This is a genomic window from Peribacillus cavernae, from assembly GCF_003989135.1.
Taxonomy (GTDB): Bacteria; Bacillota; Bacilli; order Bacillales; family DSM-1321; genus Peribacillus; species Peribacillus cavernae.
In genome coordinates, this window is the sequence record NZ_RYZZ01000001.1 from 1 (window position 1) to 57,671 (window position 57,671).

55 protein-coding genes, 6 pseudogenes and 1 riboswitch (1 of these 62 running past the window's edge) are annotated in these 57,671 nt (G+C 40.7%); of the genes and pseudogenes, 20 read left to right on the top strand and 41 right to left on the bottom strand.

Features of this window, described 5'->3' with window-relative positions; all coding sequences use genetic code 11:
* Window positions 1-555, bottom strand: a pseudogene (locus tag ELQ35_RS00005) (IS1634 family transposase); the annotation flags it as partial.
* 16 nt (window positions 556-571) lie between these two features.
* Window positions 572-1,154: pseudogene (locus ELQ35_RS23605) on the bottom strand (DUF4277 domain-containing protein).
* 326 nt (window positions 1,155-1,480) lie between these two features.
* On the opposite strand from ELQ35_RS23605, the gene ELQ35_RS00020 reads away from it, so the two are divergent.
* The 3 genes and pseudogenes from ELQ35_RS00020 to ELQ35_RS22895 form a co-directional block, all read left to right on the top strand.
* The gene (locus tag ELQ35_RS00020; RefSeq protein ID WP_370873395.1) at window positions 1,481-3,178 is read left to right on the top strand and encodes a DUF6044 family protein; all 1,698 of its coding nucleotides are present in this window, start codon (window positions 1,481-1,483) and stop codon (window positions 3,176-3,178) included.
* A 76-nt stretch (window positions 3,179-3,254) separates the two neighbouring features.
* Window positions 3,255-3,590: a L,D-transpeptidase gene (locus ELQ35_RS00025; RefSeq protein WP_126862820.1), complete on the top strand. Its 336-nt coding sequence runs from the start codon at window positions 3,255-3,257 to the stop codon at window positions 3,588-3,590.
* 153 nt (window positions 3,591-3,743) lie between these two features.
* Window positions 3,744-4,065 (top strand): annotated as a pseudogene (locus ELQ35_RS22895) (IS30 family transposase); the annotation flags it as partial.
* Window positions 4,066-4,630: 565 nt separating this feature from the next.
* Here the strand turns inward: ELQ35_RS22895 and ELQ35_RS00035 are convergent.
* Window positions 4,631-5,272 carry a TVP38/TMEM64 family protein gene (locus ELQ35_RS00035; RefSeq protein WP_126862821.1) on the bottom strand — a complete coding sequence of 214 codons (642 nt, stop codon included), beginning with the start codon at window positions 5,270-5,272 and terminating at the stop codon, window positions 4,631-4,633.
* A gap of 49 nt (window positions 5,273-5,321) precedes the next feature.
* Window positions 5,322-6,470: an MGDG synthase family glycosyltransferase gene (locus ELQ35_RS00040; protein ID WP_126862822.1), complete on the bottom strand. Its 1,149-nt coding sequence runs from the start codon at window positions 6,468-6,470 to the stop codon at window positions 5,322-5,324.
* Window positions 6,471-6,639: 169 nt separating this feature from the next.
* On the opposite strand from ELQ35_RS00040, the gene ELQ35_RS00045 reads away from it, so the two are divergent.
* Window positions 6,640-7,491 (top strand): metallophosphoesterase, encoded by an 852-nt coding sequence (locus tag ELQ35_RS00045; RefSeq protein WP_126862823.1) that lies wholly within the window; start codon window positions 6,640-6,642, stop codon window positions 7,489-7,491.
* Window positions 7,492-7,530: 39 nt separating this feature from the next.
* On the opposite strand, the gene ELQ35_RS00050 is transcribed toward ELQ35_RS00045, so the two are convergent.
* Window positions 7,531-8,091, bottom strand: coding sequence for a YkoP family protein (locus ELQ35_RS00050; protein WP_126862824.1), 561 nt, complete (start codon window positions 8,089-8,091; stop codon window positions 7,531-7,533).
* A gap of 42 nt (window positions 8,092-8,133) precedes the next feature.
* Window positions 8,134-8,868: an endonuclease/exonuclease/phosphatase family protein gene (locus tag ELQ35_RS00055; protein WP_126863141.1), complete on the bottom strand. Its 735-nt coding sequence runs from the start codon at window positions 8,866-8,868 to the stop codon at window positions 8,134-8,136.
* A 272-nt stretch (window positions 8,869-9,140) separates the two neighbouring features.
* Here ELQ35_RS00055 and ELQ35_RS23515 point away from each other — a divergent pair, with 272 nt between their 5' ends.
* From ELQ35_RS23515 to ELQ35_RS00065, 3 genes are all read left to right on the top strand, one after another.
* Window positions 9,141-9,698: an alkaline phosphatase family protein gene (locus tag ELQ35_RS23515; protein WP_307364284.1), complete on the top strand. Its 558-nt coding sequence runs from the start codon at window positions 9,141-9,143 to the stop codon at window positions 9,696-9,698.
* 4 nt (window positions 9,699-9,702) lie between these two features.
* Window positions 9,703-10,383, top strand: a complete 681-nt coding sequence (locus ELQ35_RS23520) for a hypothetical protein (protein ID WP_307364288.1) — start codon at window positions 9,703-9,705, stop codon at window positions 10,381-10,383.
* Between the two features lie 333 nt (window positions 10,384-10,716).
* Complete coding sequence (locus ELQ35_RS00065; protein ID WP_126862825.1) at window positions 10,717-11,130, top strand: L,D-transpeptidase; 414 nt, start codon at window positions 10,717-10,719, stop codon at window positions 11,128-11,130.
* Here the strand turns inward: ELQ35_RS00065 and ELQ35_RS00070 are convergent.
* From ELQ35_RS00070 to ELQ35_RS00100, 7 genes are all read right to left on the bottom strand, one after another.
* Window positions 11,108-11,308, bottom strand: a complete 201-nt coding sequence (locus ELQ35_RS00070) for a hypothetical protein (RefSeq protein WP_126862826.1) — start codon at window positions 11,306-11,308, stop codon at window positions 11,108-11,110. The two genes, ELQ35_RS00065 and ELQ35_RS00070, sit on opposite strands and share 23 nt — an antisense overlap.
* 825 nt (window positions 11,309-12,133) lie before the next feature.
* A complete protein-coding gene (locus tag ELQ35_RS00075) occupies window positions 12,134-12,481 on the bottom strand; it encodes a hypothetical protein (protein WP_126862827.1) in 348 nt (115 codons plus the stop codon).
* A 484-nt stretch (window positions 12,482-12,965) separates the two neighbouring features.
* Window positions 12,966-14,258: a 2-oxoglutarate dehydrogenase complex dihydrolipoyllysine-residue succinyltransferase gene (gene odhB, locus ELQ35_RS00080; protein ID WP_126862828.1), complete on the bottom strand. Its 1,293-nt coding sequence runs from the start codon at window positions 14,256-14,258 to the stop codon at window positions 12,966-12,968.
* 1 nt (window position 14,259) lies between these two features.
* On the bottom strand, window positions 14,260-17,121 hold the full coding sequence (locus tag ELQ35_RS00085) for a 2-oxoglutarate dehydrogenase E1 component (protein WP_126862829.1): 2,862 nt from the start codon (window positions 17,119-17,121) through the stop codon (window positions 14,260-14,262).
* A 374-nt stretch (window positions 17,122-17,495) separates the two neighbouring features.
* Complete coding sequence (mnmH, locus tag ELQ35_RS00090; RefSeq protein WP_246025910.1) at window positions 17,496-18,575, bottom strand: tRNA 2-selenouridine(34) synthase MnmH; 1,080 nt, start codon at window positions 18,573-18,575, stop codon at window positions 17,496-17,498.
* 81 nt (window positions 18,576-18,656) lie between these two features.
* On the bottom strand, window positions 18,657-22,106 hold the full coding sequence (metH, locus tag ELQ35_RS00095; protein WP_126862831.1) for a methionine synthase: 3,450 nt from the start codon (window positions 22,104-22,106) through the stop codon (window positions 18,657-18,659).
* Entirely contained in the window at window positions 22,099-23,946 is a 1,848-nt protein-coding gene (locus tag ELQ35_RS00100; protein ID WP_126862832.1) for a bifunctional homocysteine S-methyltransferase/methylenetetrahydrofolate reductase, read from the bottom strand. Before ELQ35_RS00100 ends, metH begins: the two co-directional genes overlap by 8 nt.
* Before the next feature lie 97 nt (window positions 23,947-24,043).
* A riboswitch (SAM riboswitch) is annotated at window positions 24,044-24,144 on the bottom strand.
* Window positions 24,145-24,329: 185 nt separating this feature from the next.
* Here ELQ35_RS00100 and ELQ35_RS00105 point away from each other — a divergent pair.
* On the top strand, window positions 24,330-24,944 hold the full coding sequence (locus tag ELQ35_RS00105) for a class I SAM-dependent methyltransferase (protein WP_126862833.1): 615 nt from the start codon (window positions 24,330-24,332) through the stop codon (window positions 24,942-24,944).
* Between the two features lie 83 nt (window positions 24,945-25,027).
* Here ELQ35_RS00105 and ELQ35_RS00110 read toward each other — a convergent pair whose 3' ends face one another.
* On the bottom strand, window positions 25,028-25,684 hold the full coding sequence (locus ELQ35_RS00110; RefSeq protein WP_126862834.1) for an MOSC domain-containing protein: 657 nt from the start codon (window positions 25,682-25,684) through the stop codon (window positions 25,028-25,030).
* A 254-nt stretch (window positions 25,685-25,938) separates the two neighbouring features.
* Window positions 25,939-26,061: a putative holin-like toxin gene (locus ELQ35_RS22780; RefSeq protein ID WP_221884939.1), complete on the bottom strand. Its 123-nt coding sequence runs from the start codon at window positions 26,059-26,061 to the stop codon at window positions 25,939-25,941.
* A gap of 447 nt (window positions 26,062-26,508) precedes the next feature.
* Between ELQ35_RS22780 and mscL the strand changes: the two genes are divergently transcribed.
* Window positions 26,509-26,964 (top strand): large conductance mechanosensitive channel protein MscL, encoded by a 456-nt coding sequence (mscL, locus tag ELQ35_RS00115; RefSeq protein WP_126862835.1) that lies wholly within the window; start codon window positions 26,509-26,511, stop codon window positions 26,962-26,964.
* A 278-nt stretch (window positions 26,965-27,242) separates the two neighbouring features.
* Here mscL and ELQ35_RS00120 read toward each other — a convergent pair whose 3' ends face one another.
* Complete coding sequence (locus ELQ35_RS00120; RefSeq protein WP_126862836.1) at window positions 27,243-27,920, bottom strand: phosphatase PAP2 family protein; 678 nt, start codon at window positions 27,918-27,920, stop codon at window positions 27,243-27,245.
* Between the two features lie 169 nt (window positions 27,921-28,089).
* Window positions 28,090-28,923, bottom strand: coding sequence for a non-homologous end joining protein Ku (gene ku / locus ELQ35_RS00125; protein ID WP_126862837.1), 834 nt, complete (start codon window positions 28,921-28,923; stop codon window positions 28,090-28,092).
* Window positions 28,924-29,094: 171 nt separating this feature from the next.
* Between ku and ligD the strand changes: the two genes are divergently transcribed.
* Window positions 29,095-30,936 carry a DNA ligase D gene (gene ligD, locus ELQ35_RS00130; RefSeq protein WP_126862838.1) on the top strand — a complete coding sequence of 614 codons (1,842 nt, stop codon included), beginning with the start codon at window positions 29,095-29,097 and terminating at the stop codon, window positions 30,934-30,936.
* Window positions 30,937-30,985: 49 nt separating this feature from the next.
* On the opposite strand, the gene dapF is transcribed toward ligD, so the two are convergent.
* The 4 genes from dapF to ELQ35_RS00150 form a co-directional block, all read right to left on the bottom strand.
* Window positions 30,986-31,972 (bottom strand): diaminopimelate epimerase, encoded by a 987-nt coding sequence (gene dapF, locus ELQ35_RS00135; RefSeq protein WP_126862839.1) that lies wholly within the window; start codon window positions 31,970-31,972, stop codon window positions 30,986-30,988.
* Window positions 31,973-32,175: 203 nt separating this feature from the next.
* The gene (locus ELQ35_RS00140) at window positions 32,176-33,471 is read right to left on the bottom strand and encodes an NCS2 family permease (RefSeq protein ID WP_126862840.1); all 1,296 of its coding nucleotides are present in this window, start codon (window positions 33,469-33,471) and stop codon (window positions 32,176-32,178) included.
* A gap of 616 nt (window positions 33,472-34,087) precedes the next feature.
* Entirely contained in the window at window positions 34,088-34,663 is a 576-nt protein-coding gene (locus tag ELQ35_RS00145; protein WP_126862841.1) for a beta-class carbonic anhydrase, read from the bottom strand.
* A 125-nt stretch (window positions 34,664-34,788) separates the two neighbouring features.
* A complete protein-coding gene (locus ELQ35_RS00150; protein ID WP_126862842.1) occupies window positions 34,789-35,595 on the bottom strand; it encodes a hypothetical protein in 807 nt (268 codons plus the stop codon).
* Window positions 35,596-35,812: 217 nt separating this feature from the next.
* Between ELQ35_RS00150 and ELQ35_RS00155 the strand changes: the two genes are divergently transcribed.
* Window positions 35,813-36,241, top strand: coding sequence for an acyl-CoA thioesterase (locus tag ELQ35_RS00155; RefSeq protein ID WP_126862843.1), 429 nt, complete (start codon window positions 35,813-35,815; stop codon window positions 36,239-36,241).
* Between the two features lie 71 nt (window positions 36,242-36,312).
* Here the strand turns inward: ELQ35_RS00155 and ELQ35_RS00160 are convergent, their stop codons facing one another.
* Entirely contained in the window at window positions 36,313-36,633 is a 321-nt protein-coding gene (locus tag ELQ35_RS00160) for a DUF4870 domain-containing protein (protein WP_126862844.1), read from the bottom strand.
* Window positions 36,634-36,789: 156 nt separating this feature from the next.
* Between ELQ35_RS00160 and ELQ35_RS00165 the strand changes: the two genes are divergently transcribed.
* Complete coding sequence (locus ELQ35_RS00165) at window positions 36,790-37,572, top strand: undecaprenyl-diphosphate phosphatase (protein ID WP_126862845.1); 783 nt, start codon at window positions 36,790-36,792, stop codon at window positions 37,570-37,572.
* 488 nt (window positions 37,573-38,060) lie between these two features.
* A complete protein-coding gene (locus tag ELQ35_RS00170; protein WP_126862846.1) occupies window positions 38,061-38,621 on the top strand; it encodes a GNAT family N-acetyltransferase in 561 nt (186 codons plus the stop codon).
* A 56-nt stretch (window positions 38,622-38,677) separates the two neighbouring features.
* On the opposite strand, the gene ELQ35_RS00175 is transcribed toward ELQ35_RS00170, so the two are convergent.
* Entirely contained in the window at window positions 38,678-40,006 is a 1,329-nt protein-coding gene (locus ELQ35_RS00175; protein WP_307364393.1) for a PAS domain S-box protein, read from the bottom strand.
* A 300-nt stretch (window positions 40,007-40,306) separates the two neighbouring features.
* On the bottom strand, window positions 40,307-40,456 hold the full coding sequence (locus tag ELQ35_RS00180) for a YflJ family protein (RefSeq protein WP_126862848.1): 150 nt from the start codon (window positions 40,454-40,456) through the stop codon (window positions 40,307-40,309).
* 200 nt (window positions 40,457-40,656) lie between these two features.
* On the opposite strand from ELQ35_RS00180, the gene ELQ35_RS00185 reads away from it, so the two are divergent.
* From ELQ35_RS00185 to yppF, 3 genes are all read left to right on the top strand, one after another.
* Entirely contained in the window at window positions 40,657-41,754 is a 1,098-nt protein-coding gene (locus ELQ35_RS00185; protein WP_246025911.1) for a mechanosensitive ion channel family protein, read from the top strand.
* A 170-nt stretch (window positions 41,755-41,924) separates the two neighbouring features.
* A complete protein-coding gene (locus ELQ35_RS00190) occupies window positions 41,925-42,110 on the top strand; it encodes a hypothetical protein (RefSeq protein ID WP_126862850.1) in 186 nt (61 codons plus the stop codon).
* Window positions 42,111-42,564: 454 nt separating this feature from the next.
* A complete protein-coding gene (yppF, locus tag ELQ35_RS00195) occupies window positions 42,565-42,738 on the top strand; it encodes a YppF family protein (protein WP_126862851.1) in 174 nt (57 codons plus the stop codon).
* A 56-nt stretch (window positions 42,739-42,794) separates the two neighbouring features.
* Here yppF and ELQ35_RS23525 read toward each other — a convergent pair whose 3' ends face one another.
* The 8 genes from ELQ35_RS23525 to ELQ35_RS22405 form a co-directional block, all read right to left on the bottom strand.
* Window positions 42,795-43,115 carry an NUDIX hydrolase gene (locus ELQ35_RS23525; protein WP_307364315.1) on the bottom strand — a complete coding sequence of 107 codons (321 nt, stop codon included), beginning with the start codon at window positions 43,113-43,115 and terminating at the stop codon, window positions 42,795-42,797.
* A gap of 107 nt (window positions 43,116-43,222) precedes the next feature.
* The gene (locus ELQ35_RS23530; protein WP_307364318.1) at window positions 43,223-43,414 is read right to left on the bottom strand and encodes a hypothetical protein; all 192 of its coding nucleotides are present in this window, start codon (window positions 43,412-43,414) and stop codon (window positions 43,223-43,225) included.
* A gap of 221 nt (window positions 43,415-43,635) precedes the next feature.
* Entirely contained in the window at window positions 43,636-44,880 is a 1,245-nt protein-coding gene (locus tag ELQ35_RS00205; RefSeq protein WP_126862852.1) for an MFS transporter, read from the bottom strand.
* 76 nt (window positions 44,881-44,956) lie between these two features.
* Window positions 44,957-45,535, bottom strand: coding sequence for a DUF2087 domain-containing protein (locus tag ELQ35_RS00210; protein WP_126862853.1), 579 nt, complete (start codon window positions 45,533-45,535; stop codon window positions 44,957-44,959).
* A gap of 24 nt (window positions 45,536-45,559) precedes the next feature.
* Window positions 45,560-45,805, bottom strand: a complete 246-nt coding sequence (locus tag ELQ35_RS00215) for a hypothetical protein (RefSeq protein WP_126862854.1) — start codon at window positions 45,803-45,805, stop codon at window positions 45,560-45,562.
* A 28-nt stretch (window positions 45,806-45,833) separates the two neighbouring features.
* Window positions 45,834-46,229 carry a GyrI-like domain-containing protein gene (locus ELQ35_RS00220; protein ID WP_126862855.1) on the bottom strand — a complete coding sequence of 132 codons (396 nt, stop codon included), beginning with the start codon at window positions 46,227-46,229 and terminating at the stop codon, window positions 45,834-45,836.
* Window positions 46,230-46,407: 178 nt separating this feature from the next.
* Window positions 46,408-46,683 (bottom strand): hypothetical protein, encoded by a 276-nt coding sequence (locus tag ELQ35_RS00225; RefSeq protein WP_126862856.1) that lies wholly within the window; start codon window positions 46,681-46,683, stop codon window positions 46,408-46,410.
* Window positions 46,684-47,011: 328 nt separating this feature from the next.
* Complete coding sequence (locus tag ELQ35_RS22405; protein WP_185861621.1) at window positions 47,012-47,170, bottom strand: hypothetical protein; 159 nt, start codon at window positions 47,168-47,170, stop codon at window positions 47,012-47,014.
* Window positions 47,171-47,560: 390 nt separating this feature from the next.
* On the opposite strand from ELQ35_RS22405, the pseudogene ELQ35_RS00235 reads away from it, so the two are divergent.
* Window positions 47,561-48,405 (top strand): annotated as a pseudogene (locus tag ELQ35_RS00235) (DMT family transporter).
* A gap of 69 nt (window positions 48,406-48,474) precedes the next feature.
* Here ELQ35_RS00235 and ELQ35_RS00240 read toward each other — a convergent pair.
* The 3 genes from ELQ35_RS00240 to ELQ35_RS00250 form a co-directional block, all read right to left on the bottom strand.
* A complete protein-coding gene (locus tag ELQ35_RS00240; RefSeq protein ID WP_126862857.1) occupies window positions 48,475-48,750 on the bottom strand; it encodes a hypothetical protein in 276 nt (91 codons plus the stop codon).
* A gap of 257 nt (window positions 48,751-49,007) precedes the next feature.
* A complete protein-coding gene (locus tag ELQ35_RS00245) occupies window positions 49,008-49,271 on the bottom strand; it encodes a hypothetical protein (RefSeq protein WP_126862858.1) in 264 nt (87 codons plus the stop codon).
* A gap of 47 nt (window positions 49,272-49,318) precedes the next feature.
* Window positions 49,319-49,837 carry a DinB family protein gene (locus ELQ35_RS00250; RefSeq protein ID WP_185861587.1) on the bottom strand — a complete coding sequence of 173 codons (519 nt, stop codon included), beginning with the start codon at window positions 49,835-49,837 and terminating at the stop codon, window positions 49,319-49,321.
* A gap of 107 nt (window positions 49,838-49,944) precedes the next feature.
* Here ELQ35_RS00250 and spoIIP point away from each other — a divergent pair, with 107 nt between their 5' ends.
* Window positions 49,945-51,057, top strand: coding sequence for a stage II sporulation protein P (gene spoIIP, locus ELQ35_RS00255; RefSeq protein WP_246025912.1), 1,113 nt, complete (start codon window positions 49,945-49,947; stop codon window positions 51,055-51,057).
* Window positions 51,058-51,575: 518 nt separating this feature from the next.
* On the top strand, window positions 51,576-52,259 hold the full coding sequence (locus ELQ35_RS00260; protein WP_307364324.1) for a DUF975 family protein: 684 nt from the start codon (window positions 51,576-51,578) through the stop codon (window positions 52,257-52,259).
* Between the two features lie 247 nt (window positions 52,260-52,506).
* On the opposite strand, the gene cypC is transcribed toward ELQ35_RS00260, so the two are convergent.
* From cypC to ELQ35_RS00275, 3 genes and pseudogenes are all read right to left on the bottom strand, one after another.
* Window positions 52,507-53,766, bottom strand: coding sequence for a CYP152 family fatty-acid peroxygenase CypC (gene cypC / locus ELQ35_RS00265; RefSeq protein WP_126862859.1), 1,260 nt, complete (start codon window positions 53,764-53,766; stop codon window positions 52,507-52,509).
* 154 nt (window positions 53,767-53,920) lie between these two features.
* Window positions 53,921-54,241 (bottom strand): annotated as a pseudogene (locus ELQ35_RS00270) (FMN-binding negative transcriptional regulator); the annotation flags it as partial.
* Window positions 54,242-54,285: 44 nt separating this feature from the next.
* Complete coding sequence (locus tag ELQ35_RS00275; RefSeq protein WP_126862861.1) at window positions 54,286-54,759, bottom strand: DinB family protein; 474 nt, start codon at window positions 54,757-54,759, stop codon at window positions 54,286-54,288.
* A gap of 68 nt (window positions 54,760-54,827) precedes the next feature.
* Between ELQ35_RS00275 and ELQ35_RS00280 the strand changes: the two genes are divergently transcribed.
* A complete protein-coding gene (locus ELQ35_RS00280; RefSeq protein ID WP_126862862.1) occupies window positions 54,828-55,511 on the top strand; it encodes an ArsR/SmtB family transcription factor in 684 nt (227 codons plus the stop codon).
* A gap of 130 nt (window positions 55,512-55,641) precedes the next feature.
* Here ELQ35_RS00280 and ELQ35_RS23610 read toward each other — a convergent pair.
* The 3 genes and pseudogenes from ELQ35_RS23610 to ELQ35_RS00290 all read right to left on the bottom strand — a co-directional run.
* Window positions 55,642-55,779: pseudogene (locus ELQ35_RS23610) on the bottom strand (GntP family permease); the annotation flags it as partial.
* A gap of 189 nt (window positions 55,780-55,968) precedes the next feature.
* Window positions 55,969-57,252, bottom strand: coding sequence for a histidinol dehydrogenase (gene hisD, locus ELQ35_RS00285; protein ID WP_126862863.1), 1,284 nt, complete (start codon window positions 57,250-57,252; stop codon window positions 55,969-55,971).
* Window positions 57,253-57,271: 19 nt separating this feature from the next.
* On the bottom strand, window positions 57,272-57,671 hold the final stretch of the coding sequence (locus ELQ35_RS00290) for a CoA-acylating methylmalonate-semialdehyde dehydrogenase (RefSeq protein ID WP_126862864.1). The gene runs 1,061 nt beyond the window's last position; only the last 400 of its 1,461 coding nucleotides appear in the window; the start codon falls outside the window, past its right edge — the gene reads right to left on this strand; it ends in the stop codon at window positions 57,272-57,274.

The following is a 57,671-nucleotide window of genomic DNA, read 5'->3' on the forward strand; positions in this document are numbered from 1 at the left end:
CATGTCCACAGGGGCTGTCACCGTCTTTGAAGGCCGTCCCGGGCGTCGCTTTACTTTTTCCATCCGCTTCACTTCACCGGTGAGTCGATGGTATTTGAGTCGGGTAGCCACATGTTGTTCCAATTGGGCGGCGGCGGCGTCTTCGTGGCAATGGTACTCGATCCCACTCCAAGTTTTGATGGATTTTTCGATCTTCGATCCTTCGTTGGACACGTCACGATTTATTTTCTTCTGCTTCCGCTGATCCAAGGCGGATGAGTGCACCACGGCGAACCGATAGGTTCGATCATACAATTCAGTGTTCATTCCTTGAATTCGGTAGATGGCCGAATTCTTCTTGTCAGAGAGCGTACCAACTTGAGCCCAGTCGGCTTCGTTTTCAAAGGCCGTCTCTTTTAATTTTTTGCATAAGCCGAAGTTTTCCGGGAAACGGCTAATGAACGGGCGATCGCTGAAGATTTTTAGATTTTCTTCCGTAACCATGGCGGAGTCTGCGATGGTGATCATAGATTGAAGCGTTTCTGACGGAAGGAGATCTTTCATCTGAAGGGCCATGTCTCCATTCCACTTTTTATCCGATGTGTTTCCATCCATCCATGACATCGGCGAAGATCGGGAAGCCCTGAACGCTGCCCAAGCCAAACATCAGCTGTTTTAAATCCGGTCGGCGCTCCTTACTGTGTCCGAAGGTAATCCGGAGAGAGTCCTCTTCAGAATATGCTGTCTCATAGGCTCCCTGGAGGGAGAGACTCGTCGTATCAAAATGGGCTTGGTCAAGGAGAATCCCTTCCTTCTCCAGAGCTTCAAAGGCAATGCCGTGATAAATGCCTGGAAGATCACTCTTGGCGAGCTTTTCCAAAGCCCGCCCCAAGCGGTCATCGTTAAAGTCATCGGCTTGCCAAGACTTGTCAAATAGATTGGAAATGTCCACACTTTTATAAAAATCATTGACACGATAAAGGGGTTCCCGCTTTTACCAACAGGTTAATGACCAATGCTTTAATGGCTTCACCGGGGGACATTTCAGCCCGGTTTGGATCCCAGGAAACACGGTCGTTAATATGCTTCACCACATTCAGTTCATCGCAAAAATGAGCAATGACGGAGGAAGAACGGGCATAGATTATTTGAGCTTCCTCAATTGTAATGGACATGCAGATCACCTCATTTAGGAAGTTATTCTAAATGATTCGATCCTCGGTTTCTTTAATCCTTTTTTGTGACAATCAATATCAATTTTCGTCAATTTATGACATGCGGAAGATGGGCTACATATTTAAAATAATAGCTATTCATGAATTTAAGTATGCTACAATCCCTACTTGTCATAGAGGAAAGCATAATCATTCTAATGCGGCGTGTGCGAAATCATTCCTGCAACTTCGAATTCATGCCCCCAAAAAAGAATATATTCTTACATAAAATAAAACAATATGTATATCCTTTTAAATTTAATTTCAGTCAGGGGGTGTATGTAGTTTTGCAAATCGAAAAAAATGAGAAAAGACTATTCATCTTTGCTCTTCTTGTGATAGCTTTATATCTCTCACCGCTAATACTTCTTGGTGAAAATGCTCATATCCGTGTACATGATAATTTGGATTCCAATTTGGCCTGGTATAAGGTGCTGAAAGAAAGCAATGAAATCTTTGGTTCCATTAACTCGAGACTCCCGCAAATAAGTAATGGAATGCCGAGAAATACATTCAGTACTGAGTTCAGCGTTATTGTTTGGCTGTATACCCTGTTCCCAACCATGGCTGCCTACACTATTAGCCAGGCACTTACAAGAGTCATTGCTTTTCTTGGAATGTATTTACTTCTTAAAAAGCATTTCCTGCCGGACAAACAATTGGCGTGGATTCGGGTAGGAACATCCCTGGCCTTTGCCCTGACTCCTTTTTGGCCATCGGGAATGCTCAGCACTCTTGGGATGCCACTTGCTCTCTGGGCATTTTTAAATATACGAATTGGTGAAAGACACTGGAGAAACTATCTGGTACTTACTTTGCTGCCGCTGTATTCGAGCATCGTGCTCGGCTTTTTCTTTTTTCTCTTTGCTATGGGAGTTTTGTGGGTAACAGATATTATCAGGGGGAAAGGCTGGAATTTAAGATTTTTTCTATCAATTGTTTATATGACGCTAATTTTTTGTCTCGTTGAGTACCGCCTGGTGTTTTCATTCATTTTCGATTTTGAACCAAACAGCAGGGATGAGTATTTTCATGCAAAATTACCCCTTTGGAGGGTAATCCGGTTGATCGTTCGAAACTTTGTCCTGGGTCATGTGCATGTCATGACTGTCCATGCTCTTGTCATCCTTCCAATTACTGTTTTTACCTTTTATGTCATTATTACAAAAAAACTGTGGAGACAAGAAAAAGTTTTTGTATTTTTGTTTGCGTTGAACTTTATCCTTTCAACATGGTACGCCTTTTGGTTTTATGAAGGCTGGCTTCCTTTAACTGAAAGGTTTCATTTTTTGGATACTTTCAACTTTGCCAGGTTTCACTTTTTAAGACCGATGATTATCTATGTTAGCTTTGCCCTTGCGTTAAGAATCATTTTTACCTATTGTGAATTCACAAAAAGAACATTATCCATTTTTATGGCAGCCCAAATTCTTTTATTAGCGGCCTTTAATGAAGAAATTATCAATCAAAATTCGCCATCTGTAAAAGAGTTTTATGCAGAAAGGCTTTTTCAGAATATTAAAGAGCATATAGCACTTCCCCAAGAAGATTACCGCGTTGCAAATATCGGCATTCATCCGGCAATTGCCCAATTTAACGGGTTTTACACACTGGATACATATAATAATTTTTATCCGTTAAGTTATAAACACCAATTTCGGAAAATTATTGAAAATGAATTGACCAAGAGTAAAGCGATTCGGATCTATTTTGATGAATGGGGCGGACGATGCTACATCTTTACCTCGGAGCTGGGGAAGCATTACATGTATAAAAAGGATTCCAAGAAAAGGCTGAAGAATCTTGAACTAAATATGGAACCGTTTAAAAAACTTGGCGGCAAATATATTTTCTCAGCTGTGCCGATTGATAATGCAACAGAGAATCATTTAAAGCTTGATAAAATTTTTACAGAAAAAAGTGCCGCATGGAAAATCTATTTATATAAAGTCATGGAGGATGAAGGTAGCAAAAAAACACTTTAAATCCCAACCTTCAAATTGATGGCAAAAATAATAAGACTTCATACCATAAATGTATCGACAATATGGAGATGATCTTATGGTTAAATGGATTGACGTATCTACAAGCAAACGTCAATTAAAACTTTATGATGCCAGCAGGTTGTTAAAGACATACCCAATTGCTGTTGGGAAAATATTAACCCCAACACCTAGTGGAAACTATAAAATAATCAATAAACAACCCAATCCTGGAGGCCCGTTCGGAGTGCTATGGATGGGTTTGTCAAAACCTCATTACGGGATACACGGTACTAACAATCCTTCTTCGATTGGTAAAATTGTGTCACGCGGCTGTATTAGAATGCATAACCATCAAGTTTTAGAACTTTCATCTTTGGTTCCTATAGGAACAAACGTTTATATTCATAAGTAAGATTTTAATAAAAAGGTTAATTGTAACTATGGCTCAGGCTCATTCTACCACAACAAAACGCACTTTTAAACACCTCAGCGAAACAGAGAGAGGCGAAATCTCTGCTTATCAGAAATCAGGGCTAACAGGGCCATTCTCCTGTCTTATGAAGATAAGATGCCACAGGTATTCAAAAGCATCACCGCGGACAACGGGTCTGAATTTAGTGGCCTGGCAGGACTGGGAACAGACAAAGAAATCGTTGTCTACTTTTCACACCCTTACGCCTCCTATGAGCGTGGAACCAACGAGCGACACAACGGGCTCATTCGCCGATTCATCAAGAAAGGACAACTGATTCACCGATGACAAGATTGAGCAAGTAGAATCCTGGCTTAATCAGCTGCCAAGGAAAATCCTAGACTATCAGACACCGGATGAGGCGTTCGCGCAATGTTTGGAGCCTAAACAGAATAGGTTTGGGTATGCATTGTAAATATTCTTGTTCTTTACGTGTAATCATGACTGCTTCTTTAATTCCCTGTGCATACTGTAAGATGATCAAAAGGATAACCCTTTACGCTCCACCTTTTTTCCTTCTTTTCTTCCAACGTTGGAATCTTCCTTTCTGCTGTCTGATCCTACTTCTTCATTCAGCGAAAATGTGGGACTAATTTGTTTTGGCAATCAGTCGTAAGAATCTAGCATCTTCTATTCCTTTAGTCAGAGTTTCCATTAGTTGTTTGATTTGTTGCTCTGCCCAAATCTCGAGACCCAGGGTATTGCGAAACTGACTGTAATATTGAGGTTGATAATAAGACATGTGATTATGATAGGGAGGCACCTTTTACCCTTTCTTATATTGAGTATATTCAGTTTTATCTTATGTTCCTCAATAATTCCAAGGACTAGACAATTGCCTATCTACCCCAAAATTTAATTTTAGTAAATGATTATACCATAAAAAACTAATGAAGAAATAAGTAATAGAAAGTGTAATATATGCTGGCTTATTTAAATAGTATACCGAAATAATAATCAATGGAGAAACATTTGGTTACTCATTGGATTTTTTTCAGTTTTATATGGGATTGTCTGTTGAACCACGTTTTATAAAACAAAATAATGATTGTAAGGAAAATCAAGTATATGGCAGCTCCTGCAAAAAATTTAGGCAACGATGACAGAATATACCCTCCGCTATACGCCACAAATAGCGTAGGGGGTACTTTTCCGATTGCAGTCGCAGAGATATAAGTCAGAAAAGCCATGCCGGTTACACCTGAATATATATTAACCACTGGCGGAGGAATAACAGGGACTATTCTAGCAATAAAAATGGCAATAAAACCATTTTTCTCGATCATTTGGTGAAACTTATCGATTCCTTTAAACTTTTTCAAATGGACATTAAAAAAACCAGTCAAAAAATAGCGCGCAAGCAAAAAATAGATGAAAGATGCAGCTACGCTTCCAAACCAGTTGATCATTGACCCGGTAAACAGTCCATATTTAGCGCCCATAAGGGCCGAAAATAAAGTAAAAGGAATAATCGGGATTGTTGCAATAATCGCTGAGAATAGAAACATAAGGGGAAGATGAGTTTTGTCATTTTCCTGAATCCAATGCAGAATCTGTTCTCTATTTATAAAACCGATAAAGATGACCAACAAGTAACCGACTATAATAAACCATTTTTTCATCTCTTAACTCCCTGAGTAACTGATAATAATAAGAAGAGCTTGTCTTATATTAAAGATTTCTTGCATACAATAATTCCTCAATGATTTGCGATGGAATTTTCTCGATAATGTTATGATGATATTCGTTAATCCTGTCTTGATAACTTTCGAGAAGGGTGTTGCTCTGAAAGAAAGGATATAATTGATCCTCTAATGATTGATTGTCATTTTTCCACTGCTTCAATTGAAAGATAAGCCCTGATTTTTCAAGCATCTGCACATTGATTTCTTCTTGTCCCGGCAATGCATGATAGATAAAAATTAGTTTTCGTTTAAACAGGCATTCACTTATTGTAACACCGCCAGGTTTCGTCACGATCGCGTCCATTTTGTCGTAGAGTTCATTCATTTTTTCTCTGCTCTCAATATACCCAATCGGAGTAATGTTGTTTTTTTGCAGGTTTGTTATCATTTGATATAAAGCTTGATTTGTACCGCACAACACATAAAAATGAAAACTTTTATTGGTTCCTATTTTCTTAACTAAATCGTTGATTGCTCCTACGCCTAGATTTCCTCCGGTAATTAAAATGGATAAAGGAGAAAAAGCAGCAACGGGTTTTGAATGATCTGCCTGTTTGTTAATTTTATGATGGATGGGAATGCCGGTTAAAAAAATTTGGCCTTCTTTTAATCCTTTTTGCTGCAAAAAATCTTTCATGTGATTTGTGGGAACGAAGTGGTAATCGATATGTTGTATCCCCCAGACACTATGAATGAAATAATCGGTATATACATTGATAACTGGTACGCTTATCTCTTTTTTTTCCTTTAAATAATTTAACATATAGGATGGAAGGCCATGGGTGCATACAATGACATCCGGTTTTTTCTCCGATAACAGTTTTCTCATATATCGTAAAAACAAAATTTCATAAAGCCTAAATCGTTTTTTCTCATCGACGTTTTTATAGACACTGCTGCGGTATACCCGGCTGTATAGCCCTGGAAAAGCATGAATCCATTTAAGATAAGTATTCGACACCAGTGCTTCCACTTTGCCAAAACTATAGGAAAGAATATCAACCTTTTCACATTTTATATAAGGTTGATTTTTCTGTATCCCGTCCATTAATGCTTTTGCAACCTGATGATGGCCTGATGGAATTTGTAAAAAAGGTAAGAACAATATGGTTTTATTTGCTGATTGTTGCTCCATTCGTCACCTCTACTAGAATTAATACTGATTGCCTCTTTATTAATTTTCTTTATTTTTGTTTTTCCTATTCTTACTAATGTATAGGTAATAATACCCATATCATAAGTGCCATCAATTACCGTAAGAATAAAGAGATTTTTCATGTATAATCTTAGTGGGGGTGAAACAAATGAAAATACTATTATTTACAGCTTTATTTATGCTCCTGCTTTATTTAATTAATCGGGCATATAAGAATACAAAGGATATCGTGATCAATAGAATAGAAATAAATCCAAATCAGGGACTCGGGACTAATCCCGTATTAAATATATTGCAGCTTTCAGATCTGCATCTTGAAAACATCTCTATTTCCCCGGCTGAGCTTTATGAAAAGTTGAAAAACGAAAAGATTGATTTGATTGCCTTGACAGGTGACTTCCTCGACCGTAAACGTACGATCCCAAAGCTTGCTCCATATTTAAAAGTGTTAAATCAATTAAATGCTAAACATGGCATGTACGCTGTATTCGGTAATCATGATTATGTTTTACGCGGAGATAATTTTCAACAGCTAAAAGAAACACTGGAACATCACGGCTGCACAGTTATGCAAAATGAAAGCACAGTCATTCATGTGAATGGACTACCGGTAAACATTATAGGTATCGATGATTTCAGTACGGGACGCAGTAATTTGACGGCATCTTATGCAGGCATGCACAACGGAACGAATTTAGTGTTAACCCATGACCCTAATATTGTCCTTCATATGGATAAAAACCATTTTGACTACTTGTTAGCAGGCCATTTCCATGGCGGGCAGATTTGTTATCCAAAAGCGTATCACCTTGTGAAAATGGGGAAACTCGTAAAAATGAACATTATTAAAGGAATGCACATGCAGGATGGAAAACCTTTTTATATTAATGAGGGACTGGGCCAAACCGGAGTAAACATCCGTATTGGGAGCCGGCCTGAGATCACATTGCACCAATTATCAGTATCATCAGCTGAAAAACAATCATTATCTGCAATGTAAGGACTGTTAACGTTTTTGTTAACAGTCCTTTTTATTTCTCTATATCTTATATAGTTCCGATAATTTATCTTTGGACATAAATAAATAACCGGGTGGAGACTGTTTCAGTATTGTTTTGATTGAAGGTCCTTTGGCAGAAAGGAACATAATCGGTAAAAAGGTTGCCCACTTAAGCCATTTATAAACCGGATGAGATATGCCTATTACTTCAAAACCGAGACGTTCACAGCATTTGTTTAAAGAGGTGATACCGATGATCCCTTTTATTTCATGGTAATTCTTATGATTTCTAATATATAATTCAATCCCTGGCAATGACCTTTGAACGCTTTGATAAATGATTTTCCCTTTTCTTATTTCACTGTTAATATGCTTTAATTCATTCAACAATCTCACATTATGCAAGTGAATTTTGACTAATGTATCATTTCTCTTAATATAGGTACCGTCTGAGAGCATGACATCCCTCCCCTTATAGCATGTAAGACGAACCCTGAAAATATTGTCCATTGAATGCATATCATGAAGATAAGTAAGCCGGGTAAATCTGTAGTATAACGGGTCAAAAAAGTTCCAAATCGATAAAAAATACCCTCTCATAATTCTACTTCCTTTAGTTTTTTTTGTTTAAAATAATCCATGCTATACTAATTTTAATGTCGCCATTAATGGTAAATGGTCTGATGCTTTCTTGTCTAAAGTAATTACTTTTGATTCTATTGCCTTCATTTCTTTAGTAACAAAAATATAGTCCAGTCTTCTAAATGGACGCGTGGATGGAAATGTATAACCTCGTTGATTTCCGCGATTATGTTCTGTCCATACGTCAGTTAAACTTTGCGTAACTTTTCTCCAGGTTCTTGACTGAGGACTCATATTCCAGTCCCCCATAACAAAGGCAGGACCTTCACATTTGACAATTTCATTTAGGATAAAAGTTGATTGTTTTTTATGAAGAAAAGGTGCAAGGCTTAGATGGGTAACAAAAGCTGTTACTTCCTGCTGTCCCACATTCACTTTGGCTTCCAGCAATGCCCGGTTTTCCATTACCCTGGGTAAAAAATCAAAGGGATGATTATGAGATTTGACTATGGGAAAACGTGAAAGCAATGCATTTCCAAATTGGCGGTGGTTCTTCGTTCCTAGAGTTTCGATGGTAACGGCAGGGCCGTATACATATTCCATATTCAACTCGTTTGCCAAATAAAGCGCCTGATCCATAAAATTACTTCTTTCCGAGAAATATCTATCTACTTCATTTAAGCCAATAATATCCGCATTAGTGGTTTTGATGATGTTACTAATTCGTTGTAAATTTAATTTTCTATCTACCCCTCTTCCTTGGTGTATATTAAAAGTCAAAACCTTTAGATGCATGTTGCCCACCTACTTTGCTCCTTGTCGGAAAATGAACTCTCGGGTCGTGAAAAATTTCTTCTATATCTTTTCCTGGCTTGAAAACTTTATAATTGCCATTTCCTCCTAAGTAAAAATCAAGCTGTTGCATATTTTACAGGGCATACAAAGTCTCCCGAAGTATTGGAGCAACTTAAAGTAATTCAAAAAGTTATCATGAAATCTTTATTTTAAGAAAACATTATAGGGGATAGAGATAATTCACAGGAGACCATTGAGAAGGGTGAATAGAATTGGCAAATATAATCAATCAAAATGAGTTACATGAAAAGCCGGTCATCATGCTAGTGGTCGATACCTTAATGGATTCACCTTTGCAAGAAGCTGTAAAAACTGGTAGGGCTCCTGCGTTGAAGTTTTTAATGGATAAGGGACAATACTTTCCAGATCTGGTTGCTCCCTTTCCGACTATGTCAGTGAACGTGGATACGACCCTTCTCACAGGAACTTATTGTAATGAGCATGGTCTGCCCGGTTTAGTCTGGTTCAATAAAAAAGAAAAACGCCTTATTAATTATGGCAGCCATTACCGGGAGCTATGGAAGCTTGGACTCGGACAAGCGATAGAGGATTTATTGTTCAATTTGAATGAGAGGCATATTAGTCATAAAGTAGTAACCATACATGAGGAGTTAGAGAATAGGGGCAGGAAATCCGCCTCGATCAATGCACTAGTTTATCGGGGTAATACATCATACCATTTAAAATTGCCAAAATTACTAACAGGGTTCACAAAAATAAAAAAAAACCGTACAACCAAAGCTTCTAAATTTGTATGGCTCGTGGGATAAAGCATTGGAACAAAATAAATGGATCACATTAGGGGATAATGGTCAGGCCTGGGTAGGCTCCAAACGCAAGGAAGCCATTATTGATTTGCGAAAATCGCTTAGTTCGTATCGAATTATGAAATTAAGGAAAGGGTTAGTCGCAACCGATCAAATTGTGCTCGCAGTTAATGATAGAATGGCTTATATTTACACATTTGATCTAACGAATGTACCACTTCATGATCTTGCACGAATATTGCAAAAGGATAAGCGAATCGATGTAATCGCATGGAAAAAAGGCCAACAAATCGAGGTAAGATCAGGGGAACTCGAGGGTGAGTTTCTCTTTCAACCAGATGGTGAGTATTATGATCAGTATGGGCAATCATGGTCTCTTAATGGTGACGAAAATTTATTAAATCTCACGTTATGCGATAGGGAAATAAAATATGGGGTTTACCCAGATGCCTTAGCCAGAATACATAGCAGTTTATATTCTCATGAAGGTGATTTTCTGATTGTAAGCGCCAAACCAGGTCATGAAATAATTGGGGAAGGGTCGCCGACCCATGTTGGGGGCGCAGGACATGGAGGTTTGCACGAACAAGATACCTTAGTCCCAATGATCATAACAGGTACCGACTCAAATCCTTCCCATTTACGAATGGTCGATTTAAAGAAATGGATTTTATCATTAATTGAATGAAGCACTTACATGGGTTGCTACTATTATGTATCGGCGTAATTTTTCTACTGAAGAATCGAACGAATAATTCCAGGTCGTGATACATTGGCGAAAAAACAGGAACTCAGATAACTGGAAACTAAACCGGTTAATTTTGTTTAAAATAGGTTTATTCTCTGATTAACGGATCTTATGCGACTGATTCCCTCTTCCAGTTCAAGACCACAAGGATAGTTTTAAGTACTACTTTTTCTTTTCGAATATTTGAAACACTCTAAATCGCGACCTTCAAATTGATGGCAAAAATAATAAGACTTCATACCATAAATGTATCGACAATATGGAGATGATCTTATGGTGAAATGGATTGATGTATCTACAAGCAAACGTCAATTAAAACTTTATGATGCCAGCAGGCTGTTAAAGACATACCCAATTGCTGTTGAGAAAATATTAACCCCAACACCTAGTGGAAACTATAAAATAATCAATAAACAACCCAATCCTGGAGGCCCGTTCGGAGTGCTATGGATGGGTTTGTCAAAACCTCATTACGGGATACACGGTACTAACAATCCTTCTTCGATTGGTAAAATTGTGTCACGCGGCTGTATTAGAATGCATAACCATCAAGTTTTAGAACTTTCATCTTTGGTTCCTATAGGAACAAACGTTTATACACGAAAAAAAGATGGTGCTAGGTTACAAACGATTTCTAAATATGCGTATGACCTCGTTAGCAACATCAGCCTAAAACATTTGACCTAAATTGAACTGTTCCTACCTCGTTTCCTTCTTCATCAATAAGGAGATGTCCATGAACCTTAATTAACTTGTTAAACATTTCCTGCATGTTACTGGCTATAATAACAACAGGTTCAAGTTGCCCTGACGCTCCGTTGACAACTACAGTGTACCTATTTCTTTTCTTGTGTACTAAAACCATAAGAAGAATATCCTCCTTTATTACAGTGTGTCTTATCTTCTAATTATAAAGGTTAACAGCAAACAGTAGTGTTAATTCGTCATACAAAAATTGACAGAAAGCGTGCGGAAATTGTCAGACAAAATCGGTATATTTGAATTCAACTTGTAAAAACGTCCATTAATGATATGTTAATTTGCTAACAGATCGGGAATTAAAGAAGTTAAATTATAAAGTGTAAGGCATCCGAATAAGGGTGTTTTTTTCATGGCAAAAGGGACTCCCCCTCTGCTTGTAGTTCCTCATTGAAGAAGATATGTATAAAATTGTAATATTCGAGTTTAAGTAAAATGTCAGTGAATACACCCAATTAAACAAAAACCAGCAACCACGGTACCCAAGATGGTCCCTTGTCTGCAAAGATGTTATCATGTCCTCGCCATCCGACAATACATGTATATGTAATTATCGCTTCTAATATCACGAGTTTCGGAATGTTCAACTAGTAAGGAATAGCCTAAAAAGCGTTATAATCGGTTGTTTAGGATTATGCGGTAAAAACCCTTGTTCACTACAGACAACCCTTCCGAAACTTTTTCTAATTCTGAGATAGGTTGCGAAGTATTGCGGTTATTGCTTTATGCCGTTCCAAACTGGGTTGGAGTCCATAATTCGAAGGGTAAATATCTTTAAAACACATTGTAAATTTTCCCAATAGATTGGTTAAAGAATATAAGGAGTGTTCTTTACCTGAAACAAATGATGCAGTATCGTCCTACTGACGACATAAAAAAGCCAGTAAAACTGATGCTGACTTTTGGTTTTATTTTTTTTCTCACTTTGAGCTTAGAGATCAACGTCAACGTCCTGGTCTTGATCCGTCTCTTGATCTTGTTCTGAATCTTGATCCTGGTCAGCTTCCGCATCTGCGTTCGAACGGGAATTTGAACGTACGCGAGCGTTTGAATCAGAATCTACATCGATATCAAGATCGATTTTGGAGTTACCTGAGTTGCAGATTTTCGCAATGTTCTTATTTTTGTCTTCGTTTTTCACTTTATTTTCGGAATCAACTTGATTATCATTGTCAATGTCTATATCATTATCAAAATCATTCTCTACTGCATCAAAGCGAACATCTGCTTTAGCATTAGAACCGCCGTTACCTCTACTCTTGCCATTACTTTTATCCATTGAAGTTCCTCCTTTCTTTTTTTATAAGACCACTATATTCAGATTCTAAAATTAGGAATGGACGAACAATATAGGGTAATTGTGTAATTTTATTTATATCTACTTTGAAAATATAGTCCTTCTGACCGCGAAAATTTTCCGTATAAAATAGTTCGTTCTTTAGTAGAATGTTTATTGAAGTTAAATTTGAGTAGCTAAACCCCTGCTTAGCTATTCTCCAACCCCATTTAACTTCAAAAAAGTCGTCACTTTTATAATTTTGTCGTCTGTTTTCTAGTTTTATCGCCACTTAACGTAAATTTCAAAAATAGCTCTTAAATCCGGTTAATCGCTCATATAAACTGTAATTCTTTATCTCATTATATATAGATATAAAATTCCCGATCCGGTCAAAAATCAAAAAGTCCAAAACTGGAGCATCTACATTTATTAGCCATGAAAAAACCCCTGTCTGCATGCAGACAGGGGTTCAACACTGATTTAATCAGCCTTCTAATAATAATTGTTCCGGATCTTCAAGCAATGCTTTTAAGGTTACAAGGAAACCGACTGCTTCTTTTCCGTCAACGATGCGGTGGTCATAAGATAATGCGAGATACATCATCGGTCTGTTTTCCATTTTTTCGTTGTCGATGGCAACCGGCCGTACCTGGATTTTGTGCATTCCGAGAATACCGACTTGCGGTGCGTTCAAGATTGGGGTGGAAAGCAATGATCCAAATGTTCCACCGTTCGTGATTGTAAAAGTGCCGCCCTGAAGGTCAGAAAGTGCTAATTTATTGTTTCGCGCTTTAACAGCAAGATCGCCAATTGAGCGTTCAATATCTGCGAATCCTTTTCTGTCAGCATCTCTGACAACCGGTACTACTAATCCTTCCTCAGTAGAAACGGCTACTCCGATATCGTAGAAATTTTTCTTAACGATCTCGGTACCCTGGATCTCGGCATTCAATAACGGATATTTCTTGAGTGCTCCGATGACCGCTTTTGTAAAGAATGACATAAAGCCAAGCTTCACTTCGTGTTGTTTAAAGAAGCCATCTTTACGGCGCTTACGCAATTCCATGATTGCCGTCATATCTACTTCGTTAAAGGTTGTGAGCATAGCAGCCGTTTGTTGTACCTCAACCAGGCGTTTTGCGATGGTTTGGCGGCGGCGTGACATTTTAATTACTTCTACTCTGCCGTCTTCCCCGGCAGGCGCAGCTGCCGCAGGTTTAGCAGGCTGTGCGGAAGGGGCTGCCTTCTGCTGAGCTGGCGCCTTGCTTGCTGCCTCCACGTCTTGCTTGCGTACTCTGCCAAGAGGGTCCGTAACAGCAATCTCGCTTAAATCAATTCCCTTTTCACGTGCAAGCTTTCTGGCAGCCGGGGAAGCGATCGTTTTTTGTCCGTTTGAATTTTCCACTTCTTCTTTCGCTTCAGCTTGTTTAGTATCACTTGGTGCCGGTGCAGCCTTTTCTGCCGCTTTAGGTGCTTTTTCCTGTTGAGCTGGTTCTGCTTGCTTTGGGGCTTCCGCCTGAGGAGCCGCTCCACCTGCTGTGCCGCTTTCATCTACAACTGCAATTGCCTGTCCAACTTGAACCGTATCTCCTTCTTCAGCAAGAAGTTCCTTTATTGTACCTGAATGATCAGAGATGATTTCAACATTTACTTTATCTGTTTCAAGTTCAAGGATATAGTCGCCTTTTTCTACATGTTCGCCAGCTTGTTTCAACCATTGGGCGACGGTTCCTTCGGATATCGATTCCGCTAATTCTGGCACTTTTACTTCAGCCATCTTACTTTTCCCCCTCCATCGTCTTCGTAATTGCTTCATTCATGATTCGTTGCTGATCCATCTTATGAACTAGTGGATCTCCTTCCGCAGGACTGGATCTGCGTTTTCTGCCAAAATAAGAAACAGTCAGCCCATTTGGTGCCGCAGCATTTATTCTTGGTTCAACGAAGGACCATGCCCCCATATTTTTAGGCTCTTCTTGAACCCAGACAACTTCTTTTAAGTTTGGATATTTATTAAGCAGATCGCAAATTCCTTTAAACGGGAACGGATATATTTCTTCGATACTTATGATTTTCAACCACTCAAGATCTTTCTCAGAAGCTGCCTTTTCTCTCAATTCCACAGCAATTTTACCCGTACAGAAAACCACCCGTTCTACTGCTTCCGGTTTTCCGCCAGGCGTTTCAATGATTGATTGGAATTCTCCTTCGCTGAATTCAGAAACCCCGGATGCCATGGATTGATTTCGAAGCATACTCTTCGGAGTCATGATCACAAGCGGGCGTACTTCATCCAGCTCGAGGATTTTTGCCTGTCTTCTGAGAATATGGAAGTACTGTGCCGCCGAGCTCAGGTTTGCGACAGTCCAGTTATTTTCCGCAGCCAGTGATAAGTACCGTTCGAGACGGGCGCTTGAGTGTTCTGGACCCTGGCCCTCATAGCCATGTGGGAGCAACATCACAAGACCTGATTTTTGGCCCCATTTAGCGCGTCCTGCAGAGATGAATTGATCAAAAATAACCTGTCCTGTATTCGCAAAATCGCCGAATTGAGCTTCCCAGAGTACCAGTGTTTCTGGTGCGAACACATTATAGCCGTATTCGAATCCAAGAACAGCGGTTTCAGTTAATGGGCTGTTATGCACGGCAAAGGAAGCATTGACATTCTCCAGCGTATGAAGCGGGGAATATGTCTTCCCATTTTCACTGTCATGAAGTACGATATTACGCTGTGCAAATGTTCCGCGTTCAGAATCCTGCCCTGTTAACCGAATTGGGGTTCCATCTATCAATATAGAAGCAAACGCCATTATTTCAGCATGGGCCCAATCAATTTTTCCATTATCGCCAAAGGAATCAAGACGGCGGGATAGGATGCGTCCAAGCTTTTTATTAACGGTAAAGCCTTCAGGCCATTTCAATAAGTTTTCATTAATTGCTGTCAACTCTTCTGTTGAAACGGCGGTATCAAGTTTTGGCAGTCCATGTCCAACCGTTTCCGGAGGATTCAATTCATGGGGTTCCTCTGGTTTGATTCCAGACACCTTATTATAAGCTTCTGAAAGTCTAGTCTCTACCTGTTCTTCGATCGCCGCGATTTCTTCTTTGGTAATCTCTCCAGCCTGAAGAAGTCTTTCCGCATAAATTTCTTTTACCGTACGGTGCTTATGAACCAGGGCATACATCTGCGGCTGGGTAACCAGCGGTTCATCCATTTCGTTATGACCGAAACGTCTGTAGCCGATTAAGTCAATCAGAAAGTCCTTCTTGAACTTTGTACGATATTGATGAGCAAGCGAAACGGCAGCCAAACATGCTTCCAAATCATCCGCATTGACATGTACAATCGGAATTTCGAAGCCTTTTGCCGGATCGCTCGCATATTTAGTTGAACGTGAATCTTCACTCTCTGTCGTAAAACCGATCGTATTATTTGCAATGATATGGATGGCCCCGCCTACTTGGTAACCTTTTAATCTGCTTAAATTAAGCGTTTCAGCTGTAATACCTTCCCCAGGGAACGCGGCGTCACCATGAATTAAGATAGAAAGCGACCTTTCAACGTCTTGTTTAGGAAACCCGGATTGCTTTCTGTCATCCTGGGCCGCACGGGTATATCCTTCAACAATCGGACCGACTACTTCCAAATGGCTAGGGTTATTTGCAAGGGTCAGCCTCGCTTTTTGTGTGTTTTCTTTTGTAATTTGTTTATCGAGTCCTAAATGGTATTTTACGTCGCCTGTCCAGCCATAGTTAATCCCAATTGAACCCTCAGAAGGGACTAGATCTGTATTAGGGGAATGCTGGAATTCAGAGAAAACCACTTCATAAGGTTTGCTCAGTACATGTGCCAACACATTTAAACGTCCCCTGTGAGCCATTGCGATGTTAACGTCTGGTGTACCGTTTTGGACAGTTTTTGATATAATTTCATCAAGAACCGGCACTAATGCATCAAGACCTTCAATCGAAAAACGCTTTTGGCCTACGTACGTACGATGCAGGAATTTTTCAAAACCTTCTACCTCATTTAATCGTTTTAATAATAAAGCTTTCTTTTCTGTCGAAATCTCCGGAGATATTTTTCCTGATTCAACCATATCTTTCAGCCATCTTCTTTCCTCAAGATCATTTACCTGAGAAAATTCAAAAGCAATTTTTTTAGTATAGCGTTCTTTCAAATATTGTATTTCTTCATAAGCGTTTTCCACATTTGCCGGCGCATCCGACCAAATCAGATCTGCCGATATATTTTTCAAATCTTCAACTGTCAACCCGTAATTTTCCAGATGAAGGAGATCAGTATCGAGCGGCACTTCATTTAACGGATAAATATCAGCAGCAAGATGTCCGTATGTACGAATATTCTCAGCTAGCTTTACTGCAGCCATTACTTTCTTTACAGAAATTGAATCGCCCTTTAAAGCAGGCAATTGCTGCTGAACCGGAGCTCCGGTCTGTGGGCTTCCCGTAAGAATCTCTTCCGATGGAGGTCCATAGGTTTCAAAAAAAGTTTTTAGTTCCGGATCGACTTCATCCGGATTGGTTTGGTATAAATCGAATTGTTCCATGACGTACCCAAGGTTAGGACCGGAAAAAACTTTCCATGGGTCATATGCCTTAGCATCATTGTTGGTCATTTCTGTAAACCCCCAACTGTTCGTAGAATTTTGATATCTTCGTTCTACCTTAAAATAAGTAATGCCCTTTTTTTTTTAACTATTTTAAGCAAACTATACAAAAATAGTTATTTTATTAAAAGATTATTAAAATTCTAAGCATAAAACGTTTACAGATGTTATATTACCATGTTTGTGAAGAAATATCCAAAGGTTATCACTGTAATAATTGTGAAAAATGGAGGTGATTTACGGGTTATTGCACGAAAAAAGGACAAAACCACATCTTTTTAACTATTTGCTGTGCTTTTTACCACTTTATCAATAAAAAGGGACTGACAAGAAGTGCGTCGTCCCTTGAACGTACATCGTTTTTTAATGAATAATAAAATATACTATATTCCTATCGCCGCTGGTTTCGAAAATCCGGTTTTCTCAATGATTTTCTCTATTTCTGCAACCGCCGCCTGGATGGAATCGGCATCCACAAAGAAAAACCCACCCTCATATGAATTTTCTTTATGTGAATAACGGGGGTCATAATAATCAACAAAGAGGATGTTGATCAGTTGTTCATAATTTTCGCTTTTAACAGCATGATACAGGTTTTCCAAAGTTTGTTTGTTTTTAATTCGTCTTTCAATTTTTTGCAGACTTTCCCACACTCTGTCTTTAAACCATGAACATTCTTTATACGGGGTGACATATTCCTGGTATGTGCGCTCGATTCGCTTCTCCATCGATGCACATACACTGATATGAATTCCTTCTTCCTTTGCTTTAAGAAGAAAATCGGGCTGAGTAGCACGGCCGATTCGTTTGCTTTCAGCCTCCATTAAAAAAAAGTCCTTAGACTGGATCGATGATAACCCGTCGAAAAGCAAGGAATCAAAAATTTTCTGGTTGTGCGGCTTTTCTTCTCCAAAATCCCCAAAAACGGAACCGCGGTGTTTCGCAATCCCTTCAAGGTCAAGAATAGGGTAACCCTTTTGTTTCAGACCGTGGAGAATCAATGTTTTGCCGACCCCGGTCATCCCGTGAAGGACAATGGCTTTCCCTTGCACGAGATCCGGTGTTTTTTCGAGGATCCTTTCACGATAAGCGCGGTAGCCGCCGGCAATTCTAGAAACCTCAATGCCTGACAAAGTCGCAAAGGCAGCCATGGATTGGCTTCTGCTGCCGCCTCGCCAGCAAAACAAGACAGGTTCCTTGCCGCTCTCCTGTACCCTCTTTATTTCACCAAGCAGGCCAGGAAGCTTTGGAGAGACGATCTGCATGGCTCTCCATTTTGCCGCTTCTGATCCTGATTGTTTATAAATTGTGCCTATTTCCGTTCTTTCCTCATTTGTAAACAGCGGAAGGTTTTTCGCATGGGGAATCGAGCCTTCTTCAAACTCAATCGGAGAGCGTACATCGATTGCAATGGAATCGGGTTTCTGGATAAATTCATCAATGGATAATTCTTTCAATGACATTGCCTCCTTCTTCATATCTTATTATAGTCAAACAATGCATTTATACAAACAAGAAAAAGAAGCGGAAGCCGCTTCTTCTCTTTATTTATTAACATTGAAATAGCGTGCTTCAGGATGCGCAAAGACAATCGCTGACACGGATGCCTCTGGTTCCATCATGAAGCCCTCAGTCAGCTTGACGCCGATTTCCTCTGGTTTCAGCAAACGGAACAGCTTTGCCTGGTCTTCCAAATCAGGGCACGCCGGATAACCGAACGAATATCTTTGTCCTGTATACTTCGCAGCAAACCGCTCCTTCATCGTCATTTCCATTGAATCACCAATTCCCAGGGCATCTCTCATCAACTGGTGCATCCGTTCGGCAAAGCCTTCCGCCGTTTCCAGCGCAAGAGCGGATATAGCATGGCTTTTCAAGAAATCTCCATCACGTTTCCATTGTTCTGCTAAAGCGCGGATTCCATTCCCTGCCGTCACGACAAACATTCCAACATAATCCATTTCACCCGATGAGACTGATTTGACATAGTCTGCTAAACAGAGGTAAGGACTGGTTTCCTGACGGGGAAAGTCGAAGGTCTCCAATACCTCATCCGTTTTTTCAGGATGATAGACCAGGACTTTGTTGCCCTCACTCTGGGCAGGAAAAAACTGATAGACGCCGTTCAAAGAATAATCCTTATTCTCTCTAAGGAAAGCTGCAAGTTCATCAGTTAAATTATGCAGCGATATAGTTCTTTCGTCTCCCTGCTTCAATAACTGATCCACTTTGCCTTTCAAGCCAAGGTGGTGCCCAAGCAGCATTTGTTTGTTGACATAAGGCAATATAACTTCAAATGGATAATCCTTAAGTACATGGCGTTTTAGGTCTGCTGGTTTCTTTACCGGAACATCGGTTAAAACAGGTGCTGCTGATTTCTTTACTTCAGGTTTTACAATAAGAGCCGCTGCCACGGCGTTGGCTGCAGCAACCTTTCGTTTTGCATTCAAAGCCTCCAAATGCGCTTCCTTTTTTTCCTCGTCATGGAGGATATTTGCGGTAGCCAATCCATCCATCGCATCTTTGGCGTAAAGGACAGGACCTTGGTATTCTGGAGCTATCTTAAAATCGGTAAACTTTCGCGATAACGCAGCTCCGCCAACCAGGATCGGTGTATCGATACCAGTCTGTTTTAAATCCTGTGCCGTCAGTACCATTTGCTGCGCTGACTTTACTAATAAACCCGAAAGGCCTACTACTGTCGGTTTGTGGGCGCGGACGGCTTCAATAATTTGCTGGGAGTTGATTTTGATGCCCAAATCAATCACTTCATATCCATTATTGGAGAGGATGATATCGACTAAATTTTTTCCGATATCATGAACATCCCCTTTCACCGTAGCCAATAAGACTTTTCCTTTTTTAGCGCTATCGGATTCGTTTTCCATCAAGGGCTCAAGATAGGAAACGGCTGCTTTCATCGCTTCGGCACTTTGAAGTACCTCCGCGACAATGAGCTGATTATCATTGAATAATCTGCCCACCTCAGCCATTCCGTCCATAAGCGGACCGTTTATGATTCCAAGCGGTTCATCGCCTCTTTGCAGGGCGGCTTGAAGATCGACTATAAGCCCTTCCTTTGTACCCTCGATGATATAATTAGCCAGCCTTTCCTCTAGAGGCAGCAAGGCAATGTTCTCCTTCTTCTCCACTTTCTTACCACGATAAAACTCGGTGAATGTCTGCAGTGTTTCCTTTGATGTTTCAAAAAGCAGCGCCTCAGCGAGTTTTATTTCTTCTTCGGGGATCGAAGCGAATCGTTCAAGCTTCTCAGTGTTGACGATCGCATAATCAAGCCCCGCCTTTGTACAGTGATACAAATACACAGCATTCAATATTTCTCTTCCCCGTGATGGAAGCCCGAATGATACATTTGAAATGCCTAAAATCGTCAAGCATTCCGGGAACGTCTCTTTGATAGCCTGGATTCCTTTTACCGTTTCTAGAGCCGCGCCAATATACTGCTCGTCACCGGTGCCGACCGGGAAAACAAGCGGATCAAATATCAGGTCTTCCCGGTTCAGCCCGTATTTATTTACGAGAAGATCGACAGAGCGTGAAGCGATTTCCAGCTTGCGCTCAGCATCGACAGCCATGCCCGTTTCGTCAATCGTACCGACTACGACGGCACCCCCGTATTGATGGAGGAGCGGGACAATTTTCTCAAACCGCTCTTCCCCGTCCTCCAAATTAATTGAATTGATGATTGCCTTTCCCTGGGAGTGCTTTAGAGCTACTTCTAATACCGCTTCATCGGTTGTATCGATCACCAGCGGCACCTTTACCTTTTTGACAACCTCCTGGACGAACTCTTTCATATTGCCAAACTCATCATCATCCGGATCTGCCAAACATATATCAATGACGTGAGCCCCTTTTTTAACCTGGGCTCTTGCAATCTCCGCTGCAGACTCGAAATGCTTATCGCGGATTAATTGCTTGAATTTACGTGAACCGATCACATTCGTCCGTTCCCCGACGAACAGAGGGCGCATCGAATCATCATATAGAAGCGGCTCAATTCCCGATACGGCATGCTGATGGGTCGTTTGCGACAGCACGCGTGGACGGATTTCCTGTAACACAGTGGACAGCTCTTTAATATGCATTGGAGTCGTTCCACAGCAGCCGCCGATAATATTCACCCAGCCTTTTTCCGCGAATTGAAGCATTTTCCCGGCCAGCGACTCAGGTGTCTCATGGTAATGGCCTTCTTCATCAGGGAGACCGGCATTCGGGTAGCAGCTGACACCAGAGTCAGATAGTTCCGAAAGACTTCTGATATGGTCAGTCATGAATTCGGGGCCTGTCGCACAATTCAAACCGACGGCGAGCGGCTTCATGTGCTCGCAAGATAGGTAAAAAGCTTCGATCGACTGCCCGGCAAGCGTCGTACCCATTGGTTCAATCGTTCCGGAAATGATAATCGGAAGCTCTGTCCCTGTTAAGGAGAAAGCATTTTTTATTCCGGTGTAAGCGGCTTTAACATTCAGCATATCCTGGCTTGTTTCAACAAGGAGCAGGTCACATCCCCCATCGATTAAGCCTCTGGCCTGTTCTTCGTATGATGCTGATAATACGTCAAAAGTTGTTCCGCCTGTCACGGATAGGGTCTTTGTTGTCGGCCCCATTGATCCCGCCACAAACCTAGGCCACGTTTCTGAAGAATACTTATCACAGGCTGCTCTTGCCAGCTCTGCTGATCTTTTGTTCAGCTCATACGCCAAAGAGCCTAAATCGTATTCATCCAATACGATATCGGTAGCCCCGAACGTGTTTGTTTCAATGATATCGGACCCGGCTTTTAAATAAGCTTCATGTATGGATTGAATAACTTCCGGAGCTGTTATTGATAAATATTCATTGCACCCTTCGAACTCCTCTCCACCGAAATCTTCAGGCTTTAGATCGGCTGCCTGAATCATCGTCCCCATCGCACCATCGAGGATGAGGATCTTCTCTAACATTTGTTCCTTAAGCTGTCTTTTAGTCATGTGCTGTCACCTCTGCAAATCGTTCGCTGTCGATTTTTCTAATATACTGAGAAAGCTCTGCCGTCATTTCGTAACGTAAAAATGGCGTTATTAAATAAATCCCTTTGAATTTTTCCATCACCGCATCGACTAAATTCCTTGCAATCGCAATCCCCTCAGTCCTTGCCTTGACTGGATCGCTTCCCGCTGCTGCCATAGCTCTCCTTACATCGTCAGGAAGTTTAATGCCTGGTATCTCATTATGAATAAATTCGGCATTCCGGGAGCTTGTGAGCGGCATGATTCCGATAAAAACCGGAGTCCGCAAATGCTTCGTAGCTTCGTACACTTCCTCAATTTGGTCTAACGAGTATACTGGCTGGGTCAAAAAGGATTGGGCACCGCATGCGATTTTCTTCTCCAGCCGCTGCACTGCTTTATGGATATAACGGACATTAGGATTGAAGGCGGCTGCAATTTTAAAATTAGAACGCTTGCCCAGACTCTGCCCGGAATAGGACAAGCCCTCATTGAACTGTTTCACAAGGCTGATTAAATCTAGCGATGAGAGGTCATAAACGGAAGTAGCCCCCGGGAAGTCACCGATTTTCGAAGGATCTCCGGTCACGATAAGCAATTCTTCCAAGCCAAGCGTTTGCAGGCCCATCAAGTGTGACTGCAAACCGATTAAATTGCGGTCGCGGCAGGTAATATGGATGAGCGGGTTGGTACCGACTTGGTTTTTTAACATGGTACCGACTGCTATATTGCTGATTCTTGGCGTTGCAAGCGAATTATCAGCCAATGTAATTGAATCCACCCCTGCATCATGCAACACCTGTGCACCGGCCAAAAACGTTTCAATCCCTAGTTTTTTAGGCGGATCCAATTCCACAAGTATCGTTCTTTCTGTTTTAGCTTTTTCATGCAGACCGATTGTTGTATCATTATCGTTTATTTCAATAATTTCAATATGACGAGCTTTAATTTCTTTCTCTTTGATTGGCTGGAGGTCGCCAAGCGCCTGTTTCACTGCTTTAATATGTTTTGGAGTGGTTCCGCAACAACCGCCAATAATCCTGGCCCCCTGCTCCCGAAGCTTCAGGGCACTTGAACCGAAATAGTCGGGCACCGCTTCATAGACCAATCGTCCGTCTACATAGTCAGGCAGGCTTGCATTCGGGTACACAGCAATGTATGCGTGTTTGGGAAGCGGCACTTCTTCAAGGGATCGTATCATATGATGCGGCCCTAACCGGCAGTTCACCCCGACTACATCGGCTCCCAATTCTCCGAGTCTCTGAAATGCTTCATTCAGATGAATCCCATTTTGTAAATAGCCGATCTCGTGCATCGACACATTGGCAATAATCGGCAGCCCTGTCTCATTACGGGCGAGTTGCAGCACCGTCTCAAGTTCCTCTATATCGTAGTATGTTTCTAAGATCAAACCATCCGGTTGTTCCATCAGCTGGCTGTACAGTTGCTCCCTGAAGCTTCTTTTAATTTCTTCAAGGCTCAAATCTGATTTACGGATGCTCCTTGACGCTCCGATCGTTCCAAAAACGAATGCCTTCTTCTTTGCTGCCTTCCTCGCTATGGAAATTCCTTTTCTATTAATGGTGCTTACCTCATCCTCAAGCCCATAGCGCTTCAGTTTATAGTAGTTTGCACCATATGTATTGGATTGGAGAATGTTTGCCCCCGCATCCAAGTAGGCCGAATGGATGGTTTCAATACGCTCAGGTTCGCTAATGTTCAGCTCCTCATAGCAATTATCAATTCCGTTTGAATATAAAAGGGTGCCCATTGCCCCATCACCTATTAGTATGCTTGTCTTTACTTCCTCACGAAAATCCATCATGCACCCCTCCTAGACACAGTAACAAGTCGAAACCTGAAATTTTCTTATCGAGAAAAAAGGCCTTCTTTCAAGAAGAAGGCCTTTTTTCACATTCTCCTCATCTATCAAGCTCTAGCTTGCTGGATTTAGCACCTTGGCGGTAAGCCGGTTGCTGAGGCTTCAAAGGGCCAGTCCCTCCACCTCTCTCGATAAGATACTATAAAGTTGTTTGCATATTCTAAATTTAATAATTACTACTTTACATGATGAAAAGGTGAATTTCAATACTTTCTTGAAGATTTCATATTTATTCCTTTAAATTGTTGATCTTGTGCATGGTTTCAAAGATTCCATTTTGGTGAATATAAACATATCAGAAATAACCATGAGGAGGAGCCTAAATGCTTGGAACACTCGCAAAGCAGTTTCGAAAACCGGAGGGTATTTTGGGCAAATTAGCCGGCAAGATTATGTTTTTTGAAAACCGGAAGATTAATCGCTGGACAATCGATCGGCTTACGGTCAAACCGGGCGATTATGTATTGGAAGTCGGTTTTGGCCCCGGATACGCTATTGAGGAAATGTTCCAGAAGCAGCGGAACCTGAAAATAGATGGCATCGATATTTCGGACACCATGGTCCAGGACGCCCATGACCGAAATGAAAAAGCGATCGTCAATGGCCGTCTGAAGCTCTACGAAGGAGAAATCGAGGATTATAATCAAGAGTTATACCGATATGACAAGGTCTTGTCGGTTAATAACTATCCATTATGGAAGAATAAAAAGAAATCATTGGTGCGTATCCATCAACTGATGAAAGACGGCGGCAAAATCGCCATCACCGTTCAGCCGCGTGAAGAAGATGCCTCCCGCGAAAAGACATTTTTCCATGCCTTCCAGATTGAGCAGGATTTATTTTATGTAGGCTTCCGCGATATTTCGGTAAAATTCAAAAAAGTAAAACCTGAGTTAACCGTCTGTGTAACGGGGATCTGCAGAAAGAAACATATCTGACGAACAAAAAAGGCCCAGACCTTTCCAACAACATGGAAACAGAAAGTTATCCAAGCCGCTATTTGAGTAGATCAGACTGTGCTTTACATACTTGACAGCGAATCTCTTCTTTGCTCTGCTTTACTTTTCCATACATCAGCAAGTTCTGTTACGCCAAGCAATTTATCCAGGCCTTCCAATCCATCCTTGCCGTGAAAATAAACTTCATTTCCATACAGTACGCTTACCCTGTCCTGCATCCGTTGCACCAGTTCGATACTATCACTGTTATTGAGAGTCCCTTCTTCAAGAACCCTGGCAAAATAGCCGGTAAATGATGTCTCAATAACCTTTTTCAAAAAATCAGGCTCGCCATTAAAATAAGAGATCGTTGCGCAGGGGATTCGCCCCTGGGTAATCTGGACAAGACATTCACCTATTTTGAAGATGTCACCTATGTATACTTGCTTTTCTTTCATTCCGGCGACCGTGATATTCTCGCCAAAAGCCGGCACAGGCAGTTTTCTTCCCCAGAGTTCTTCCCACATCGCATAATGCTCATATGGATAAAAGCAGATCACCCTGTCAGGGCCACCGTGACTTTTCCTGTTGCCTATCCCGTCTCCTTTGATTTCTTTCTTTGTAACCAAGGAGCTTTTTACCATCTTTTTATCCATCGCTGTGTCAAGCTGAAGTCCTGAGAAGACTCGCAACTGTGGTTTCCCTATCTGAAACGAAATGATTTTACCAGTTAAAGCCATTACTTTCTCCCCTTTTCTCCAATGATTTTTACTTTTTATTATACTAAACTAGACGATAGCTTTCTACCAGCCAGCCTTTCGGTTTCGTGACAGATGTGAAATCTTGTGGTATTATAAATATAGATATGTAAAACAAGAAAAGCCGTAAATGTGGCAGCATTTACGGCCTTACGATAGACGGGTCCCTCCAGAGGGGGGTCGGCCTATAATGTATGAATAGACCTCTCCCTCATTTTTTTGCTGGCAAGGGAGGTCTATTTTTTATTTTGGTAAGACAAAATGGCAATCACAACTGTTGCAAAGGAAAACATCGCCATTAAGGCTTCAAAAATGGTCACAAGCATCACCCCCTTTCCCGGGGCTAGCCGACCTCCCATAAGGATTCTTCTATCGTATCTTTATTATAGCATAATATAGCCTATTTTTCGAACACCCGTTCTGTTTTTCTGAAATAATGACTTTTGTACTAATTTTTATCTTTTTTACCACTACTTAAAGCACAAAATCTTCTGAAAATAGTTGCCATCAGAAAAAAAGGTATGCTAAAATAAAAACACAATATATAGTTGATATCCTACCACGTTCGCCTATATATTGATTTCCAAAAGTAAGATTTCCTCTTCTTTCGCTCTTTTAAAAAGGGCGTTTTTTTTCGCCTATTTTCCTGTTTGAAAAATACTAAACTAAAGTGTGAGAGAGTGGAAACTGATATTTGTTAAATTGGCCTAATACAAGCTACAATAAATATCTATTGTTCTCAAGCGTTCATATTGAACAGTTCAGATTATTGCAAATTGATGCATAAAGAAAGGAATGGGACAGTCTTGTTCAAGGAATTTAAAAAGTTCATCATGCGGGGAAATGTACTCGATCTGGCGGTAGGCGTTGTTATCGGTGCTGCCTTTAGTAAAATTGTTGATTCAACAGTGAATGATATATTGATGCCGCCAATTGGTCTTATTATCGGTAAAGTTGATTTTAGCAATCTATACATTAATTTGTCAGGAAAGGACTACAGTTCGCTTGCCGATGCCCAGGAAGCGGGAGCCGCTACGATTAATTACGGTCTTTTCCTTACTAATATCATTAACTTTTTAATTATTACCTTCGTGATCTTCCTGATTGTCAAACAGGTGAATCGTTATCACAACAAAGCAGAACCTAAAACTGCCGTTACGAAAAAATGCCCCGAGTGTATCTCGGACATTCCAATTTCAGCGAGGCGGTGCCCGGCCTGCACGACTTATTTACCTGAGACTGAAAATGAGTGGACTACTTAAGAAAAGCGCAAGCGCTTTGTTCAAAGGAACGTCGACTAAGATCCGCGACGTCCTGTGGCAAACGTCGATGTCAGCGCATCCTGCACAAGTCCAACCAGCATAAGACGAGCATCTGATGGGGAGCGGTTTTCTCCCCATCAGATGATTAGCTAGACCATAGAGGCCGACTAAGATCGCCACGCCCTTATGTCTTCGTCGGGGCTAGGCTGCTTGCGCTAGACACCAGTCACATTGAAAAAGTTATACTTTTTCTTAAAAGCTGGAAAAAATCCTTCGCATCACAGTTCCCGCCTTTTATGGCTTTTTTTCGCCAGCGTGTACTCGGCGTACCGTAAGCCAAGGCCGCAAATGGTCAACCATGCGCCGCCAGCCGCAAAACCTGCAATGACATCACTTGGATAATGAACTCCTAAATAAATCCTGCTTATTCCGATAAGCAATATTGCCACTACGCATAAACCCACACAAATCCAATCAAGATATAGACGCCTGGACACTTTAACGAGAACAATGGCCAGCGATCCATACAAGATAAACGAACCCATGGAATGGCCGCTTGGAAAACTGAATCCGTGTTCAATAATAATCGGCAATATATCGGGTCTTTCTCTTCTAAAAATCGATTTTAACACAATATTAAAAATCGATCCTAGCCCGGAAGAAACTATTAAAAAAATTGCATACCTTTTTTTATGTAAAACCGCCAAAATAAGCGAAGCCACGATTACTGCGCTTCCAAGCCACCTGATCGATCCGAAGAATGTCAGGAATTTCATGAACGATGTCAGCTTGTCGGAAATAAGCCCCTGAATAAATTGAATAATCGTATTGTCAAACCGGTCCAGTTCATTTTCTCTCAGTTCTTCAACCAAGCCTATGAATATGACAATATAAGAGACCAATAACACTGCTATGAATGAAAAGTAAATAATTGTTTTGTATTTCAGCAAAATCACCCCAGACAAAACCTATTAGGAATCGGTTTTCTTTAGAAATATACCTCAATTCTGCTTTAATAAACAAGAATTTATGCTTTTCCTGTTTGCCGGATGATCCAATTCCTCTTAACGTGAAAAAACTAGAGCGGAGAAAAGGATCTTTGCCCGCTCTGGCTCATTTTAGGAATCAAGCTTCTTTCTTTTTGGAAGCAGGTTTTTTTCGTGTCGTTTTTTTCTTGGTAGCTGGCTTTGTTCTGTCGATAGATGCTTGCAACGCGGCCATTAAATCGGTTACATTGGAAACAGCCGGCTCCTTTTCTTTGGCAGAAACGGTTTTCTTGCCTGTCTTTTTGGATTCGATAAGGTCTAACAGGGCCGTCCGATACTCATCGTGATATTTATCCGGTTCAAATTCGGTCGTTAATTGGTCAATCAGCAAAACGGCTGTGTCGAGTTCTTTCTTTGTAATATTTTCTCCTGTTGGGATATTGGGGACATCGGCTGAAGGCCGGACTTCATCAGGGAAATGGATCGTTTCCATGAGCAGTGTATTTTCGACAACCCGGATGATGGCAAGCTGTTCTTTCGACCTGATTATAATTTTTGCGATCCCTACCTTCTTCGAATCCTCAAGGGCCTTCCGAAGTAGGGAGTATGCTTTAACACCGCCTTCATTAGGAGACATGTAATAACTTTTGTTAAAATAGATCGGATCGATTTCTTCCATTTTTACAAAATCGACAATTTCGACAGCTTTATCTTCATTTTCTTTTCGCAACTGCTCCAATTCCTCATCTTCGAGCACGACGAATTTCCCTTTCGCATATTCATAAGCTCGCACGATATCATCTTTACCCACTTCTTTTCCACAGACAGGGCAGACCTTTTCATACTTAATCGGGGAATGGCATTCCTTATGGAGCGTTCTTAGCGAAATGTCTTTATTTTCAGTGGCTGCATGAAGCTTGATCGGGATATTTACCAACCCAAAGCTGATGCTGCCTTTCCACATCGTATGCATAATTTCACCTTCTTTCTCTTCGCTTTAAAATAAGTTATACGCATATTTTTTCTCTCCCGCTTTAAAATAACACCTATAAACAATTGGTAATAAGAATAGCGGAAGCGCCTGCTCGGCCCTGACAAGCATAAGAGAGATCCCGAAAGATTCTGCGATAGAAAGAGTGATTTTATGAAACCAATGCTTCCCACCTATCATGAGACGGCACCAAAAGGAAAACCTTGGGGCTATGAAGTAAAGTATGACGGCTTCCGGGCCATCCTTGTGATTGAAGCAAATAAGGTAGAGCTGACAAGCCGGAACGGGAAGGATCTGTTGCCGGCATTTCCGGAAATCGAACGTTTTGTAAATAAGATAAAACCTAAGCTGAGCAAGCATTTACCTGTTCAATTCGATGGCGAGCTTGTCTGGCTTGCCAACCCTTTAAAAGCGGATTTCATGCATCTTCAGTGGAGAGGGCGCTTGCGCATAAAAAAGCCAATTGAAAAGGCATCTCTTCTTTCCCCTGTCTGTTTTATGGCTTTTGACCTCCTTATGCATAAAGGAAAGAGCTTCCATTTAGTGAAATATCACGAACGAAAAAAACAGCTTGAAACACTATGCGGGCTTTTAGAAATTCCGCTTCTTCCGAGTCCAGCCAATGAAGCAATCATTCAATATGTCCCTGTTTATAAAAACTTTACCGAGCTTTTCGAAAATGTGGTCCTGCATGATGGAGAAGGAATAGTCGCGAAGCACGAAAACAGTTTTTGGGAAGAGGGGAAAAGGACACCGCAGTGGGTAAAGACTAAAAATTGGCGAACGGTTGCCTGCTTTATTTCAGCGATGAATAAAGAAAACAGTTATTTTACCTTAGCAGTCTACAAAGCCGGCAGTCCGGTAAACATCGGGCAAATGAAAAATGGAATTGACAAAAGGGAAAGAGCAATTCTGCAGCAAATCATTATGCAAAACGCTTCTTCAGGGGATGAAAACAATTTTTATATCCATCCCTCGATCTGTCTTGCCGTCAATTATCTGCATGCGTATGACGAAGCAGAGTTGCGCGAATCGCAATTCAAAGAGTTTTTAACAGCAACTAAACCAGAGGAATGTACATGGGAAAGGTTTACTGGGAGCCAGTTCGCCTTTCCAGCAGGCATTTCGGTTACATCTGCCGATAAGCCTGTCTGGAAATCGGGGAACGAAGTGATAACGAAAATTGAATACATGCAATATTTGCGTGAAGTATCTTCCTGGTTTCTGCCGCATCTAACGGACAAAGGACTGACAACGATCAGATATCCGCACGGGACGATGAACGATGAACGCTTTTTTCAAAAAAATCGTCCGGAGTATGCCCCAGAATTCGTAAAATCCTATTTTGAGCATGATAATGATTATATTTTATGCAATGATATCCAAACGCTTATCTGGCTCGGCAATCAACTAGCAATCGAGTTTCATACACCATTCCAAAGAGCGGGAAAGACCGACCCAGACGAAATCGTTCTTGATTTGGATCCGCCTTCACCTGAGTTATTTCAGCTTGCAGTAAAGGCAGCTGTTGAGATCAAAAAAGTGCTTGATTCCATCAAAATGAAGGCATTTATCAAAACTTCCGGGAACAAAGGCCTGCAAATTCATATACCCTTGCCGGCTGATACATTCGGCTATCAGGACACGCGAATATTCACCGACTTTCTTGGTGATTTTCTGATAGGCGCATTCCCTGATGATTTTACCGTCGAGCGCCTTAAAAAAAACAGGTACAACCGCCTGTATCTTGACTTTGTCCAGCATAGTGAAGGAAAGACGATCATCTCCCCTTATTCAGCCCGCGGAAACGATTTTGCCGGTGTCGCCACGCCATTATACTGGGATGAGGTAACCGGAGATTTATCGATAAAGGATCACACTGTTTTGACGGTTCCGAAACGGATCAGAAGCCTTGGCTGCCCTTTTTCCGGATATGAAAAAGCGAGAAATGAACAGCCTTTCGAGGAAGTTATCCGGTTTCTAAAGCAGAGATAGATTTACAAAAAGATAGCCGGTCTGCTTTAAGCAGGACCGGCTTTTAGAATTACTTATCGCGTAAGTAATTCTGAACCTCTTTTTGGAATGCGGAATATACGCTTATTTCATTTTCGAATTTTTCTTGATTGGTCACTTTAAAATTCTGTTCATCACCGAGATCGATGTCAATTGCTGCTTTGTATTCATAGGTTCCATTGCCAATTAAATCAATCTTATATTGCTCTTTTTCCTGGTCATGACGAACAATACATTTTACCTGCCCGCCGTCATTATAAACAGAAATTTCTTTTTCCGGTTCATTCAGGCCGTTCAGACAGGTGACAATGCTTGAAGCCGACATCGCGGTTCCACAGGCATTCGTGAAACCAACGCCTCTTTCAAAGGTGCGGACAAAAATATGCCCCTTCTCGATCGGCTTAACGAAACTCACGTTGACACCATCAGGAAATAAATGATTGGGTCCATTCACTTCCTTCGCCAGAGTTTCCTGGACGTCGGAAGCGAGAACTTCTTCCGTTACAATCGAAATCAAATGTGGATTCGGGACAGCAAGCGCTGTAAATGAAAGCGAATTGGAAAGTCCAGGAAGCCTGCCGTTCAGCAGCGTCTCGTTTTCCATTTCAAGCGGCAGGTCTTTCACATGGAAAGATACCGGTGAGATTTCCACCATATAAGTAGGAATGCCCTGATAAATATCTTCTGTCTTCCCCACTGCAAGATTCGCTTTCATCGTTTCGATTACCAAATTGTCTCTGCCAAGCATTTCATCGACAAAACGTGCTACACAGCGGAGGCCATTCCCACACATCGATGCCTCTGAGCCATCTGCATTAAAAACGCGCATTCTCGCATCGCATGTTTCACTTTTCATCACAAAAAGAATTCCATCTGCGCCAAGTGTGTTGTTCCGGTTACAAAGAGCCAACGCAAGATTCTTCCGATCCTCTTCCGTAAAGGAGATATCCTTTGTTAGTTCATCGATTATTAAAAAGTCATTTCCCGATCCGTGGCATTTTAACAATTCTACATTCACGCAAATCACTTCTCCTATGTCCCTGCAATCTTTTTTAGATTATAACAGTTTGCAGGTTATTATACTATTCTAATAAAGATATTGCACCCTTAAAGGAGTTGTGGCCATGTAGATGAAATAAACAACGCAAAAAAAGCCATTCCTTGTAAACAATTCCGTACTATAGCACGGACATCTACTAGAACAACTTTCTTTACTTTAGCTTATACCTGTAAAACAAAGTAGGCTAAAAAAAGTGCCGCTATTATATACAACACAATTGAAACCTGTTTTGCCTTGCCAAGAATAAGCTTCAAGAAAGGATACACTATAAATCCAACGGCCATTCCGTCGGCAATGCTTGATGTGAATGGAATCATCACGATGATCAGGATTGCCGGAATGCTTTCAGATAAATCACTGAAATCGAGATGCTTGATTTTTTCAAGCATTAACATTCCGATAATGATCAAGATCGGAGCAATCGCGCTGTCCGGGATGATCTTAATCAGCGGAATAAACAGCAAGGACATGATGAATAGAATCCCGGTGACAACCGAAGTGAATCCGGTCCGGCCTCCAGAAGCAATCCCGGCTGCTGTTTCTACCGTTGCAACAGTAGGACTTGAACCGAAAATTCCGGATAAGAAAACAGATAAACCGGTTGCCCGGAATGCCTTTTGAAATCGTTCGGGGCGGTTAATGCTGTTAACGAATCCCTGAACAAGCCCGATATTTTCAAAAACAAGGACCATTGACATCGAAAATACAGCCATCCAGAACTCGAATGTTCCGATTTCTTTAAAGGACATCGAAAAGAAAACATCTTTATATGCTCCGATCTCAAGACCGCCAAATGACATCACCGAAAAATCGATCATTCCAAACAAAAGAGCAATAATGCAGCCTGCTAGTATCGTAATCAAAAAGCCGCCCTGTACGTTTCTGATAAACAAGGCCAGTGCAACCAGCAAAGTCAAAACAGAAACGATCACATCGGGGTCACCAAGATCGCCAAGAGCTATTATCGATGTATCCCCTCTTGTAATCAAGCCGCCTTTTTCCAGCCCGAGAAACATTAAAAATAAGCCCAGTCCAACGGTAATGGCTTCTTTAAGCGAGGCAGGGATCGATTCGTTGAGCACCCTTGAAAAAGGACTGAATGCGATAAGAAGAAAAATGATCCCTGATACAAAGACAGCACCGAGCGCCGATTGCCAGGACAATCCCATGCTGCCAACCATCGTATAGGCAAACAGCGCATTGATTCCCATTCCGGGTACAAGGATAATCGGCACATTGGCCCAAAACCCAACCAGGATGCAGCTAATCGCCGAAAGCAAGATGGTCGCAAGGATCGCTCCGTCAAGCGGTAAACCAGCTTCTGACAGAATCATCGAGTTAACGGCTACGATATAAACAATCGTGAAATAGCTGACAGATCCGGCAAGGATCTCACGCTTTACGGTCGATCCGCTTTCGGATAGCAAAAATGTTTTTTCCAAAAATGACTTGTTCATGTTGTGTCCTTATTTAATTGTATCCCTCGCCCACCCGTTTGTTTCAGTGACAAACCACACTATGTGATTGTAACAAAAATTCTTTCAATATCAAGTTTCCAATAAAGGAGTGCTTTCATTCAGAAATCCCGCAGTTTTTTTTATTTGGCTCTGTTAAATAAATCTGTTGATCTATTGCTATTGTTTATGTAACAATTGGAATTTCATTACTTTTATCCTCAAATTTTTACAGAAAAAAAGATTAGCGAGTATTAACAACATCAAACTTCTTTCCATTAAAACAGGCTGACTCAAAAAGTCGTTGTAAACGACTTTCTCGAGTCGGCCTCCGCCTTCATCACCCCGATGAAGGACTTTTCCCTCGCTCATTTTCCTTACTTGGTCCTTCATAGCCCCGATGAAGGACTTTTCCCTCGCTCATTTTCCTTATTTGGTCCTTTATAGCCCCGATGAAGGACTTTTCCCTCGCTCATTTTCCTTATTTGGTCCTTCATAGCCCCGATGAAGGACTTTTCCCTCGCTCATTTTCCTTATTTGGTCCTTCATAGCCCCGATGAAGGACTTTTCCCTCGCTCATTTTCCTTATTTGGTCCTTCATTACCTCGAGGAAGGACAGTTATTTTGTTTCCTGCTTTGGATAACCATTAACAACCAGATCCAGTTTTCCCGTTTCAGGCGAAATGACGAGGCCGTGGACCGGTACATCTTCCGGAATTAACGGGTGATTCTTGATCGTTTGGACACTGTTTTTCACGCTTTCTGACACATCATCAAAACCTTGCAGCCAAATATTTAAGTCAATTCCAGAATTTTTGAGGGTTTTAATCGTTTCAGAAGATATGCCCCGCTTCGTCATTTTTTCAAGCATAGCATCGGGATTAATGGAAGACATGCCGCAATCATGGTGCCCTACAACAAATACCTCGTCCGCTTTCAGTTCATATATCGCGACAAGGATGCTTTGCATCGCGCTTCCAAACGGATCCGTCAGGATAGCTCCCGCGGTTTTTACATGTTTCATATCCCCGTTTTTTAGGTTCATGGCTTTCGGAAGCAATTCGACCAGCCTTGTATCCATACAGCTCAACACAACCATCTTTTTTTCAGGGTATTTATCTGTTTGATATTTGCCAAATTCTTCTTCTTGTACAAATCTGTCATTAAACTCGAGAATGTCAGTAAGCAACGCCATTTTCATCACCACAATTATATGTATTTTTAGAAAAGCGAAGCTCCTTGTATGTCAGTGCTCACACCTTTCTAATTGTTTAAAATTATAGCAGATATTCGATTCGATTGCTTAACGAAAACTTGCATTTAGTTGGATCGGTGATGGAAGGCAGAAGCACAAAAACCGAAAACGGCAATTTTTTCTTCAACTTTTGCCTGATCATCAAAGCTAAGAATCGGTGTGTTCATTTCCTTGAATCTAGTGCCCCATTCTAGAGGCATCCATCCTTTCCGTAAGGAGACAATGTGTTTGCCTCCTTCTGTTTCGATATCAAAGTTATGGAGCAGCCCGCCCACGTTTATGGGCATCCAAGCCTGTCCTTCTGCCGTGTAAATCATTCCTTTCAAACGGATGATCGATTCCTTTAAGCTTTCTCTATAATGACCAACCAGCCTCCCAGTATTATCCTTCATATAAATGACAGTTTTGATGCCCCATTTCATCTTATACTCAGCGAGCACCTCACCTTCTCCATTGGTTAACAGATATCGCTTTGGCAAAACCAGCGAAAAGGAATTTGGTATCATCCACATAAACCAGTGCATATTTAGATCTCTTATTTCGCCAAGCAAGGAACCGTTCGGGTGAAATAGAAGCACCCTTAATGTCGGCGCCGGCAGGAATGTCAGTAAGACATCTTTTGTTGCTAGCGGAGAAACATTGGTCATCATGACGTTGTCGGGCGGCAAATCTTTCATTCTGTTTTCATAAGTCCGCGAAACGCAGAATTGTGCAATGCTCAAAAATAAAAAAGGAAGGGTTATAGCAATGATATTTCCTTCAAATACATTACAAACATGGAGGACGAAAAAGATAACGGCAATAATTAGTGTGAGCCAGGAGACATGAAAGCACCTTCTGGCGGTTCTCTCATAATAAGTACGGATATTCATCTTCTACTCCTTTGTTGTTATCTATATGGTGGGTTCTATCATTTTTCATGAAAATCTGTCTACTGAAAGTTTCTGCTTACTTAAGCATATTCCTTTTCGAAATGAATAGAATGGGCAGCCATAATATTCCTGATAAAATTTGCAGATTCTATCAATCCAGTGACGTTTCCAACTTGTGATATCATTGAGCATATATTGAATGGAAAGGAAAAGGACAATGAATGATTTTTACATAGCGACGAAGGAAATCCAGATTTCTTATGCAGATACAGATATGATGGGAGTCATCTATCACGGCAATTATGTGAAATGGCTCGAGTTTGGCAGAACGCAGCTAATCGAGGATGCGGGCTACGATTATCTCGAAATGGAAAAAGCCGGCTATTATGCACCTGTTTATAACCTGGAAATCACTTATAAAAAGTCGATCACTCTTGGAGACAGGGTTTTTGTAAAAACGTGGATCGAAGAAAATCCCGGACTGCGCACGGTATACGGTTTTGAAATCGTGAACGGAAAAGATGAGGTTTGTGCAGAAGGAACAACCACACATATTATTGTGACTAAAGATTCGTTCAGGCCTGTTGCCTTTAAAAAGGTCTTTCCTGAGTGGTTTCAAAAATACGAAGAAATCAAGAAAAAATAATGCTGAAACAGAAATAGCCCTGCCAACCAGTTTGGCAGGGTATTGCTGTTTTCCGTTTATGTCTACAAGGATTATATAATGCGGAAAATCAGCGGAATACGGTACTCTTTTCCTTCATAAGCTTTGACCGCGGCAATGATCGTGAAAATGACACCGGCAAGGCCGAGGACTGGCAGTATCAAGAAACCGATGACCACAAAGCACAAGACTGTTGCCACGATCCCGTATATCGTATAGGAAATCAGGAAATTCAAATATTCCCTTCCATGAAAATCGATAAAGCTGGATTCTTCTTTTTTAATCAGCCAGATAATCAGCGGCCCTATAAAAGCCGTAAAAAAGCTAGCGATATAGATGAGTGCGGCCAGTAACTTTTCATCTTTGTTTAACATAGAAATGCCCTCTCCTTTCACTTCCTCTTTACTATATGTATGTCCGCAGAACTCGTTTCATTTAAATAAAATTCCCTTGGTTTTTGCACATTTTCATCTTTTACATGCATACATTTGTGTTAACTGACTGTCCTTTATGTGAAAAGAGGTGAAATTTTGCTAAGTGAATTGCAAGCGTTCGTTCTCGGTTTGATTCAGGGCCTGACCGAATTTCTGCCGATATCAAGCACGGGGCACTTATATTTGGGGCGCCATATGTTTAATTTGGACGAGGCAGGCATTTTTTTGGATACGATGCTCCATATCGGGACGCTGCTGGCACTGATCGTTGTTTATAAAGCGGAATTATTTTCGCTGATCAAAAAGCCTTTTTCGAAATTGACACTGCTGCTTATTGCCGGTACGATCCCCGCGGTTTTTGCAGGTGTATTACTGAGTGATTGGTTTGACGAGTTGTCAAAAACAGGAGTGACTATTGGCTGGGAGTTCCTTGTTACTGGTTTTATCCTCTGGTTTGCGGATGGCATTAAATCCGGCCGCAAATCAATTCAGGACATTTCCGTCAAGGATGCTTTCATAATCGGTACCTTTCAAGCAGCAGCGATCATGCCAGCCCTGTCACGCTCTGGTCTTACAATCGCGGCTGGCCTGTTCTGCAAACTGGATCGGTCAACGGCCGCGTATTTTTCTTTCTTGCTGTCAATTCCAGCGATTACAGGAGGGATCGTGTTTCAAATGAAGTCCGTCCTGAGCGGAAATGTGGAGTATATTTCCTTCTCTTCCTTGCTTGTTGCAACCCTTTCTGCCGCTATTTTCGGTTATATCGCCGTCGTCTGGATGATCGGTTTCCTCCAAAAAAAATCACTGAAAATTTTTTCGGTGTATGTTTGGGCCCTCGGCAGCCTGATTTTGCTGCTTCAGGTAACCGGGGTATTTTAAGCAATCACAGATACAAAGCAAAAGAACCTGGAAAGGACGATTTGGTGATGCCGCACAACCCTTTTAATGATTTCAAGCAAAGCCATCGCTGACGATGACAAACGGCCAAATTGTGCTCGAAAAAAAGTAGGAATTTGACGAAAAAAAAGCTTAAAAAACCTATTTTCAATTTGCTTTTTTTTTAGTATTATACGTTCGTAAGAGTTATTTTTTCTTTCAGAGGAGACTTGACTTTTCTTACTGTCCAGTGCCGACGTCGCCACAGGGCGTGATGATTTTATTCTGCCAGCGCCTAGCTTCTCGAGGGGGCTGAACAAGGCGCTTCCGCTTTTCTTGAAATAAAAATAGGGAAGGCAAATGGTGCGCCACCGGTTTCCGGTTCTAGTGGGTTCGATTCCCACCCCGAAATTTTTTGATGCATGACTTGAAAAATTTCGTGGTGGGCAGAGAGAACGCATGAAGACTGCCCTCAAGACGGAGGGAAGGAAATGTTAAAAAAGAGAGAATTGGCAGATTGTAATCCTCTTTATGAGTTAATGAAGCATCCAGATGTCTTCCCTTTTGTGCGGCATAAAACCGATTCATATGAGGAATATCTATTTGTAACAAAGCAAACGATTGAAGCAGAAGAAGTGGGAGAATTAATTTCCCGGACGATTACAGATGAATGGGGCTCGCCGATTGGCACGATTTCATTGTATGACATAGAAGATAAAGCTGGATTTCTGGGCACATGGCTTGGAAAGGCTTACCACGGAAAAGGTTATAACTCACCGGCCAAGGAAGCTTTTTTCAATGAACTCTTTTTCGAGCTTGACATCGAATCGATATTCATGAGAATCCGCAAGCAAAATCTCCGCTCTATTCATGCGGCAGAAAAACTGCCTTATGCGATCAAAGTAAACGAAACCCGCCAAAATCTGTATGATAAACCGAACCAGAATGGCGAAATCTTTGATTTATATGAAATCCCGAAGGATCTGTATAACCTGTACATTTTAAGACAGAACCACAGCCAGGACGATTCCGAACATCTGATGGAAGCATAATCAACGGGCCGGAGCATAAGCGCCGGCCCGTTATCGTGAAAAATCCCATCCTCTATTTATCCAAAATGCGGGGGAAGCATGATTGAAACCTTTGTGCCAATCCCCTCTGTGCTTTCGATGTTGATTTGTCCTTTATGATTTTCGATGATTTGATAGGAGGTCATTAATCCCAGGCCGGTCCCTTTCTCTTTGGTAGAGTAAAACGGTTCGCCTAACTTTGGCAAGAGTTCTTTAGGGACACCGCAGCCATTGTCCCGAATTTCGACACAAATAAAATCCTTCTCCGAAAATATCGTGACATGGACAATTCCGTTTTCATCGATTGCATCAAGGGCATTTTGAATAATATTAACAAATACCTGTTTCAAAGAGTTCTCGTCCCCGATTATCCCTGGCACTTCTGCGGTTTCAAGGGTAATTTCCTTATTGTTAAAGAGCGCTTCAGCACGTACAAGCTGGACGACCTGTTTGACGATATCATCAATCTTAAGAACTTGCATTTTTTCACTATGCGGCTTTGCCATCGATAAAAACTCAGTAATAATGGTTTCGATTCTATTCAATTCATTTAAAATGATAGCTGTGTAGGCTGGGTTATAATTCTGTAAGCCTGAAGACAATAGCTGCATGAAACCTTTAATTGGCGTTAACGGGTTACGTATTTCATGAGCGACTGCAGCAGCCATCTGACCGATGACGGCCAGTTTTTCCGATTTGCGGAGCAATTCATCCGTTTCCATCCGTTGCTGGACATCCCTTGAGATAGAGATGAGCTCCCTGACCTGCCCGCTTTCTTCATCCAAAACCGCTTTCAGTCCCGTTTCCAGCCATACGTAATCCCCGTCTTTTTTCTTGCAGCGATAGGTTCCTCTTATTGGTATCAATTCAGAGATTACTTTTTGATAGTTTCTTCGGACGACATTCAGGTCATCCGGGTGAATGAAGTCGTGCGGTTTTCTACCGAGCAGCTCCTCCGCTTCATATCCTAATATCCCCTTGATCGAAGGGGAAATATAAAGATAGGTACTGTCGGGCTTATGGAGGATGATCATATCCGAAGAATGCTCTGCAAGCAACCGGTACTTTTCTTCCCGTTTGCGCAATGTCTGTTCGATCAATAGCTTTTCAGTCAAATCAATCAACTGCCCAAGGTAAAAATTGTCGCCCGTTAGGGAATCATGAATATAAGACATGTTTAGTATCGCTGTCTTGACTTGTCCGTCCCTGGTAATATATCTCTTTACAACTTCATAATCCTTTCTTTTTCCCTCCATCAGTTCATTAAAGAGCAGATCATCATTCTCATTATCCTCCGGCAAGGAAAAGTCCCTGAGCGCCAGGTTTTTTAGTTCCTTTGCTGAATAAAATAAAATGGTTTCCTGTATTTTAAATCACAGATAACCTGTGGGATTCTCGATTGATAGAACACTTCTGCAAACAATTTCGATTTGACCATAAAACCTCCATACAGAAACTGCGAAAATCAGTATATTCCATATTTCTCATTATTATAGTAACATATCTTGATGTCTTGTAATTATCATCCAGTGAAATTTTTCTCTATATTCGAACCAAGAACAAAAAGAAAGTGCGGGACCCTTCTGTTAGATACAATGCAAGAGATTTCGGTGGTCAAGTAAATCGCTGCTTCTCAATCATATCTTTCCAGGCAGCCCGCGCCTTATTTATTGCTGACCTTCGATAAACTCTGCGTAAAGATTGCGGAGCACATATGTTTTATAGAGCTTCAGCTTTCGCCCCTCGATCGGATGCCTCGTCATTCCCGCATCTCTTAGCTGCCTGATGAACCAGCCCTTGGAATAGATGTGTGCCATACTCTCTCCCCCTTATCTCTTTGTTCTTTCATAATATGAATGGAGAGAGTACTTCATAACAGATTCATAAATTCAGTTCGCTTTTAGGAACAGACTGAAAATTAATCGATATTTTCCAGATGGTTTCAGTAGCACCGTTTCCGTTAATTTGTTATCCTAATGAATCTAGGAGTATTACATTCTTGCAGGAGGTTTCACATTTGTTCACAGATTTCTTAACAGTAGATGGCTGGTTGCATTTAGGTATTTCAGTTGGTGTTTTTGCTTTATTTATCGGATTACGGAAGGTTTTCACTACATATGTATTCAAATTCTTTCTGCGCTTTGCGGAAAGAAGAAACATCAACACAGCCGCCAATATTATGCTGGCTTTGGAAAAACCATTCCGCTGGCTGATCGTCTTAATTGGCATCTTTATAGCGCTGCATTATTTTCCGTTTGAGCCTATTTCTGATACAACTGAAAAAAAGCTGTTTCGCTCAACATTCATCGTTTTGGCTTCTTGGAGTTTGATGAATCTAAGTTCTATAGCAACGCTTTTGTTTCCGAAAATCATTAAAAAGTTAGACATGGATGTCGACCAAATAATCATGCCTTTTATTACAAAGATAATAAATGTTATCATCTTTGCACTAGCCGTTAGTATTATTGCCGAAGAATGGGGCTTTAACGTAAACGGATTCGTGGCGGGATTAGGTCTTGGCGGTTTGGCTTTTGCCCTGGCAGCTAAAGAAACATTGAGCAACCTGTTTGGCGGGATCGTCATTGTCACCGAAAAGCCCTTCACGATCGGGGACTGGATTAAGACACCCAGTGTCGAAGGAACCGTTGAAGATATCACCTTCCGCAGCACCAAAATACGTACCTTTGCTCAGGCATTAGTAACGGTCCCAAACTCTACCTTATCGAATGAACCGATTATTAACTGGTCAAAAATGGGCAAACGCCAGATCGCCTTTCACTTGGGATTATCCTATGACACTCCCAAAAAGAAACTGGAACAGGTAATCACCCGGATTGAAGACATGCTTATCCGTCATGACCAAATCCATCCCGATACGATTCTCGTTAAGTTTGACCAGTTCAATGATTCAAGTCTTGACGTGTACCTATACTTCTTCACTAACCTAACAGATTTTGCAGGGCACTTAAACATCAAGGAAGACATCAACTTTCAAATCATGGAGATCTTAGAAGAAGAGAATGTATCAATTGCCTTCCCAACCCGGACACTGATCGTCCAATCAGATTCCATGGAAAATAAACCGGAGCTCGAAAACGCCCGGGGGCTATATTAAGCTGCCTTCCGAATAAGGCAGCTTTTTTATAGAAGAATTAAATTTCACTTATAAATGGTTTTCTATAATACATGGGTATGGCAAGTTGGGTTATTAGTACAGCTTATTGAGACCTTACCAGGTGGAAGGCAATGGTATAGTCTGCTTTTAGAATTGTACGGAGGGCCTTTGTGCTGATTCCATTAATGTGGGAAAAACTCACCCTGAAGATTTATTTAATCGGTTCAGTCGTTTGGTGTGCAGGGATTTTATTCCTTGGTTTTGCAGACAACCTCCCTGTTTATTTTGTCGGCGTATTAATTGTCGCCATTGGAGTACCAGTTTCTTGTTTAATCAATCATGAATTCAGTGTTTGACTTTTTTATTGGACAGTTTGAACCCATTTTTTTCAACCTTGCACATTGGATTTAGCCTTTCTTTGTGTCCGCCAAAAATTTACTGTAAGAACAAGAAGCAAAACAGGTACGAATCCCGCTATCCTCCATCCATTCTCAGTTCCGATGAAATAATAAGCAATCGGAAGAAAAGTCACAAAGCTAAAGAAAAGGGAGACCCACGATTTTTTATACAAACCATAGAAAAACAAAAGGACCGAAATCACAAATGTTACTTGCCATAGAAAAACAATCCAATTGAAAGTGCCCATTCCCTTGATCCCTTCTTGAAACCGATTTTCCCTATACAAATGCTATGCAGAATGCAATTTGTAAGTATTTGTCGCAAGTTCAAAAATTCTAAAAAATTCCCATTCCTAAAATATGTGATATATTTCTTGTTGAAATCATTATCACTTTGTTAGGAGATTGATAAATGACATTAGAAAATTTAATTGCTCAATTTATTTTGACTAAATCCCAAGTTCCCAAACATGCTAATGTATTACTGGATTTTCTAAAAACAGAATACATTTTAGGGAAAATGCCAATTGAACAGTATCGCCGTTTATTAGGTGAACTTGATAAACGCGGAGCTGAAAAACCGTAACCAAAATCTGCGGCAGCCGAATATTAGATTGTCTCTTTATTTTGGTTAGAACAGTCCTATATATTCTCACCAATCAGTCCTAAGATGTTTTCATAATAAGAAGGCCCATGCGGCACAAATTCATTCTTACTGACAGACTTGTTAATTGTGGCCTTTTTTCCAACTGCATCGATTTCAAATCCTTGCACTTTGATCTCATTTATCCGCCCAAAACAGAGTTTTTTGAAGTCATCAAACTCGGCTCTCACAATCCCTGACACTTCTTCTGGTTGAAGTTCAATGTCTTCCGTTCTATTTTGAGATTGATATAAAAACACGTTAGCTAATTCTTTATCGATAAAGTCATCTCTTACAACGCTATACTCTATTACATCCAATGGCACGAGTTCGTCAAAGGCTACGTCAATACCGAGTTCTTCTTTAACCTCTCTTATTCCATCAAAAATTAATTCATCGGCTAATAAATGAACGGCGGCGGTAATATCTAAAAGGTTTGGATAATCCTTTTTTTTCTGACTGCGAATTTGAAAATAAATGTAGTCGACATCCTCTTCTTTACTGACAAACCAGCAATGAAATGTTTCATGCCAGTGTCAAGTTTATGAACTTCTTCCCGTGTAGCAACACCGATTGGTCTTCGATTGTCATCAAAAATTCTGATTCGTTCATCTTCCATCTGTATCTCCCTTTTCATGGGTCTGCTTATTTATTTATCGACAAATAGATCGAGAATAATAAACCCTCCAAATATCCAACTTATCGTACTTTTTTATGTGGGAATAACTCATTCATAAACTTATCTAACAGCCATATGACAAAAAAATAGGCTTGAAAAACCTTTTAATTTTTTAACTATAAACTATCGATAAGGCTGATAACATTGAGAAGAGGGATATTTCAGCAATGCTCCTTTTTTCTACATACAAAAGTCTTTTGTTTTAATGAATATACCACAAACAGGAATAAGGCCGTAAGTACAAATGCCAGACCTCCAATAAAACCGAGTGTTCGATTATCGACTGCTTCTAGAAGGAGGCCTGACCCAAACATGGATAATCCAATTAATGTATTAGAGATTGCAGTCAGTAATCCGAACACGAGGCCCAGGTGTTCCTGAGGTGTTTCCTTCATAACAATCGAGTCGATGCAGGCATTTCCAATACCCGATACAAAAGAGATCAGCACATAAGTAAGAAAAGCAATAAGCGCAATATGGATCTTGCTCAATATAACGATAAATATGCCTTCCGCCAGTAAAGCTGCCAAACCGGAAATTAAAAGATGCTGATGAATACGCTGCGTTACGATAAAACTGAGCACCAAACCGAGCCCGATAGCTCCATAAAAAAAACCGACTCCCATGTTTCCAAGTCCGAACTCCTGAACTGCATAGACACTAATGAGTACATTATCAATCCCGTTAAAAACCGGCACGATCATTTCAAAGAGACAAACAATATAGAACGGGCTCGAGGCAAGCATTAATTTTCTGATCGTTTTGATAGAATAGAATGCATCAGACCCAGCCCTTTGTTTATTGTTACCTCGTGCATGCTCACTTTTTTGGATTACCGAAAGAGGAAGGAGGATAACAGCAGCGAGTAAAAAGGATATGCCATTTAACCAAAACGCCATATCCGGGCCAAAGAAATAGGTAACAATGCCTCCGGAAAATGAACCTCCGATTAAAACTAAGCCAAGCATAATCTGTTCTAAACTATTGATTTTGATGATGGTGTCTTTCTTGACCAGCAGTGGAATCAAGGACTTTCGTGCCGGGGCATAGATCGCTTCCCCTGCTCCTAAAACAAATGTGCTTAGATAAATCAGCCAAATATGAGTCTCGTCATTTACAAATACAAAAGATATGGCAAAAGCAATTCTCGATAAGTCCGTTATAATCAAGATTTTCTTTCTTGAAAGCCGGTCTGCCAGCAACCCCCCGTACGGACCGAACAGTAAAAAAGGTACGACACGGATGGCCAGAGCAGCACCTACAGCAAATCCTGAACCTGTCAATTCCAGCAGCAGGGCCAATAAGGCAACCTGGCTAAAACGATCCCCAATCCCATTGATAATCCCCGCCAAAAAGAGCCTTAGATAGTGCTTCTCATGCTGGAATATCTGCAATACACTGGTCACAAAATCACCTGCTTACGATTTTTATAAACATCCAATTAGTTAACCATCTAATTAGATTGCCAAAAAAATTTGTACTTTAGTTGACAATCCACAGTTCTGGTGGATTCATTTCATACTGATTATTTTCGCGGTACACAAAGTGGTTCATTACCAATTCTCTTCTTAATGTTGCATAATCCTCATGGAATTGTGCCAGGTAATGATTGATTTCCCTTTCATCATAGGTAACACCCATTTCCAGTCCTTTAACAATGTGTGCAAGTGCGACAATTTTCTTTTTGCGCTGGGCCGGGAGCTGTTTTAACTTCCCATCCAGGGTAAAGAAATTATTAATAACCCGGTTCCGTTCCGATTCATTAGTTTTCAGCTCATCGTTTTTGGATGGTTCAGTAACCATATTAACGATAGCAAGAGCACTATTTTCAAGATTTTTAACATTTAATGAAAAATAAATTGTATTCTTTTCACGTTTCTCTTTAACCAAACCGATGTCACGAAGCTTGGCCATATGATGGGTGATCGTCGGCGGCTTTAATCCAAGCTTTCCGGCTATCGCCTGACCATGCATCGGACTGTGCCGCAACAGGGCAAGAATGCGGATTCTCGTTGGATCACCCAGCGTTTTATGAAATTTAACCAATCTGCTTAACTGCAAAGTAATAGCCCCCTAATTAGCCGTTTATCTAATTTGATAATAATCTAACCTATAGAGCAAAGCAACCTTATTATTAAAAATTTTTTTAGACAAGTGATTATAAAACAACAGATGATTTACTATTTCCCAAATAGAATTTGACGTCCCCGATCCCTTGAGAGAAGCTTGCTCAGGTAAAAGCCCATCAGTTGCACCAGAAAGTGATACAAACCAACTGTTTTGATCATAACAAGCAGAAAGTTGTTGCAAAAAGAGATCCTTTTGCTGCATATAATCTCCTCCACTCGTAATGTGGAAATTATTTTATTGCGATATATATTTCAATTTCTCCATTCGGATAATATTTTTCATAATCAAACGTATAAGCTCGTTTTAATGTACCTGCTTCTTCTAAACTCCAAATCCTGCTCCAGGCTTTAAGTATTCCTTGTTCATCAGTTGTATCTACACTGAATATTTTGTAATGCTCCGTATTTGGTATTTCTATAAAGGATGTCCCATTATCTTCAATACCAACACCTAATGAATAGTTTCCTTTATAGTCAGTCTCATAATCATAATAAACACCATATATACTATTTTGATGTTGTGTCAGACTGCGGGAGGCTTTTTCCCACATAGTTTTGATCTTTTCCATCGTTTTCTCGTCATTAAAATTATTTGTTCTAATGCTGTTAATTAAATATAATTGCATAATAAATCAGTCCTTTTATATGGATATTTGGTTAATCCTAACATATCAAGAACGAAAAACATTTCACAACCTTATAGCAATTCTCTATATCATACCGGTAATCCTAAAAGTTACAGCTGCTATCTAGCTGCTATCTACGTTTTGATTAAAAAGGACAATTAATTAATCTTGTATTTGCTTAATTTTTTAGCCAGGTTAATAACCTTACAATTTGAAACGGTTCATTCCAAGCAATAATAAAACTAAAGAGAAAAAATGCGACAACGGATAAAAACTTTGTTTTACCTTTTTCTCTTTTAAACATAGCTCCAAAACTTAATAACAAACCGATAAATAAAAAACCAAATCCTGATGCTATTAGTGCTTCAAAAGAGTTTGGAAAAAAGGATGCAAAGACAAAGAGAAGTACACCAATGACTGCAAATATAATAGATAAATTACTCAGCCTTTTCATAGGACACTCCTTTTAACTAATTATACCAATTTTTAGTTGAAGCTTGAAATACTGCAATAGGTATTATTTTAATGGATAAGGGCAACGCTCCGCCCTACTCTACTAGCTTTTTCTTATTTTTAACATCGAATTGGCATTTGTCTGAAATTCATAGTTGACTTTCACTTCTTCTACGGAACAGCCATTTTCTTCGAGGTAACTCACCAATTGATCTAGATGCTTATATCGTTTTCCTCCTAAATCCACTAAAGGAAAAATACGAATTTCCTCTTTGGAAACCCTCAATAACTCATTTAGCGTTGTCAGATGAAATTGATAATCTAATCGATCAGCATACATAAATAGAAAATTGGATATTAAGGATGAATACAAAAAAGTGTTTATTATTGGAATTTGGAGTTACCGCTTTGGTATGCTCAAGCATAGAAACTAGTTCGCCAATTTTTCCTGTGTAATTTTCTTTTCTTATAATTCGGTAATCAATCATTTCTTTCACCTCCACTTTATGGTATTTTTAAGAATACCATAAAGTGGAATAAAAAGCAGACTGAAAATTTACAAATTTTAATGATATAATAATGAAATACTCGAATTGTAAGTTCAATTTGGTCAAGTGGTGTTTCTGGAAGTTTTCCTCTTTTCGCCTTCTCTGGCGAAAAGATAGGCTAAATTCAAAATACTACTGATTTACCGATTTAACAGAATTATCTATAATTAGTATACTTAATATGAGACAGAGGTGAAGAATCATGTTTTGGACCCCGTTATTTGAAAATGATGTACCAGTAGTACCTTTCCGCCCTTAGTGGAGTAAAGGTGACTACTTCTCTCCGTTAGGGGCATGTATTGTCCTAAACTTAAATACGGAGGGTACAAAATGAAAAACACCTGGTTAGGTTCGATTTATTTAGCTTTAGCTGCCAGCATTTGGGGTGGTATGTATGTCGTTGTTAAGGTTGTAGTATCGGTTATACCGCCATTGGAACTGGTTTGGATGCGGTATTTAGTGGCTATTTTAGCACTTCTTATTATTGGCCTGGCAAAAAGTTAATCATAGCCATCGGAATAATCGGCAATACTATTTCGATTGTTATGCAGGAAATTGGTACGAACTTATCTTCGGCACAAACGGGAGCAATTATTACGTCCTCAACACCAGCGTTTATGGTTATCTTTGCCCGGCTCTTGCTTAAGGAACGGTTAAACTTTAAAAAGGGAATATCTGTTGGGTTAGCGACAGCAGGAGTATTCCTTATTGTTGGAAACGGTCAGATCGATGTGTCCAACCAACTTGGCGGCATTTCGCTGCTTATTGCTGCCTTAACATGGGCTCTGATGTCAGTACTCTTAAAACGCGTTCCAAGTCACTATTCTCCACTTGTAGTGACTGCCTATTCTATCTTAGTTGCGATCATTACACTAACACCTTTTGTTGTGGGACATTTAGATGAAATGAATATCTCTCAACTGCGTCATCCTACTATTTGGGGTGGAGTCTTATATTTGGGAATTGTTTCAACAGCTTGTGCATTTATCCTGTGGAATCGCGGATTACAATTGATGAATGCAACAAGTGGAGGGTTATTGTTCTTTCTTCAACCTTTAGTTGGCTCATTACTTGGGTGGCTTATCCTTGGAGAAAATATAGGCGGAATGTTTTGGATAAGATCAATTTTAATTCTTATGGGTGTTTTATTGGTTATCCAAGAAAAACAAGATTAACAGAAATAAAGCCTTTGGAAACGCTAAGTCCAAAGGCTTTTTTAAAAACACTATGTTAAGAAAGAACTTCTATTCCAAACAGCCGAATGCCTTTAACTGCTTATATCTATTGACAGCAAGAATTCCTTTCCAATATATCCTAGCAGCTTCGAAATTTTCTGGATAACTCCCCCAGCTCCAGGAAATATCCCACATTCCTTCTTCAGACATTTGTTCAATATACAAATTCAGATTTTTTTCAACTAGTGGACCAAACCTTGTACATAGTGGATGCTCAGGAGTATCAATAAAATCTAAAGGGAGAGCTTTATAGCCTTTTGTCCAAGTGGAAACATCCTTATCCACGCATTGCTCCGCGAGGACCATTATTTTTTCAGCAACACTTTTCAATGAATATTGAGTCTTAGCTTCAAAAGCGGCTGTGCCGTTTTATTATTTTGATTAATTGCTGGAAGTTGTTAATTTCATGTTGGTCCATTTCAGTCTTATTCATTAGATAATTTACTGCTTCCATCAATATTTGCCCTGCTGCCCATGTTGCCATAGGAGATGAGTGTGGTAACCAAAAATCTGGCTCTATACCATTTCCAAAGCCGCCATCCTCATTTTGATACGTTCTTAACTGGATTAAAACACTCATGAGATACAATATAAATCTTCATTTCTTGTAATGATTGGCACCACTTAATAAATTCTTCCGCCAGAGCAACAAATTCAGTTTCCGACAAAAGATTTATTCCGGTAGACCAGAACTGGTCCGGAACGCCTTCTGCCATTTCAAAGCCTGGAAAGTCTGCGGCAATTGTTTTAGGTGCAAGCAGCCTGTCACAGGGCAGTGTCTTGCCTTCCCGTCGAAGCGATAACATCCTTGGTGATACCCACGGGTGGACAATGATTCATGTATGGTGCCTCCTCAAGATAGCTCCCCTTCGTACCATTTCCGGAGTTGATTAATATGAGCCTGGTGGTATCTGTTATGATCGGCGATATGCCAGATTCCCCAGCGGATCGTTGCTTTGTCTTCATTTTCATAATCCACAGTTTGATTCAAATGCGAGTCAGTTAACTGATAAGATAGAGACTTAAACTTATCGAACACTTCATCATACTCAGCAATAAGGGTTTCTACTGAGATTCCCTGTATCAATGGGATTCCATTATTTTCATCCAGCATCGGCCCATACTTTTCTTCCAGAAATTCAGGTATTTGCTCTCCCTTTATTCTATAAAACCAATTCAGGTCTACATATGCCAAATGTCTAATTAATTGCGCCGTACTGTTATATTGCAAGTTTGGACCTTTATAATCCAGCTCTTCCTGGGACATACCGGCAACAATAGATTTTAACCGCCTATAATTGCCATCGAACATCGAAAACAGCATGCCCACTACCGGGTCCATTCCCGGTTCACCTTTTACATCGAGAATCATTAATCTCACCTCTATTAAAATTTTTTTGTAACCTGGCCAATTGTAAAATAAGAGATTCTAAATCTACCGGATTGCACATATCCTTTAATACGGAGGAAGTGAATTCTATGATCAAAAAAAACAGACCACCTAAAATTTTTATTTCACTATTCAACTTTGTCCTTATAGGGATGATAGCCATTTTTTCAACAACTGCTCTGCTAGTCACGTCTCCTTTGAATCTAAGTTCTAAGACGGTACATGACACCTTCGGAAATTCTTCGATGAATCAGGTATTGATGAGCATTTTAAACAGTGAGAACCACTATTTTTACAAAGAACTAAGCACGGAGTCGCCATCATTTCTTCAGTTAGCTTTTGAATCATTAACAAATCTTCAATTACATGATACCCGAACCTTGCTTGGCAGGGAACTGCCGGGGCTATCGATTTACAATACAGAGATCGCAGTGGCAGGAAAAGGGACCAATATTACCAATTTGCCAATTGAATCGGGGCCGCCTTCAGAAATTTATCTAAAAGAAAGAGAGATTGCTGATAACTTAAAACAAAACGATAGCCCAAGAAAAGAAAAATCATTGGTTACGCCGAAGGAAAAAACAGTTTATATTTATCATTCACATAGCTGGGAATCATACCTTCCGCTTATTAAAGGGGCAAAAAAGGCTGATGAAGCAGTAAGTACTGATCAAAGAGCAAATGTCATTGCTGTCGGGGATAAACTAGAGGAAGAGTTAAATAATAAAGGAATAGGTGTAGAACACAGCACCGAAAAAATAGCTGACTACAATACGGCCTACAGTTTATCACGTGAAAAGGTCCAGGAAGCAATGGCGTCAAATAAAGACTTGAAAATATTAATCGATATTCATAGAGATTCACAACCGAGAAGAATTACAACAACAACTATAAAAGGAACAGACTATGCAAGGCTGTTTTTCATTGTTGGAAAAGAACATAAGAACTTTGAAAAGAATTTAGAGTATGCAAAAGAAATAAATAAGAAAATTGAAGAGAAATATCCTGGTCTTAGCCGCGGCGTTTTTATCAAAGGAAAAAGTGAAGGAAATGGCATCTATAATCAGGACATTGCTGATAGAGCATTGTTAATAGAATTTGGCGGCGTGGAGAATAACCTGACCGAACTTTCCAATTCAGTAAAAGCTTTTTCAGAATCTTTTAGTGATATTTACTGGAAAGCTGAGGAGGTGAATGGATGAAATCGGTATGAAACATCCTTGTAAATTATATTTACAAACTCATCATTTCATTTCCATCTTTCCAAAAATGAATCTATAATCTTCGGGAAGGCCTTATAAAATATATGTAAAATGTTTATATACACTTATCAGGGAGCTTTATATGAAATTGTGCGTATTCGTGACCTGTATAATGGTTCCTATCGATTTATTTAAAGTTCAAAATCGAACAACATATCATAAAACAAAAGACGCTACATAAAATGAAAGAAGATGACTTGAGCTCGCCCATCGAGATGTGCAAATACCCCCAAGCCATGGAAAGTTAATTGAAATTTCGTTCTCCTTAATTTAACTGCCTTTATTCCAACTCTTATCTAAACGTCCTTTCAATCACTACAATCATTCATAACTTCTTTCCTATTTAAACCCATACAGACAATGATATCAGGGGAAATTGGACGATGAATCAAATTAACAGATGTAAAAAAAAGATTGTTATGGTACAATTTTACTATTCAAAGGAGGATAGTCTTAAGATGAATATGTCGATTTCTCAAATCAAGAAGCAAGCCAGAACATCATTAAAAGGACAATGGGGAGTAGCTGTTTTACTAACGTTTATTTTGTTCTTACTCACTACGATCTTGCCATCGTTAGTTGAAATCATCATTAGTGGTGGGTTTACGAATTGGTCTTCGCAAACACAAATACCAATTGCAGCGGACATACTTAATATTGTAATTACGATTGCCTTAATTCCATTATCTACTTCCGCTTACTGGTTTTATCTTACTCTATCAAGATTAGAAGGGCCGCAAATTTCCCAGGTGTTTGCCATCTATAAGGATGGAAGAACCTCTTTTAAAGTAATCGGTGCATCGATTCTAGTTGCTATTTTCGTATTTTTATGGTCTTTATTGCTCATTATTCCAGGTATTATAAAATCGTTATCCTACTCGCAGACATTTTTCCTGCTTCGAGATCACCCGGAATTTACCGTACTTGAAGCAATAACCGAGAGCAAAAACAGAATGAAGGGCTACAAATGGAAATTCTTTTTAATGAACTTAAGCTTTATCGGATGGGGTATACTTTGTGTGATTACATTAGGAATCGGTATCTTGTGGCTCGCTCCTTATATCGCAACTTCCATGGCGACATTCTATAACGAGCTGATCTATACAAACGATGATACAGATAATGAAGAAAATGATTTGTGAACGGAAGAAAGGGCAGATTCCGACTAATCTATCTTGCCATTAACAGAAGAAGTTATTAATTCTGAGTCATTTTCTATAAGGGAAGCCAGGATAGGAATCCTCACTTCAACGTAGACGAATGTTCCTGTTCTCCATAGCACATAAACCTCTAGGTTAGAAGAAGCGTAGGCAATAGGCCTACGCTCTTTCATTGTGTTTATAGAACGTTGGCGCCTACAATAGAGAAGGAATTTCAATGAAATGAAAATTATATTCTCCGTTTAACGTTTTTGAGTACTACTTTACTGCGGGGAATACTTGGCATGCTGAACATGCTGAAACTTAAATCCTGGTCAGGAATTTCATAATCCATTCGATTTGCTAGATAATCAAGACTCACTTTCATGACTTCCATGGTGACCCACTCACCGGCACAGCGATGTCCCATAAAGTAATCGCCACCACCCTGTGGGATGAAGTCAAAAGGGCTTCCTTCCCATTTGGCAAACCGATCAGGGCTGAACATATCATGATTTTCCCAAATTTCAGGGTCATGATTTGTTCCATAAAGATCCAGCAAAGTTAATGTGTCTTCTTCAAATTTATAGCCATTCCATGTAAAATCTTTTTTTACCAGTGCTGCGACAAAGGGGAAAAATGGATAAAAACGGCGAACTTCCTGTAAAAACATCTGAGCATATTTTTCATCGCCGGATTTAAGTTTCTCCCTTTCCTTCGGATAATGATGAACTGCTAATGCAATGAAATTGATATATATAGCGATCGCCACAATCGGTCTCAAGATATTGATCACTTCCACGGCAACTGTCTCTGTATTTAGAAAATTCCCTTCCAGATCGCGATGCCAGGCAAATCTGTGTAATATGGTATCTTCAGGGAGATTCACTTTCCCATCACGAACTCTATCAATGAGTTCTCCGATCCACTTTTCTACATGATTTCGGGCATTTCTCCCTAGCCAATGAGCTGGACCAACTACAGCCGCCGACTCGAACATCGCCGCCAAATCTTTTGTCAGCTTCTTGACTTCGTCTTCTTGTACCGGTACACCTGCCCACTGGCAGGCTGTCCTGCACATAATTTCCTGCGCTTCTTTATAAAGAATAACCTTATCCATCTGTCCCCATTTTTCAACTGCTGCCTCCCACTGTTTTTTTGTAATATCGGTCAGTTTTTCAAGTTGGTCAGGGGACATGATCGACATAAACATTTCCTTGCGATGCTTATGGGCCTGTTCATCTAACGCCTGAACACCGTTCTTGCCAAACAATGTTTGGATCGCCCGGTTTGGCGCTGCATCTTTCCTTTTGAATTTCTCAGTGTCATAAAAAACTTCTGCAGCTTCCTTTCCTCCCATGCAGATAGCTTTCTTTCCAAGCAATCGGGTCTCGAAAATATCAGAATTAAAACTGTGGCGTCTGTTCGAAATGTACATATATCCTTCTCTTATAAGGCTTAAACTATGGTCTATTCCTTCTTCCCGCGGCATTTGATTTGTATCTGACATATGAACCATCTCCATTTTTCATGAGTAATGGTCTTATTCTTTGTAAATTTTTCTCTGTTTACTCTCAAAAGAACTTTGACCTTAGTTAAAGGTGTAGCAGCAGCCGGATCTTTAAGTTAAGCACCGGTAGTTCAATAACAGTTATATTGAACACTCATAAACATTCTTCAATTACAACTTCTTCAGCACCATATTGCGGACTAGTTTTTAACCCCTCGATAACATTTTGCTGTCTTTGCAAGGAATAATTTTGATTTAATTTCCATTTCCCCTCGATCTTATTTATCTTAATCTCAAAACCAACAATCCCATTCATTAAACCATCTGTAAATTTGTCATCAAGTTCGGCTTTCCACGGAATTGGCATCGACGATTCATAAAAGTTGACCGTTTTCTCAATCATATTTTTCATTTTTTGCTTGTCTTCTATTATCCTACATTCCCCATATATATGAACAGCTACATAATTCCAGGTAGGTACTGTATTTTCATATCATTTCTCCGATCTTTAATTCGTAGTCAATCCCAAATATTTGGCCGTTCCAAACCAGCCTGGCGTATATATTGTAAAAACTGTCCCGCATGTACTGCATCGTGGTAGGCTATCCGCAACAGCATGTCACCTAAATAGCGCTGATACCCGACATCACTTCTATCAACGAGTCTTAAATGCAACTCCTCTGGATGGAGAGACTGTACATACGCGATAAAATCATTGAAGTAAGGCTCCGATAATTCGGCTTCCCGTTTGACGGAAGAAATCGGTTCTTGCTCAAATGGAGCGGGTTCTTCTATTTTAAGAGATCCATTATTAAGTAAAACCATATGGTAATGATAGCTTGCACCCCAAACGTGACGGATCATTTCCCCAAAAGACAGTGCCTCCTCGTCAGGCTGCCAGGTGATCCATTCATCAGGAAGTGACTCCCATAATTTTACCGAGCGCCGGCGTGTTTCTTTCAAATTCATTACGATGATGTCTATTTCATTCATTATAAATCCTCCTCGTTTCTTTCGACAAGCTAATTGTAATATAAATCCATTTAGGGTATCATCGAAATATGAATGTATATCCTGATATCTCATATATTGCAAAGTTAATAGCCGAACCTGCCAGGGCGAAAATCCTCGATTGCTTAATGAACGGTCAGGCCCTTCCAGCTGGCGAATTGGCATACATCGCCCAGGTTTCGCATCCAACCGTCAGTTCTCATCTCGCGAAACTGGTCGATGGGAAGCTGCTTATTTCTGAGCAACACGGCAGGCACCGCTACTTTCGGCTGGCAAGTCAAGAGGTAGCCGAAGTTCTTGAAAAAATAGGGACAATTGCACCACCTGTTCAAATCCGCTCATTACGGCAGTCAGTCAACTCAGGACAATTGCGATATGCCCGGACCTGTTATGATCATCTTGCAGGAGAACTTGGTGTCAAAATAACCGATGCCCTGCTTGATCGCGGGATTATAACACTTACAAAAGAAGAATATCTTGTTACAGAACAGGGGAAGAAGTGGTTTTCTGCATTTGGAATCAATCTTGAGGAAGCCGCCAACACAAGGAGGATATTTGCAAAGCCTTGTCTTGATTGGAGTGAACGGCGCTATCACATCTCCGGATGGCTGGGAGAGGCCATTGCGGTTCGTTTTTTCGAACAGGGCTGGATTAATAAGGAATCCAATAATCGGGCCGTTCATCTTACCGAAAAAGGAAAGAGAGCTTTGAGAGACGAGTTTGATATTATGTAGGATTTGGTCAAATCAGGAGCATGAACACTCTTTCAAGAGTGTTCATGCTCCTTTATAATCAAAATATCTTAACCTGGATGAACCTTCACTAAAATTAGGTTTACACCAGCCCGATTAAACTATAAACGCCTGTTGGAATTACATTCTGAATTTGCGGAGTACCCGGAAGTGCATCCATCGTAAAAGAAAGTGCACCAAGTGCAATGCTTCCGGGAATCAGCCGTTTTGGAATATTGGCTTCCCAAAAAAGACTGGCCGCACCTCCGTATTCATAAAATTCAAAAATCTTAACCTGGAAATTCCCTTCTACTTCTGTCAGAAGGATGAAGAAATCTGTTTTTCCTTACAAAAAGCTGGCAAGATTGAATCAGGCGGGATGCTCAAGGCAGAACAAAAAGGAGTTTTTTGTTTATCTGCCAGGCATCCCCCTGACTATCACTTTTTCACTTATTTCAGCTTATACATTTACTTTTCCGTAACGGCGAACACGCAACAGGGCCTGTTCCCGGTGGCCGGCAAAGTTTTCAAGATTACATAGACGTTCCGCATATTCTCCGATTACGGCGCTGGCTTCCGGTGTGCACTCCTGATAGGTACATGTTTTCAGAAACTTTCCGACCCACAGGCCGCCCGTATAACGGGCCGCACCTTTCGTAGGCAAGGTATGATTGGTTCCAATTACTTTGTCACCATACGCAACATTGGTTTCCGGTCCGAGGAACAAAGCTCCGTAATTGGTCAGCTTCTCCAGGAAATAACGCGGGTTTTCCGCCAACACCTCGACGTGTTCATAGGCCAATTTATCCGCTTCAATGACGGCTTCTTCCAGGGAATCTACTAGAATAATTGACCCGTTCTCTTCCCAGGCTGTCCGCGCCACCTCAGCGGTAGCCAATGTCTCCAATTGCCTTTCAATTTCTTTTATCGTTTCGTGAGCTAATGATTCAGATGTTGTAATCAGCACTCCTGGTGAGGTGGGTCCATGCTCTGCTTGTCCGAGGATGTCGGTTGCTACCATTTCAGCATCGGCTGTCTCATCCGCAATGATCAACACTTCAGTCGGTCCAGCGAGAAGATCAATGCCCACCCGGCCAAACAGCTGGCGTTTTGCTTCGGCCACGTAGGCATTTCCCGGACCAACCAGCATATCGACAGCGTCGATTGTTTCTGTGCCAAGCGCCATCGCCGCCATTGCTTGTACCCCGCCCAAAATGTAGATTTCATCTGCACCGGCTAAAGCCATGGCTGCTACCGTTGCTGCTGGAATTTCCCCATTTATAGGCGGTGTGCACCCGATGACCCGTTTCACACCCGCTACTTTAGCAGTCAATATGCTCATGTGTGCAGAGGCGACCATTGGATATCTGCCGCCCGGGACGTAGCAACCGACACTTTCAACCGGTATGTTTTTATGTCCTAAGATCACTCCAGGAAGAGTCTCCACTTCAATATCACGAATCGCCTCTCTTTGGGTTTTTGCAAAACCGTGAATCTGTTCTTGTGCAAACTTAATATCCTGAATGGTTTCTTCAGGTACCGTTTTTATGACTTCTTCAATCTGTTCTGGTGAAAGCCTGAAGTTTTCAGGGGACCACTTATCAAATTGCTCTGAATAATTGCGAACGGCATGATCTCCGTTTTCCTCAATATCCCCGAGCAAACTTTTCACCGTCTCATACACTTTTGCTTCTAGTGTAGCAATCTCTTCCTTGCTCTTCCCTGTTTTTAAAAATTTCGCCACGCTTTACACACCCTCTCGTTTAATATCGGGCTGTTAACATTTTTTTGCGGGTATAAAATTCCACGCCGTCACGTCCATTGGCATGCAAGTCTCCATAAAACGACTTCTTGTATCCGGAAAACGGGAAGAAGGCCATTGGTGCCGGAACTCCCATATTGATCCCAAGCATCCCTGCGTCGATTTCATCACGGAACTGGCGTACAGCTTTAGCACTGTCGGTAAACAGACACGCACCATTGGCAAATTCAGACTGATTGGTTATATTGATAGCTTCGGTTAAATCGTTAGCCCGAACAATCGATAGCACCGGCGCAAAAATTTCGTCATTCCAAATCTCCATTCCTGGTTTCACCTGATCAAAAATAGTGGGGCCGACAAAGTAACCTTGCCCATTGATCGCTTCATCATTACGTCCGTCT

Bases quoted from the DNA above. Each gene is read 5' to 3' on its own strand.
- ELQ35_RS00025 (WP_126862820.1), top strand. From the start codon at position 3,255: ATGGTTAAATGGATTGACGTATCTACAAGCAAACGTCAATTAAAACTT.
- ELQ35_RS00035 (WP_126862821.1), bottom strand. From the start codon at position 5,272: ATGAAAAAATGGTTTATTATAGTCGGTTACTTGTTGGTCATCTTTATC.
- ELQ35_RS00040 (WP_126862822.1), bottom strand. From the start codon at position 6,470: ATGGAGCAACAATCAGCAAATAAAACCATATTGTTCTTACCTTTTTTA.
- ELQ35_RS00045 (WP_126862823.1), top strand. From the start codon at position 6,640: ATGAAAATACTATTATTTACAGCTTTATTTATGCTCCTGCTTTATTTA.
- ELQ35_RS00050 (WP_126862824.1), bottom strand. From the start codon at position 8,091: ATGAGAGGGTATTTTTTATCGATTTGGAACTTTTTTGACCCGTTATAC.
- ELQ35_RS00055 (WP_126863141.1), bottom strand. From the start codon at position 8,868: ATGCATCTAAAGGTTTTGACTTTTAATATACACCAAGGAAGAGGGGTA.
- ELQ35_RS00065 (WP_126862825.1), top strand. From the start codon at position 10,717: ATGGTGAAATGGATTGATGTATCTACAAGCAAACGTCAATTAAAACTT.
- ELQ35_RS00070 (WP_126862826.1), bottom strand. From the start codon at position 11,308: ATGGTTTTAGTACACAAGAAAAGAAATAGGTACACTGTAGTTGTCAAC.
- ELQ35_RS00075 (WP_126862827.1), bottom strand. From the start codon at position 12,481: ATGGATAAAAGTAATGGCAAGAGTAGAGGTAACGGCGGTTCTAATGCT.
- odhB (WP_126862828.1), bottom strand. From the start codon at position 14,258: ATGGCTGAAGTAAAAGTGCCAGAATTAGCGGAATCGATATCCGAAGGA.
- ELQ35_RS00085 (WP_126862829.1), bottom strand. From the start codon at position 17,121: ATGACCAACAATGATGCTAAGGCATATGACCCATGGAAAGTTTTTTCC.
- mnmH (WP_246025910.1), bottom strand. From the start codon at position 18,575: ATGTCATTGAAAGAATTATCCATTGATGAATTTATCCAGAAACCCGAT.
- metH (WP_126862831.1), bottom strand. From the start codon at position 22,106: ATGACTAAAAGACAGCTTAAGGAACAAATGTTAGAGAAGATCCTCATC.
- ELQ35_RS00100 (WP_126862832.1), bottom strand. From the start codon at position 23,946: ATGGATTTTCGTGAGGAAGTAAAGACAAGCATACTAATAGGTGATGGG.
- ELQ35_RS00105 (WP_126862833.1), top strand. From the start codon at position 24,330: ATGCTTGGAACACTCGCAAAGCAGTTTCGAAAACCGGAGGGTATTTTG.
- ELQ35_RS00110 (WP_126862834.1), bottom strand. From the start codon at position 25,684: ATGGCTTTAACTGGTAAAATCATTTCGTTTCAGATAGGGAAACCACAG.
- ELQ35_RS22780 (WP_221884939.1), bottom strand. From the start codon at position 26,061: ATGGGAGGTCGGCTAGCCCCGGGAAAGGGGGTGATGCTTGTGACCATT.
- ku (WP_126862837.1), bottom strand. From the start codon at position 28,923: ATGCATACGATGTGGAAAGGCAGCATCAGCTTTGGGTTGGTAAATATC.
- ligD (WP_126862838.1), top strand. From the start codon at position 29,095: ATGAAACCAATGCTTCCCACCTATCATGAGACGGCACCAAAAGGAAAA.
- ELQ35_RS00140 (WP_126862840.1), bottom strand. From the start codon at position 33,471: ATGAACAAGTCATTTTTGGAAAAAACATTTTTGCTATCCGAAAGCGGA.
- ELQ35_RS00145 (WP_126862841.1), bottom strand. From the start codon at position 34,663: ATGGCGTTGCTTACTGACATTCTCGAGTTTAATGACAGATTTGTACAA.
- ELQ35_RS00150 (WP_126862842.1), bottom strand. From the start codon at position 35,595: ATGAATATCCGTACTTATTATGAGAGAACCGCCAGAAGGTGCTTTCAT.
- ELQ35_RS00155 (WP_126862843.1), top strand. From the start codon at position 35,813: ATGAATGATTTTTACATAGCGACGAAGGAAATCCAGATTTCTTATGCA.
- ELQ35_RS00160 (WP_126862844.1), bottom strand. From the start codon at position 36,633: ATGTTAAACAAAGATGAAAAGTTACTGGCCGCACTCATCTATATCGCT.
- ELQ35_RS00170 (WP_126862846.1), top strand. From the start codon at position 38,061: ATGTTAAAAAAGAGAGAATTGGCAGATTGTAATCCTCTTTATGAGTTA.
- ELQ35_RS00180 (WP_126862848.1), bottom strand. From the start codon at position 40,456: ATGGCACACATCTATTCCAAGGGCTGGTTCATCAGGCAGCTAAGAGAT.
- yppF (WP_126862851.1), top strand. From the start codon at position 42,565: ATGACATTAGAAAATTTAATTGCTCAATTTATTTTGACTAAATCCCAA.
- ELQ35_RS23530 (WP_307364318.1), bottom strand. From the start codon at position 43,414: ATGGAAGATGAACGAATCAGAATTTTTGATGACAATCGAAGACCAATC.
- ELQ35_RS00215 (WP_126862854.1), bottom strand. From the start codon at position 45,805: ATGCAGCAAAAGGATCTCTTTTTGCAACAACTTTCTGCTTGTTATGAT.
- ELQ35_RS00220 (WP_126862855.1), bottom strand. From the start codon at position 46,229: ATGCAATTATATTTAATTAACAGCATTAGAACAAATAATTTTAATGAC.
- ELQ35_RS00225 (WP_126862856.1), bottom strand. From the start codon at position 46,683: ATGAAAAGGCTGAGTAATTTATCTATTATATTTGCAGTCATTGGTGTA.
- ELQ35_RS22405 (WP_185861621.1), bottom strand. From the start codon at position 47,170: ATGATTGATTACCGAATTATAAGAAAAGAAAATTACACAGGAAAAATT.
- ELQ35_RS00245 (WP_126862858.1), bottom strand. From the start codon at position 49,271: ATGTTATCGCTTCGACGGGAAGGCAAGACACTGCCCTGTGACAGGCTG.
- ELQ35_RS00250 (WP_185861587.1), bottom strand. From the start codon at position 49,837: ATGATTCTCGATGTAAAAGGTGAACCGGGAATGGACCCGGTAGTGGGC.
- spoIIP (WP_246025912.1), top strand. From the start codon at position 49,945: ATGATCAAAAAAAACAGACCACCTAAAATTTTTATTTCACTATTCAAC.
- ELQ35_RS00260 (WP_307364324.1), top strand. From the start codon at position 51,576: ATGAATATGTCGATTTCTCAAATCAAGAAGCAAGCCAGAACATCATTA.
- cypC (WP_126862859.1), bottom strand. From the start codon at position 53,766: ATGTCAGATACAAATCAAATGCCGCGGGAAGAAGGAATAGACCATAGT.
- ELQ35_RS00275 (WP_126862861.1), bottom strand. From the start codon at position 54,759: ATGAATGAAATAGACATCATCGTAATGAATTTGAAAGAAACACGCCGG.
- ELQ35_RS00280 (WP_126862862.1), top strand. From the start codon at position 54,828: ATGAATGTATATCCTGATATCTCATATATTGCAAAGTTAATAGCCGAA.